This window comes from Streptomyces sp. NPDC043952 (assembly GCF_056435325.1).
Genome location: NZ_JBWKES010000031.1, coordinates 1 through 57,671 on the forward strand (window position 1 = coordinate 1; position 57,671 = coordinate 57,671).

Genomic DNA, 57,671 nt, shown 5'->3' on the forward strand with positions numbered 1-57,671 from the left:
GCGGACGTGATCGGGATGTCCGGGCTGCTGGTGAAGTCCACGGTGATCATGAAGGAGAACCTGGAGGAACTCAACCAGCGCGACCTGGCCGGCAAATACCCCGTCATCCTCGGCGGCGCCGCGCTCACCAGGGCATACGTCGAACAGGACCTCCACGAGATCTACCAGGGCGAGGTCCGCTACGCCCGCGACGCCTTCGAGGGCCTGCGCCTGATGGACGCCCTGATCGGCGTCAAGCGCGGCGTGCCCGGCGCAAAACTGCCCGAGCTGAAGCGACGCCGCGTACCCGCGCGGCCGGCGGTCCCTCAGGAGCCCGCGGAGGCCGGCCGCTCCGATGTCGCCACCGACAATCCCGTGCCGGCACCGCCGTTCTGGGGCACCCGTGTCGTCAAAGGCATCCAGCTCAAGGAGTACGCCTCCTGGCTCGACGAGGGCGCCCTCTTCAAGGGGCAGTGGGGGCTCAAGGGCGAGACCGTCGAGGGCGAGGGACGGCCGCGGCTGCGCATGTGGCTCGACCGGCTGCTGACGGAGAACCTGCTGGAAGCGGCCGTGGTCCACGGCTACTTCCCCTGCGTGTCCAAGGGGGACGACCTGATCGTCCTGGACGAGCACGGTGGCGAGCGCACCCGGTTCACCTTCCCCCGCCAGCGCCGCGGCCGGCGCCTGTGCCTGGCCGACTTCTTCCGCCCGGAGGAGTCCGGCGAGCGGGACGTCGTCGGCTTCCAGGTCGTCACCGTCGGCTCCCGCATCGGCGCGGAGACCGCCAAGCTGTTCGAGGCCAACGCCTACCGCGACTACCTCGAATTGCACGGCCTGTCCGTCCAGTTGGCCGAGGCGCTCGCCGAATACTGGCACGCCCGCGTGCGCACCGAACTCGGCATCGGCGGCAGCGATCCGGCCGCCATGGAGGGCATGTTCCGCACGGAGTACCAGGGCTGCCGCTACTCGCTCGGCTACCCGGCCTGCCCGGACCTGGAGGACCGCGCCAAGATCGCCGAGCTGCTGGAGCCCGAGCGGATCGGCGTCCACCTCTCCGAGGAGTTCCAGCTGCACCCCGAGCAGTCCACGGACGCGATCGTCGTCCATCACCCGCAGGCGAGCTACTTCAACGCGGGAGGCCGCGCATGACGACGTTTTCCTTCGAGTTCTTCCCACCGAAGTCCGCCGCGGGCGAGCGGACGCTGTGGCAGGCGATCCGCCGGGTGGAAACGCTGCGGCCGGACTTCGTCTCCGTGACCTACGGCGCGGGCGGCTCCTCGCGGGACCGGACCATCGACGTCACCCGCCGTATCGCCACGCAGACGACCCTGCGTCCGGTCGCGCATCTCACCGCCGTGGGCCACTCGGTGACCGAGCTGCGGCAGATCATCGGCGCCTACGCGGACGCCGGCATCAAGGACGTCCTCGCCCTGCGCGGCGATCCGCCCGGCGGCCCCAGGGAGCCGTGGGTGGCGCACCCGGACGGCTTCAGCCACGCCTACCAGCTGGTCGAACTCGTCCGCTCGCTGGGGAACTTCACCATCGGCGTCGCCGCCTTCCCCGAGCGGCATCCCCGCTCGTCCGACTGGGACACCGACATCCGGCACTTCGTGGCCAAGTGCCGGGCCGGCGCCGACTACGCCATCACGCAGATGTTCTTCCACGTGGAGGACTACCTGCGGCTGCGCGACCGGGTGGCCGCGGCCGGCTGCGACATCCCGATCGTCCCCGAGATCATGCCCGCCACCGACATCCGCCAGGTCCGCCGGTTCGCCGAGCTGAGCGACGCCGCCTTCCCGGAGGACCTGGCCCACCGTCTGGAGGCCGCGCGCGACGACCCCGCCGCGGGCCACCGCATCGGCGTCGAGTACGCCACCGCCATGGCCGAACGCCTCCTCGCCGAGGGCGCGCCCGGACTGCACTACATCACCCTGAACAGGACCACCGCGGCCCTGGACATCCACCGTAACGTCATCAGTTCAAGGAGCATTCGTGTCGCCTGAGTTCACGGATTTCAAGGTCGCCGATCTCTCGCTGGCCGAGTTCGGCCGCAAGGAGATCGCCCTCGCCGAGCACGAGATGCCGGGCCTGATGGCGATCCGCAAGGAGTACGCCGGGAGCCGGCCGCTGGCCGGCGCCCGGATCACCGGCTCCCTGCACATGACGGTGCAGACCGCCGTGCTGATCGAGACCCTGGTCGCCCTCGGCGCCCGCGTCCGCTGGGCGTCCTGCAACATCTTCTCCACCCAGGACCACGCCGCCGCCGCCATCGCCGCCGCCGGCATTCCGGTGTTCGCCTGGAAGGGCGAGACCCTGGATGAGTACTGGTGGTGCACCGAGCAGGCGCTGACCTGGCCGGAGAGCCCCACCGGCGGCCCGAACATGATCCTGGACGACGGCGGCGACGCCACCCTCCTCGTCCACCAGGGCGTCGAATACCGCAAGTCCGGTGAGCTGCCGCCGGCCGACAACGAGGAACTGGCCGCCGTGGCCGCCCTGTTGAAGGCGAGCACCCTCGACTGGACCGGCATCGCCGCCGAGATCCGCGGGGTGACGGAGGAGACCACGACGGGTGTGCACCGGCTGTACGAGATGCAGCGTGACGGTGTGCTGCTGTTCCCGGCGATCAATGTCAACGACGCGGTGACGAAGTCGAAGTTCGACAACAAGTACGGCTGCCGGCACTCCCTGATCGACGGCATCAACCGCGCCACCGACGTGCTGATCGGCGGCAAGACCGCCGTCGTCTGCGGTTACGGCGATGTCGGCAAGGGCTGTGCGGAGTCGCTGCGCGGTCAGGGTGCGCGTGTGATCGTCACGGAGATCGACCCGATCTGCGCGCTCCAGGCGGCGATGGACGGCTACCAGGTCACCACGCTGGACGAGGTCGTCGAGACCGCCGACATCTTCGTCACCACGACGGGCAACAAGGACATCATCATGGCCTCGGACATGGCCCGGATGAAGCACCAGGCGATCGTGGGGAACATCGGTCACTTCGACAACGAGATCGACATGGCCGGCCTGGCGAGGATTCCGGGCATCGTGAAGGACGAGGTCAAGCCGCAGGTCCACACCTGGACGTTCCCGGACGGCAAGGTGATCATCGTGCTGTCCGAGGGCCGGCTGCTGAACCTGGGCAACGCGACCGGGCACCCCTCGTTCGTGATGTCGAACTCCTTCGCGGACCAGACGCTGGCGCAGATCGAGCTGTTCACCAAGCCCGACCGGTACCCGACCGGCGTGTACACGCTGCCCAAGCACCTGGACGAGAAGGTCGCCCGCCTCCACCTCGACGCCCTCGGCGTCAAGCTGACCACGCTGCGCCCGGAGCAGGCCGCGTACATCGGCGTCGAGGTCGAGGGCCCGTACAAGCCGGACCACTACCGCTACTGAGCCGACATGACAGCGCTCATGCCACCGGATGCGGTGGCATGAGCGCGCGGTCTTCGGTCCCTCGCTCGCCCCTGCTCAGAGGCTGCGGGCGGTGATGTCGCCGTAGGAGGTGGTGGCGCGGATGGTGAGGCCCGCTCCCGAACCGGCGGAGTTCTTCAGCGCGTTGCCGATCCGGCCGTAGCTGGTGCTGGCGTCCAGGGTGGCGGAGACACCCGCGGCGGCGCCGACGGAGATCCCGCCGTGCTGGGTGGTCAGGGTGACGGCGCCCTGCACGGCCTCGCCGACGGTGAGGTCGCCCTTCTGGGTGCTGATCTCGGCGGGGCCGTTCACCCGGCCGACGGTGATGTCGCCGGTGGCGAGGGTGAGCCGGGCGCTGCCGGTCTCCTCCAGCTTGACCGTGCCGGTGGCGCCCTCGTAGGTGACGTCACCGAGGCGGCCGACGCTGCTCAGTTCGGCGACGGAGGTCTTGGCGTCGACGCGGGAGCCCGCGGGCAGTTCGACCGTCACGTCGAGGGAGCCGGGGTGGCCGAGCATCCGGTTGCGCTCGGCGGAGACCTCGACCCGCAGCACACCGTTGTCGAAGGCGACCGTGACCTGCTCCGCGGCCTTGACGTCACGGCTCTTGGAGGGGTTCGCGGGCAGCACCTCGACGGTGGCCTCGGCGCGGTCGGTGGCGATGAACCGGACGTTCCCGATGGGGATGTCCAGGACGGCCGCGACGGGGGCGGGGGTGTCGAACGTACGGATGGTGCCCTGGTTCTGCTGCATCGCGCGCTCCTTCGGTGCGTTTTTCCGATGATGGAAACGCTACGTTGCTTTCCGAATCTCTGCAAGCCGGATGTTGCGCAACTCCGTTGATTTCGCAGGTAGATGCAGAAAAACTGTTGCATCAGCCTTGAGGCTAACGCAACAGTCGACAAGGCGAGTGTTGCAACGGAATGAGAGTGAACGCTCGGCGGCCCGAGGCTCAGACGGTGATCCAGGGCGCTGGGCCGCGCGTCGGGCCGCCCGTGGGCAGGGCCCGGCCCGTCTCCCAGGCCGGCTGCGTCGCGGCCGAGACGATCCCCCACAGCTGACCGGCGGTCAGCGAGCGCACCGCGACGGTGACCTGACCGGCGAGGCTGACCCCGTAGGCGGCCTCCAGCGCGCAGACGATGCCGATGAGGGACATGGAGTCGAGGCCGTACGCCTCCATCGGCACATCGGCGGCGGGCACCTCGTCCTTGCCCAGGCCGGGCAGGCCCTGCCGGAGAATCGTCTCGAACCTCGCGTTCCACGGACTTGGGGCCATGGGTACGGACTTCCTTCCGGCTGGCGGGACGGTCCAGCTCGCGCACACGGCTGCGCGGCCGCCTCCACGGTGCCCGTGCCCGCTCGAGCCGCCGTGGAGGGGCGTTGGAACGCGGGGCACGGTGTCCGGGCGGTGTCCGCGCCGTGTCTGGCCCCCCGGCGATCCTGGCCCCGCCGACCACCAGGAAGGGAAAGACCGATGAGCCTCACGCCCGCCATCCCCCACAGCCTCCCCATGGACCGCGACGCGGGCCCCTTCGACCCGCCCCGCGACATGACCCGGCTGCGCGAGGCTCGCCCCGTCAGCCCGATGGTCTTCCCCGACGGGCACGAGGGCTGGCTGGTCACCGGTCACGAGGAGGCCCGCCGACTGCTGGCCGATACGCGGTTCAGCTCCCGCACGGACCTCGGCGTGCTCCACATGCCGTACGAGCTTCCCGGCATGCCCGCGGTCACCGAGCCGTCCCCGCAGGTGCCGGGCCTGTTCATCACCATGGACCCGCCGGACCACACCCGGCTGCGGCGCATGCTCACCGGCGCCTTCACCGTCAAACGCATGAAGGAACTCGAAGGGCGCGTCCGCGACATCGCCGAGCGGCAGCTGGCGGAGATGGCACGGCTGACCCCGCCGGTCGACTTGGTCGAGGAGTTCGCACTGCCGGTCCCGGTGCTGGTGATCTGCGAACTGCTCGGCATCCCCTACGAGGATCGCCGGAGCTTCCAGGCCGACTCGGCCACGTTCATGGAGAAGGACGTGGTGCTGGAGGAGAAGACGGCCGCCTACACCAACCTGACCACCTACCTGTCCGGACTGGTCACGCGCAAGCGGGCCCAACCCGGCGAGGACATCCTGTCCGACCTGGCCCGCCGTGCCGACCTCACCGTCGAGGAGTTGACCGGCATCGCCTTCCTCCTGCTGCTCGCGGGCCACGAGACCACCGCCAACATGCTGGGGCTGGGCGCGTTCGCGCTGCTGGAGCACCCCGAGCAGGCGGCCGCGCTGCGAGCCGACCCGGCCCTGATGCCGCAGGCTGTCGAGGAGCTTCTGCGCTATCTGTCCGTGGCCGACATCTTCTTCCGGTACGCCACGCAGGACATCGAGCTGGGCGGCGTGACGATCGGCAGGGGATCGACGGTCGTCGTCTCGCTGCTGGCCGCCAACCGTGACGGCCGGCGCTTCGAGCAGCCCGACGCCCTGGACGTCCACCGCGCGGCCCGCGGCCAGTTGTCCTTCGGGCACGGCGTCCACCAATGCCTCGGCCAGCAACTGGCCCGTATCGAGATGCGCGCCGCCTTCGCCGGCCTGCTGCGCCGCTTCCCCACGCTCCGACTCGCCGTCCCCGCCGCCGAGGTGCGGCTGCGGACCGACATGAACGTCTACGGCGTCCACGCGCTGCCGGTCACCTGGACCACGACGGCCCGCTAGGAACGGCGTGCCCGGTCACCCGGAGTCGTGACCGGGTTCGGCCGTTCTCGTGTAGAGGACCTCGCGGCCCTGTTCCGCGGCGCGGATGAGGGCCTCGCTGACGAAGTCGAGGAAACGGGCGGAGTTTTCGAGGCGGGCGGCGGCCGGGGTGCCGCGGCCGAGGACGCCGACGCCCTGGCGCGCGGTCTCGATGAACTGGTCGTTGGCGCGGGCGCTGCGGATCATCGCCTGGTACCACAGGTCGTCGTCCACGGTGTAGCGCTCGCGGCGTCCGCCGCGGTCGCGGCGGACGAGGTCGAGGCCCTCCAGGAACGTGATGGCCTTGGAGATGGAGGCCGGGCTGACCTCCAGGCGCTGGGCGAGTTCGGCGGCGGTGAGGCTGCCGGTGTCGGTGGTGTAGAGACAGCCCAGCACCCGCGCCATCATCTTGGGCAGGCCGGAGGTCATGAACACCGTGGTGAGCGCCTCCTGGTAGTCCCGCACGGCCTCCGCGTCCCGTCCGTACGGCTGCGCGGACGACGCCTGCCCGCTGCGGGGTGCCGCCTTGCGGCGCTGGCGGGTGCGCTGCTGGGTGGCGCGGTGGGCCAGGTCGGCGCGGTAGCCGGTGGCGCCGCCGTTGCGCGTCACCTCGCGCGTGATCGTGGAGGTCGGACGGTCCAGCCGGCGGGCGATCTCGGCGTAGGCCAGCCCGTCGGCCAGTCCCGCCGCGATCTGCTGGCGCTCCTGCTGGGTGAGTCTGCCTCCCGGCATCACGGCCCCCTTGTGCGTGTGGTGTTCCCGCTGACCCCTCCACCATAGCGTTCACACTCACTATATTGCAACGAACACTCTCACGGCCGTTGCGTTATCCGAGAAGACAGCGCAACGATTATTGCCGTCTGACCTGCCGAAATGCAGTGACTTAGCAAAACGCTTGTTGCCATGAACTGGAAAGCAACATAGCGTTTCCATTGTTCGGAACAACGTCACGAGGAGAGCCACGATGCAGAAGTTCGACACCACCGCCCCGATCTCCGTCGTCCTGGACATCAACGCCGGGCGTGTGCAGTTCATCGCCGCCCAGCGCACCGACACCGTGGTCGAGGTGCTGCCCGCCAAGGCCGGCAAGGGCCGCGATGTGAAGGCGGCCGCGCAGACCAGCGTCGAGTACGCGGACGGGGTGCTGCGGATCGCGAACGCCGTGAAGAACCAGTACCTGGGCCCCACCGGAGCCGTCGAGGTCACCGTCAAGCTCCCCGCCGGCTCGCGTGTGCAGGGCAAGGCCGCCAGCGCCGAACTGCGCACCGTCGGCCGCCTCGGCGACGTGGCCTTCGAGGGCGCCTACCGCGAGATCAAGCTCGACGAGACCGCCGGCCTGCGCCTCACCGCCGTCGACGGCGACGTCGAGATCGGCCGCCTGGGCGGCTCCGCCGAGATCAGCACCGCCTGCGGCGACATCCGCGTCTGCGAGGCCACCGGCGGCACGGTCGTGCTGCGCACCCACTCCGGCGACATCACCGTCGGCGCCGCCCCCGGCGTCTCCGCCGCCCTCGACGCCGGCACCAGCCACGGCCGCGTCGACAACGCCCTGAAGAACGACGGCACCACCGCGCTCGGCATCCGCGCCACCACGTCCAACGGTGACATCACCGCCCGCAGCCTCTGACGCGCGGCCCGCCGTGGCGAACGGACGGCGCGTACCGGACCGGGAAAGACGACGGTTCCCTCCCTGCCCGGCCGGGTCCGGGCCGTGCGGGGAGGGAACCGTCGTGACGAGCGGGTGATCCGGCGTCACCAGGTGACCGGCATGTTCTTCACGCCGGCCATGGAGGCGGTGCCGCCGAGCACGATCTCCTCCTCCGGCACCGCGAGCCGGAGGTCCGGGAAGCGGTTGAGCAGCGCCGGCAGCGCCACCCGCAGCTCGACCCTGGCCAGTTGCTGGCCGATGCACTGGTGGATGCCGTGGCTGAAGGCGATCTGGCTGACCGCGTCACGCCCGACGTCCAGGGTGTCCGGGAAGGAGAAGTACTTGGGGTCGCGGTTGGCCTGCGCCAGGTGCAGCGTGACGCTCTCGCCCTTGCGGATGAGCTGTCCGTCGAGCTCCACGTCCTCCAGCGCGGTGCGGATGATGACCGGCACGATGGTCAGGTAGCGCAGCAGCTCCTCGACGGCGGACTCGGTCTTGCCCGGATCGGCGCGCAGCGCGGCGAGTTGCTCCGGGTTCCTGAGCAGGGTCCAGGTGCCGAGCGAGATCATGCTCGACGTGGTCTCCAGGCCGGCGCCGAGCAGCATGACGCCGATGTTGGCCAGTTCCTGGTCGGTGAGATCGCTCTTGGTGAGGCCGCTGAGCATGTCGTCGGTGGGATGCGCGCGCTTCTTCTCCACGAGCCGGCCGATATAGGCCTGGAGATCGGTGACCGCCTTCGCCCAGTCCTCGGCCGAGATGGTCTCCCCCGGCCTGCTGGCGGTGATCACGATCGCCTCGCGCAGGAACTCCTCCTGATCCTCGAAGGGGACGCCGAGCATTTCGCAGATCAACGCGGTGGGCACCGGCAGCGAGAAGGCCTGCACCAGGTCGGTCGGGGGTCCCACCCGCTCCATCTCGTCGAGCTGGGCGGCGGTGACCTCTTCGATCCGCTGGGTGAGCTTGCGGATGCGGCGCACGGTGAACTCACCGGCCAGCAGCCGCCGGTAGCGGTTGTGCTCGGGCGCGTCCATCCCCGTGAAGTCGCCGGGCTCGGCGGGCGGGTAGGGGCCGACCGTGCCGGTCTCGTAGGGCAGGTGCAGCAGGTCGTAGCGGATGCTGAACCGCGGATCGGCGAGTACCGCGCGCGTCACGTCACGGGTGGTGGCGAGCCAGCCGAGGTGGCCGTCGGGATAGGCGAGCCTGCCAAGTGCGGGACGCTCGCGAAGCTCGGCGGGAGGATCAAAGGGACAGCCACCTGGCCGTTCGACCGGCAGGGTGGGGATGTCCGAGCGTTCCGTCGTGTCCATGGCGCAACCCTGGCCCAGCTGACGGGTGCTCACAATGCTTCGACCGCCGGGACGGCGCCGCTGGGCGTGGCAGGGCGATCGGCCTTGACATCCCCCTCGCCCCTCGCTCCCGGCCTGTCCTGTCCACAGGACACGCGCGCGGCGGCCGGGTACACGCAGGCGCGGAATTCCACAACAGCGCTCCAGCCGGGCACGAGCGGAGCGAGAGAGCCTGAGCGTCCGGGACGGCAACGAAAGGGCGGCACGATTCCATGACCACGGCCACCGTGAACCCCGACACCCTGTGGATACGCCGGTACCAGCACGCGGATCCCGGCGCGGCCCAGCTCGTCTGCCTCCCGCACGCCGGCGGCAGCGCGTCCTTCTTCGTCCCGCTGTCCCGCGCTCTCGCCGGCCGGTGCGAGGTGCTGGCGGTCCAGTATCCGGGACGGCACGAGCGGCTCGGGGAACCGCTGCTGGACTCGGTCGAGAAGCTGGCCGACGCGCTCTTCCCCGTACTGCGGCGCCAGCTTTGGGGGCCGGTCGCCCTGTTCGGCCACAGCCTGGGCGCGACCCTCGCCTTCGAACTGGCCCGCCGCCTTGAGGAGTCGGGAACGGTACCCGCCGCGCTGTTCGTCTCGGCCCGCCCCGCGCCCTCCCGGCAGCGGACCGGTTCCGTCCATCTCGGTACGGACGCCGAGCTGATCGCCCGGATGCGCTCGCTGGGCGGCACGGACGAGGAGATCCTGGAGGACGGGGACCTGCTGCGGCTGGCGCTGCCCATCGTCCGCAACGACTACAAGGCCGCCGAGACGTACCGCTACCGTGCCGGCCGACCCCTGAGCTGCCCCGTGCACGCGCTCATCGGCCGCGAGGACGCGGTGCTCGGCGAGGACGACGCACGCGCCTGGGGCGACCACACCACCGGGCCCTTCGCCCTGCACGCCTTCGACGGCGGGCACTTCTACCTCGTGGACCACGAGGAGGATGTCGTGGACACCATCGCCGGGCAGCTCCCGCCGGTCTGAGCCCGTACCCGGTGCGGCCCGGCCGGGGCCCGTCCCGTCGCCGTGACCACCGGGTGCGGGAACCGGCTCATGCCCCGGTTCCCGCACCCGGTGGGCGTCGGGCTCAGAGGACGGCGCCCTCCTTCGTCCTCCTGCGCAGCGTCGGCCGGCTCGACCGGCCCAGGGCCGCCCCCATGTCCGCCAGTCCGCTGACGGAGCGCGCCACGAACAGCGTGCGGATGGACACCTCCAGGCCGAGCTCCGCCCGGATCAGACCGGTCAGCCTGATCGCCCGGAGCGAGTTGCCGCCGAGGTCGAAGAAGTCCTGGTCGATCCCGACCCGGTCGAGTTCGAGCACCTCGGCGAACGCCGCGGCCAGCACCTGTTCGGTGTGGTTGCGCGGCGCCCGGTAGCGCCCCTCGTCGGGCTCGGGCTCCGGCAGCGCCGCCCGGTCCACGCGCCCGTCGGCCGTCACCGGCAGGCTGTCCAGTACCGCGAACACCGACGGCACCATGAACTCGGGCAACCGCCCCGTGGCGAACCGGCGCAGCTCGTCGGCCGACACGCTGTGGCCGGCCGCCGGGACCACATGGGCCACCAGCCGCTGCTGCCCGGCCTCGTCCTGCCGGACGGTCACCGCGGCCCGCGCGAGACCGGGGTGTTCGGACAGCGCGTCCTCGACCTCGGCCGGCTCGACCCGGACGCCCCGTACGTCCACTTGGGCGCCGGCCCGGCCCACGTACTCCAGCCGGCCGTCGCCGACCCAGCGCACCCGGTCTCCGGTGCGGTACATGCGCGCGCCCGGCGGGCCGAACGGGCAGGGTACGAAGCGCTCCGCGGTCGGTCCGGGGCGACCGGCGTAACCGCGTGCCACCTCGGGGCCGGACACGTACAGCTCCCCGGTCACGCCCACGGGGACCGGGGCCAGCCCCGGACCCAGCACATAGCGGGCGGTGCCGTCCACCGGAGTGTGACCGGTGACGACCGTCAGTCCGGGGCAGGCCTCGCGCACCCGGCGCAGCGCGGCCGGGGAGACGCGCTCACCGCTGGTCCACACCGCGCTCAGCCCGGCCAGGCATTCGGGGCGCTGCGCGGCGATCGCCGAGAAGAGTCCCGCGGGCAGCCGCACCGCGAAGGTGCCGTACGCCGTCCGCGCCGCGGCCAGCGCGTCGATGTCCAGCTCGCCCGCGTGGGCCACCGCCACCCGGCCGCCGTTCAGCAGCGGCACCCACACATCGAGGGCGAACGCGTCGCCGGTGTGCGGGGCGTGCCACAGCACACCACCTCGGCCGGCCGGCTGCCGGCGGCGGTCCAGGGCGAGGCTCACCAGGTTCCGGTCGGTCAGGGCGACCGCCGTGGTGGTACCGCCCGACGCGGAGCCGTGCCCGACGGCGAGCAGGGCGTCGTGGTGCGAGAAGGCCGGGGCGGCCGGCACATCGGTGTCGCCGTCGGCGGTCCCCGGCCAGAGGTCGTCGAGCACGAGCGCCGGTACGCGCAGGCCCGCGGAGAGAGCGCCGGCCGTCGCCGCGTCGGTGAGCAGCGCGTGTGCCGAAGCCCCGGCGATCCCTTCCGCGATTCGCTCGGCCGGGGACGCCGGGTCGAGGAGCAGGTAGGCCGCGCCCGCCTTCACCACGGCCAGCAGGGCGACGGCCAGGTCCACCGACCGGGGCAGCGCCACCGCGAGGACCGTCTCGGGTTTGGCGTGCCGGCGCAGCGCCCCGGCCAGGCGGTCCGACCGCTCGTCCAGCTCGCGGTAGGAGACCGTCGCCTCGCCGAAGACCAGTGCGACGGCATCGGGATCGCGCGCCACCTGCCGGGCGAACAGCTCCGCGACCGTGGCCCGCGGCAGCTGTACGTCCCCCTCGTGCGGCACCGTCGGTGCCTGTTCCCGCCCGGTGCCGCTCACCACGTCCAGCGCGCCGACCGGCCGGTCGCCGGCGGCCACCGCCGCGCGGATGTACGCGATCAACTCCTCGCCGATGAACCGCAGTTCGGCGCGGTCGTACAGGCTCAGGGGGGCGTCGAGCCGGATGTAGAGGTCACTGTCGGGGCCGCCGTCGGTGTAGACGCCGATCGACAGCTCCTCGAAGGTCCCGGTCGTGGCGCCGAAGTAGCGAGCCGGGCTGTCGCCGAAGTGGAGCCGGTCGGCGAACTCGACGACGTTCACGACGGCGCCGAAACTGCCGCGGCCGCTCATGGCGGTACCACTCGCGCGCTGGATGTCCGAGTAGTGGCAGGCGGCGTGGCCCGAGATCTCGTACGTCTCGTCGACGATCGCGTCGGCGATGTCGGTGAAGGTCGCGCCGAGCGGGACCCGCACCCGCACCGGGACCACGTTCACGGCCAGGCCGGGCGTCCGGCTCGCCACCCCGATCCGGTTGCCCACGGCCAGCGAGAGGAGGAACTCCGGGCGGTCGCAGCGGTGCCGGAAGAACACCGCGGCCGCAGCCGCCAGCAGTTGGGACATCCAGACGCCGGCGGACTTGGCGGCCTCGGTCCACTGGTCCGCCTCGACGCGCGGCACGGTCAGGGTGCGGCTCGCCATGCCGATGGTCTCGGCCACCTCCGACCAGCGGTCGGCGCTGCCGAGCGGTTCGTCCAGCGCGGCCCGCAGCGCGTCGGGCAGCGCGACGCGCGGCACCTGGGCGGGCGCGGGCGCGTCGGCCAGATAGTCGCGCCAGAACTCGGTGTCCTCGGTGAACCGCGGGGAGGCACGGTAGTTTGCCGCCTCGGCCGCGAACGACTCGGCGTCCCAGGGGTGCGGCAGCCGCGGTACCGGCTCGCCGCGCAGCAGTGCCGTGTACACCTCGGCGAGGCGCCTGGAGAGGAGGCCGCCCGCGCCGTACCCGTCCGAGACCAGGTGGTGGTAGGCGATCACCAGCAGGGAGCGGGTCGCCGAGAGCCGGACCACGCCGAGCCGGAACAGCAGGTCCCGTGCCAGGTCGAACGGCTCGCGCACCAGGTCGGACAGTCGCTCGCGGGCCGCCTGTTCGGGGTCGGCCTCGGCACCGAGGTCCAGGAAGAAGGGCCGCCAGTCGCCGAGTTCGCGCGTGCGCAGGCGCAGTCCGTCACCGTCGTCGACGAAGTTGACGCGCAGCACCTCCGCCTCGTCCATGACGTGCAGGAACGCGGACTCCATGACCGCGGCGTCCAGTTCGCCGTCCACGTCCCACATGGTCAGCGCATGGTTCGGCGTGTCAGGGGCCAGTTGCTGCGCCCGCCACATCCCTTCATGCGCGGAGGACACACCGAACGTACCCACACAGATCAACCCCTCAGCAGGAAGTGAGACAGCGGTTCAGGACAACGTGGCGCGCGGCGCCGCGAGTTCACCGCGGGCCATCCTGGGCCAGCGCGGTCGTGATGTGCTCGGCCATCAGTCGCGGCGTCGGGTGGCGCAGCACCGCGTTCGCCCGCAGTTTGAGTCCGGTCGACGCGGTCAGGCGCTTGCTCAGCTCCGATGACAGCATCGAGTCGAACCCGATCTTCATGAACTCGTCGTCGGGTCCGACGGAGTCGGCGCCGGAGTGTCCGAGCACCAGAGCCACCCGCTCGACGACATGGTCGAGGACGAGCGCACGCGCCGCGTCGCCGGGAAGGTCCGCCAGCCGCTCCGACAGGGGGACCCGGCGGTCGTCCTCGTCCGTGGCCGGCTGTGCCGGGGACGCCGCGGCCGCCGGTGCGTGCGCCGGTGCCAGCCAGTACCGCTGCCGCTGGAACGCGTACGTCGGCAGGTCCACCCGGCGGCGCGTCCGGAACAGGGTGTCCCAGTCCACGGTCCCGCCCCGGACGTGCAGCGCGGCCAGCGAGCCGAGCACGGCCGCCACCTCGCCGCCGCCCCGCCGGGAGGAGGACAGCACCAGCGCGTCGGCCACGTCCTCGACCGTCTCCTGGACCGGTACGGTCAGCACGGGGTGCGGGCTCATCTCGATGAACACCCGGAAGCCGTCATCGGCCAGGCGCCGGACGGACGTCTCGAAGCGGACCCGCTCGCGCAGGTTGTCGTACCAGTAACCGGCGTCCAGCCGCGCGGTATCGATCGCCTCGCCGTACAGGGTCGAGTAGAAGGGCAGCTTTGACCTCGTCGGCCGCACGTCGGCCAGCGCACCGGTGACCTGGTCGCGGACGCGGGTCACGTGGGGGGAGTGGGAGGCGTACTCGACCGCGATCCTCCGGGCCTGGGCGCCGTCGGCCTTCATCTTCTCCACGAATTCGTCGATCGCGTCCGGTTCCCCGGACACCACCACGGAACGCGGTCCGTTGACCACGGCGACACCGATCCGGTCGCCCCACGGTGCCAGCCGCTCCTGAACGACCTCGGCGGACTCCGCGACCGACGCCATCGTGCCGTGCCCGATCAACTCCACCAGGGCCTTGCTGCGCAGCGCCACGATCTTGGCGGCATCCCGCAGGGACAGCGCGCCGCACACATGGGCGGCGGCTATCTCGCCCTGGCTGTGGCCCACCACCGCGGCCGGTTCCACGCCCCAGGACCGCCACAGGGCGGCCAGCGACACCATGACCGAGAACAGCGCCGGCTGTACGACGTCCACCCGCTCCAGGTTCGGGGCGCCCTCCGCGTCGCGCACCACGTCGAGCAGCGACCAGTCGACCCACTCGGCCAGTGCGGCCGCGCACGCGTCGAGGCTCTTTGCGAAGACCGGGAAGGCGTCGTACAGCTCCCGGCCCATGCCGATCCACTGGGAGCCCTGTCCCGGAAACACGAAGGCGACGCCACCGACGTTCCCGGCTTCACCCCGGACCACCCGCGGGGAGTCCACGCCGGCGCTCAACGCCGTCAGGGCGTGCACCAGTTCGTCCCGGTCACGGCCGAGGACCACCGCGCGGTGCTCGAACCGCGACCGGCCCGAGGCCAGCGACCAGCCCGCGTCGGCGATGTCCGCCTCCGTGCCGGCGGCGGCGAAGTCGCGCAGCCTGCCCGCCTGCTGTTCCAGGGCCTTCGCGGTCCGGCCCGACACCAGCCACGGCACCAGGCCACCGACGACGCCGGCGCCGGACCCCTGCGTCTGCTGCTGCTCCGGCTGCTGTTCCTGCTCCGGGGCCTCTTCGAGGATCACGTGCGCGTTGGTGCCGCTGACCCCGAACGAGGACACACCGGCCCGCCGCGGGCTGTCCCCGCGGGTCCACTCCCGGCCCTCCACCAGCAGTTCGACCCCGCCGGACGACCAGTCCACGTGCCGCGAGGGGGCATCGACGTGCAGGGTCTTCGGGAGGTACCCGTGGCGCATGGCCTGCACGGCCTTGATGACCCCGCCGACAGCGGCGGCGGCCTGCGCGTGCCCGATGTTCGACTTCAGGGAGCCGAGCCACAGCGGCCTGCCCTCGGCCCGGTCCTGCCCGTAGGTCGCGAGCAGCGCGCCCGCCTCGATGGGGTCGCCCAGGGTGGTTCCGGTGCCGTGGGCCTCGACCAGGTCCACGTCGCGGGCCGCGACCCCGGCGTTCGCCAGGGCCCGCCGGATCACCTTCTCCTGGGCGCGGCCGTTGGGAGCGGTCAGTCCGTTGCTGGCGCCGTCCTGGTTCACCGCGGTGCCGCGTACGACGGCGAGCACCGGGTGGCCGTTGCGGCGGGCGTCGGACAGCCGCTCCAGCAGCAGGACGCCCACCCCCTCGGCCCAGCCGGTGCCGTCGGCGGTGTCCGCGAAGGCCTTGCAGCGGCCGTCGGGCGACAGCGCGTCCTGCCGGGCGAACTCGACGAAGGCCGCGGGCGTGGACAGCACCAGCGCCCCGCCCGCCAGCGCCAGCGAGCACTCCCCGGCGCGCAGCGACTGCACGGCCAGGTGCAGGGCCACCAGCGACGACGAGCACGCCGTGTCCAGGGACACCGCGGGCCCGGTCAGGCCCAGCTCGTAGGAGACGCGGCCGGTGGCGACGCTCAGCGAGCTGCCGTACAGCAGGTAGCCCTCCAGCTCGCGCTGGCCCGACTCCAGGAAACGCCACCCGTACTCGGTGGAGCTGACCCCGGAGAAGACGCCGACGTCGGCTCCGCGCACCTCGGCGGGGACGATGCCGGCGCGCTCGAATGCCTCCCACGATGTCTCCAGGAGCAGCCGGTGATGGGGGTCGACCGCGAGCGCCTCGCGCGGGCTGATGCCGAAGAACTCCGGGTCGAAACCGGCCACGTCGGCCAGGAAGCCGCCCTGGCGGGTGTAGGTGCGGCCGACGGCGTCGCGGTCCGGGTCGTACACATCCCGCCAGCCGCGGTCCTCGGGGAAGGCGCCGACGACGTCCCGGCCCTCCCGCACCACGTCCCACAGCTCCTCGGGCGAGGACACGCCGCCCGGGTAGCGGCACGCCATGGACACCACGGCGATCGGCTCGCCGCGGCCCGCTTTCAGGGCGTCGTTCTCCTGCCGGAGGCGGTCGCGCTCCTCCAGCAGCGTGCGCAGCGCCCGCTGGATCCGGTCCCCGCCGTCAGCCGGGCGGTCGCCGGAGTTGGTCATGTCGCTCACCGCTTCTCCTCCAGAGCCAGGTCGACCAGTGCTTCCAGGTCCATCTCCGACAGTTCCTCCGCGCCGGTGTCCGCGTCCCCGCCCATGGCCGGGTCCGCCGCCTGCCCTTCGCCGCCCGGTGCGGGCGGCCCGGCGCAGGCCAGGACCTGCTCCAGGAGGCCCGCGCTGCGCAGGCTGTCGACGGAGATGGTGTGCAGGACCGCGCGGATCCGCGCGTCCTCGGCCGCCGGGTCCGCGGCCCGTTCCGGGCGCAGCAGGCCGGCGAGGTGGCCGGCCAGCTCGCGGGGTGTCGGGTAGCTGAAGACGAGGGTGGACGCGAGGCGCAGTCCGGTCGCGGCCGCCAGGCGGTTGCAGAGTTCGACCGCGGTCAGCGAGTCGAAGCCGAGCTTGGTGAACGCCTGGTCGACGTCCACGGCCGTGCCGGAGGGGTGTCCGAGGACGAGGGCGGCCTGCTCGCGGACCCAGTCCAGGACGGCCGCCGCCGCCTCGTCGTCCGGCAGCGCGGCCAGCCGGGCGGTCAGGCCGGGCGCCCCGGCGTCCTGGATCGTCGCCCGGCTGCGGCGCGGACGGCCGCCCTCGACCAGGTCGCGCAGCAGCGGCGGCAGTTCGTCGCCGCCGCGGTGGCGCAGCGCGGCGAGGTCCAGCCGGGCCGGGACGAGAACCGGCGTGCCGAGCGCCGTCGCCGCGTCGAACAGGGCCAGCGCCTCGGCGGTCGGCATCGCGGCGACGCCCAGCCGCCGCAGCCGGGACAGGCCGGCCCGGTCCAGTTCCCCGGTCATGCCGCTGCTCTGCTCCCACCAGCCCCAGCACAGCGAGGTGCCGGGCAGGCCGGACGCCCTGCGGTGGGCCGCCAGTGCGTCCAGGAAGCCGTTGGCCGCCGCGTAGTTGGCCTGACCGCCGTTGCCGAGCTGGCCGGCGAGGGCGGAGAACTGGATGAACGCGGACAGGGGGAGTCGCCGGGTCAGCTCGTGCAGGTTGATCGCGCCGCCCACCTTGGCGTCCAGCGCCCGGTCGACGCTCTCGGGGGTCAGCGTCTCGACGGTGCCGTCGGCCAGCGCCCCCGCCGCGTGCACGACCGCCGTCAGCGGGTACCGGCCGGGCAGGTCCGTGAGCAGGTCCGCCACGGCGGCCCGGTCCGCGACGTCGCAGGCGGCGACGCGCACCTCGGCGCCCGCGGCCTCCAGGTCCGCGACCAGTTCGGTGATGCCGTCGGCAGCCGCGCCCCGGCGGCCGGCCAGCAGCAGGCTGCGCACGCCGTGTTCGGCGACGAGGTGCCGCGCCACCAGCGAGCCGACTCCCCCGGTGCCTCCGGTGACCAGCACCGTGCCGCCGCCGAAGCCGTGTCCCAGCTCGAAGACCAGCTTGCCGACGTGGCGGCCCTGGCTCATCTCGCGGAACGTGCGGCGCGCGTCGCGGATGTCGCGCACGGAGACGGGGTTCAGCCGCACCCGCGAGTCGGCGAACAGCTTCATGACGGCGCCGAACATCTCCTGGATGGTGTCCGGGCCCGCCGCGTAGAGGTCGAAGGCCCGGTAGTCGACTCCGGGGTGCTCGGCCGCCACCTGGTCGGCGTCGCGGATGTCCGTCTTGCCCATCTCGATGAAGCTGCCGCCCCCGGACAGCAGCGTGAGCGAGGCGTCGACGAACGTGTGCGCGAGGGAGTTCAGGACGACGTCCACACCGCGGCCGCCCGAGGTCTTCAGGAACTTCGCCGCGAAGCCGAGGTCGCGCGAGGACGCGAGGTGCTCGTCGTCCAGCCCCAGGGCGCGCAGGGCGGGCCACTTGGCCGGGCTCGCGGTCGCGTAGATCTCGGCGCCGGCCCGCTGCGCCAGCTGGACGGCGGCCATCCCGACGCCGCCGGCCGCGGCGTGGATGAGGACGCGCTGTCCCTCCTTGAGCCGGGTCACCCGGTTGAGCGCGTAGTAAGCGGTGAGGAAGGTGCACGGCATGGACGCCGCCTCGGCGTAGCTCCAGCCGTCGGGTACGGGGACGAGCATGCGGTGGTCCGCGACGGCCACGCGGCCGAAGGCGCCGGAGAAGATGCCGGTCACCCTGTCCCCCGGTGCCAGGTTCGTGACGTCGTCCGCGACCTCCAGCACGACTCCGGCGCCCTCGCTGCCGAGCCCGGCGTCGATGGCCGTCCGGTCCACGAGTCCCAGGGCGATCGTGATGTCCCGGAAGTTGAGCCCGGCGGCCTGGACGGCGATGCGGACCTGGCCGCTCGCCAGGGGTCCGGTCACCTCGGGGCACGGCACCCAGACGAGGTTCTCCAGCGTGCCCTTGTCCGGGATGCCCAGCCGGTGGCCGTCCGCCGGGGGTTCGAGCCGGTGGTCCGCGGGTGCGGCGGGCGCCATCCGGGGCACCAGCAACGCGCCTGCGCGCAGCGCCAGTTGGTCCTCGTCGAGGGTGAGCGCGTCCGGGAACCGGGCCCAGGAACTCTCCTCGTCGTCGATGTCCACCAGCCGGAACCTGCCGGGGTGTTCGGTCTGGGCGGAGCGGATCAGGCCCCACACGGAGGCGCCGGGGAGGCTTTCCACGCGCTCGCCGCCGCCGGTGTCGAGTGCCAGGCGGGTGAGCACCACCAGCGTGGTTCCGGCGGCCGGGTCCGCGGCGAGGAAGCGCTGCACCCGGTCGAGTACGTACTTGTCCGCGTCGCCGACCGCCGTGCGCAGGCCGGGGCCCCCGTCGGTAAAGTCGTCCAGGCACAGGACGAGGTGGCGGGGTGCCTGCCCGGCGAGGGCGTCGTCGAGGGACGCGTGGTACGCCACGGGTCCCTCGCCCACCGCGGCCAGCCGGGCGGCCAGTCCGTCCCGCGCGCCGAGCACGGCCCACTGCCCGGCCGGGGTCTTCGTCCCGCGCTGCCGGACCGGCCGCCAGCGCACCTCGTACAGCGACCGCTCCCGGCCGCCGCGCGCCGCGCGCACCTGCTCCGCGCCGGCCGGACGGAAGGTCAGCGCCCCGATGTGCGCGATCGGGCGGCCCTGTTCGTCGGCGATCGCCAGGGACACCACGCCCTCGCCCGCCGGGCGGAGCCGGACCCGCACGCTGGAACCCGCCGCCCGCGACAGGACCGCCCCGGACCACGAGAAGGGCATCCAGCCCCGCTCGCCCGTCACCTCGATGACCCCGCCGGCCACCGCCGCGTGCAGCACCGTGTCGAGCAGCGCCGGATGCAGCAGGAACCCGCCGCCGGCCGGGCCGTCGGCGGCATCCGGCAGGGTGGCGAGGGCGAAGAGGTCCTCGCCCTGCCGCCAGACCTCGCGCAGCCCGCGGAACACCGGCCCGTAGTCGAACCCGGCGTCCGCGAACGTGTCGTAGAGGTCTTCGGTGCCGATCCGCCGCGCCCCGGCCGGCGGCCAGGCGGCGAGCGCGTGGGGGTCGTCGGTCGACGCGGGCGCCGGCGCCGTGTCCGGTGCCAGGCTTCCCCGCGCGTGCCGTACCCAGCCGCCCGCGTCCCCGTCGTCCTCGCCGGAGCGCGAGTACACCTCCAGCGAGCGGTGTCCGCTCGCGTCCGCCCCGCCGACGACGATCCGCACCTGTACGTCGCCCGGTTCGGGCAGGACCAGGGGTACTTCCAGGGTGAGTTCCCCGACCGCGGGGCAGCCGACGCGCTCGCCCACCGACAGCGCCAGGTCCAGGTAGGCCGTCGCCGGTACGACGACGGCGCCGAACACCGCGTGGTCGGCCAGCCAGTCGTGGGTGCGCAGCGACCACAGTCCGGTGAACACCGCCTCGTCGGTGCCGGGTTGCTCCACCACGGCGCCCAGCAGCGGGTGCCCCGGTGCCGCGAGACCGGCGGCGGCGACGTCCGCGGAGCCCATTCCGGCCAGCAGGTCCAGCCAGTAGCGCTGCCGCTGGAAGGCGTACGTCGGAAGGTCCACCAGACGGCCCGTGCCCCACAGGGCGCGCCAGTCCACCTCGACGCCCTGGACGTGCAGCCGGGCGAGCGCGCCGACCAGTGCCTGCCGCGCCCCGCGGTCGCGCCGCGAGGCCGACAGGACCAGCGCGTCGTGCACGCCCTCGCCGGCGAAGGCCTCCGTGGTGATGCTCGCGAGTGCGGCACCCGGACCCACTTCGAGGAAGACGCGCGCGCCGGCCGCGCGGGCGCGGTCCACCGCGTCGTGGAAGCGGACGGGTGCGCGGACGTGGTCCACCCAGTGCGCGACCGACGTCAGCTCCTCGGGCGTGGCCTCGCGGCCCAGCCGGGTGGAGACGACCGGGATCGACGGGGTGCCCGCCGGGAGGGGGCCGAGCGCCGCCGCGAACTCGTCCAGGACCGGGTCCATGAGCGGGGAGTGGAAGGCGTGGCCGACGGCGAGGAGCTTCGCGGAGGTGCCCTCGGCGACGAGCCGGTCCCGGAGCGCGTGGACCTGATCGCGCAGGCCCGAGACCACGACCGACTCCGGGCCGTTGACGGCGGCGACGCCGACGCGGTCGTACTCGCCGAGCAGCGTGGCGACGTGGGCCTGCGAGGCGCGTACCGCGAGCATGGCACCGGGTTCGGTGACCGTCTGCATGACCCGGCCGCGGGCGGCCACCAGCCTGGTCGCGGTGTCCAGGTCGAGGGCGCCGGAGACGTGGGCGGCGGCGATCTCGCCGACGGAGTGACCGACGAGGTGGCCGGGGCGCGGAGCGTACCGTGTCAGGAGCCGGTACAGGCTGACCTGGAGGGTGAACAGCGCCGGCTGTGCGATGTCCGTGCGCTCGCGGCCCTCGGGCTCGTCGGCGAGGAGCAGGGGTTTGAGGGCGAAGGGCAGATGGGCGTCGAAGCGGGCGCAGATCTCGTCCAGGCTCCGCGCGAAGACGGGGTAGGCGTCGTACAACTGCCCCGCCACACCGGCCCATTGCGCGCCCTGGCCCGGAAACATGAAGGCGGTGCCGCCCGGTTCGCCGGCGACCCCGCGCACCACCGCGGCGGACTCCGCGCCCTCGCCCAGCGCGGCGAGGGCGGCCAGCAGCTCGTCCCGGTCGTGGCCGAGCACCACGGCACGGTGTTCGAACCGCGCCCGGCTCGCCACCAGCGACCAGCCGATGTCGGCGAGGTCCGTGTCCGGTGCGGCGGCGGCGAACTCGCGCAGCCTCTTCGCCTGGGCCCGCAGCGCCTGCTCCGAGCGCGCCGACACGACCCAGGGCACCGGTGCGCCGGTGCAGGCCGGTGCCGTCCCGGCCTGCGGCGCGGTCTCGTCCCGCGGTTCCGTCCCGTCCCGCGGTGCCTCTTCGAGGATGAGGTGTGCGTTGGTGCCGCTGGCCCCGAAGCTGGACACGCCCGCGCGCCGGGGCCGTCCGGGTGTGCCGGGCCACTCACGGGCCTCGGTCAGCAGCTCGACCGCCCCGGCCGACCAGTCCACATGGGACGAGGGACGGTCCACGTGCAACGTCCTCGGCAGCACCCCATGACGCATCGCCATGATCATCTTGATGATGCCGCCGACCCCCGCGGCCGCCTGCGTATGCCCGATGTTCGACTTGAGCGACCCCAGCCACAACGGACTGCCCGGCTCCCGCTCCTGCCCGTAGGTCGCCAGCAGCGCCTCGGCCTCGATGGGATCGCCCAGCCTGGTGCCGGTGCCGTGCGCCTCCACCGCGTCCACGTCGCGGGCCTGCAACCGGGCGTTCGCCAGCGCCGCCCGGATCACGCGCTGCTGGGCGGGCCCGCTCGGCGCGGTCAGCCCGTTGGACGCCCCGTCCTGGTTGATCGCCGAGCCCCGGATCACCGCCCAGACGCGCCGCCCGTTGCGACGCGCGTCCGAGAGCCGTTCCAGCACCAGCATGCCCACGCCCTCGGAGAAACCGGTACCGTCCGCCGCGTCCGCGAACGCCTTGCACCGCCCGTCCGCCGACAGCCCCCGCTGCCGCGCGAACTCCCGGAACACCTGCGGCATCCCCACCACGGTGACGCCGCCGGCCAGGGCCAGACCGCACTCGCCCTGCCGCAGCGACTGCACCGCCTGGTGCACCGCCACCAGCGACGAGGAGCACGCGGTGTCGACCGACACCGCCGGGCCCTCCAGACCCAGCGTGTACGACACCCGCCCGGACGCCACGCTCAGCAGCGAACCGGTCTGCCCGTAGCCCGAGATGGCCTCCGGGGTGAAGAAGTGGTTGCCGTACCCGAAGTAGGCGATCCCGGCGAAGACACCGGTGTCGCTGCCGCGCAGGGCATGCGGGTCGATGCCGGCCCGCTCCAGGGACTCCCACGAGGTCTCCAGGAGCAGCCGCTGCTGCGGGTCGGCGGCGAGTGCCTCGCGCGGGTTGATCCCGAAGAACTCGGCGTCGAAGTCACCCGCGTCGTACAGGAACCCGCCCGAGCGGGTGTAGCAGGTGTTCGGCCGGTCCGGGTCCGGGTCGTACAGGCTCTCCAGGTCCCAGTGGCGGTCCCGCGGGAAGTCCGACATGGCGTCGGTGCCCGTGCGCACCAGCTCCCACAGTTCCTCCGGGGAGGCCGCGCCGCCCGGGAAGCGGCAGGCCACGCCCACCACCGCGATGGGCTCGGCGGCGGCGTCCGTCAGCTCCCGCAGGCGCTTGCGGGTCTCCATCAGCTCGATCGAGGTCCGCTTGAGGTAGTCGAGGACCTCGGCGTTGTTGTCGTTCGTCATCGCTCTCCCCTAGCCGAGCTCTTTGTCCAGCAGCGAGAGCAGCTCGCCCGCTGATGCGGAAGTGATCTGGTCGACGATGCCGACCGGTGATCCGGCGCTCGCCAGCGAACGGACCCGGCCCTGAAGTTCGCCGAGCAGGGTGGAAATGGTGGCCTGGTCCGGCTCGGCGAGCCGCGCGAACGCGTCCTCCAGCCGGGCACCCAGCCCCTCGATCTCCTTCACCAGGCCGTCGGCCGGGGACTCCGGTCCGGCGCCGGGGGCGATGCCCGCGGTGAGGAACCGGGCGAGGGCGGCCGGGTTCGGGTGGTCGAACACGAGTGTGGCGGGGAGCTTCAGACCGGTCACCGCCGACAGCTTGTTGCGCAGCTGCAGTGCCGTGAGCGAGTCGATCCCCAGCTCCTTGAACGTGGCGGCGGGGCCGATCCGCCGGCTGTCGGCGTGGCCGAGGACGAGCGCGGTCTGCGCCCGCACGGCATCGAGCAGCGCCGCCTCGGCCTCGGCCGCCGGCAGCGCGGCCAGCGTCTGCGCCAGTGCGGTGCCGCCGGACTCCCCGTGCGCCGGACCGCCGCCGGGTCCGGCAGGCGTGCCGGTGCCGGGCAGGGCGCGCAGCAGCGGTGCGGCCGTGTCGAGGGCGGCGAGGTTCAGGCGCGCGGGCACCAGCACCGGCTCGGCCAGCGCGAGCGCCGCGTCGAACAGTGCGAGCCCCTCGTGCGAGGCCATCGGCTGCACGCCTTGCCGTTGCAGGCGTACGACGTCCTCGTCGCCGAGGCCGGCCACCATCTCGCTGCGGTCGGCCCAGAAGCCCCAGCACAGCGAGGTGGCCGGCAGGCCCGTGGCGCGGCGGGCCTCGGCCAGGCCGTCGAGGAAGGCGTTGGCCGCCGCGTAGTTGGCCTGTCCCGCCGTGCCGAGCACGCCGGCGACCGAGGAGAACAGGACGAACGCGGACAGGTCCAGGTTGCGGGTCAGCTCGTGCAGATGCCAGGCGCCGCGCACCTTCGGCGCGAGGACCGCGTCCACGCGCTCCTCGGTCAGCGCCTCGACGACGCCGTCGTCCAGCAGGCCGGCGCAGTGGATCACCGCGGTCAGCGGGTGTGCGGACGGCTGGGCGGCGAGCAGCGCGGCGACGGCGTCACGGCTGGTGACATCGCAGGCCGCGATCTCGACCTCGGCCCCGGCACCGGTCAGTTCGGCCCGCAGCGCCGCCGCCTCCGGGGCGTTCCGTCCCCGTCTGCTGGTCAGTACCAGCCGGCGCACATCGTGCCGCGCCACCAGGTGCCGGGCCAGTCGCGCCCCGAGGCCGCTGGTGCCTCCGGTGATCAGCACCGTGCCGGAGCCGAGCGCGGGCACGTCCCGCGGCGCGCCGGGGGCCGGCCTGCCGGGCGCCCCGAGGGCGTGGACCAGCCGCGGGGTGGTCACGGTACCGGCCCGGATCTTGAGCTGGGCCTCCCCGGTCCCGGCCGCGGCGGCGACGAGGGTCCGGGAGCCGGGCTGGTCGTCGATGTCCACGAGGACGAAGCGGCCGGGGTTCTCGGTCTGCGCGGTGCGGACGAAGCCCCAGACCGCGGCCGACGCGGGGTCGGGGTGCGGGACCTGCTCGTCGTGGAAGGCCCGCCGCGTCACGACGACCAGGCGGGAGTCGGCGAACCGGGCGTCCGAGAGCCATTCCCGCGTCCACCGCAGCACCCGGTGCAGGCCGCGCTCGACGGCGGCGGGCAGGTCGGTGCCGTCCGCGGGCGCCGGGTCGACGGCGGCGAGGACGAGCGGGGGTATCTCCCCGCCGGCGGCGGCTAGTTCACCGGGACCGGTGAAGACCGCCCCGCCCTGTGCCAGGGCCGCGGTGACCGCGTCGGACGCGCCCAGCACCGCGCGCTGCCCGGCGGCAGCGGAGGGCGGGAGGGGGACCGGAACCCAGTCCGCGCGGTACAGCGCGTCCCGGTGGTCGAAGCTCAGTTCGGTCAGTTGGGTGACGTCCGCGGGCCGCAGGGTCAGCGCCTCGATGCCGCCGAGCGGTGCGCCGTCCTGGTCCGCGAGGGTCACGGACAGCGTGTTCTGCCCCGCGGGCGCGAGCCGGACACGCAGCACGTCCGGCCGGGCGGCACGGTGCACGCGAAGGCCCGTGCAGCGCAGCGGCAGCCAGCCCTCGGGCCGGTCGTTGTCGACGAACCGGCCGAGGCCGACCGGGAGCAACGCGGCGTGCAGCAGCGCCGGATGGATGCGGAACCGGCCGCGGTCCGCGCCGTCGGTGGTGGCTTGCGCGACCTCGGCGAACAGGACGTCGCCCCGGCGCCACACCCGCCGCAGACCGCGCAGCAGGGGTCCGTTGCCGAACCCGAGGGCGGACAGCCGCGCGTACTCGTCCTCGAAGGGCACGTCGGCGGCGCCCGCGGGCGGCCACGCGGCGAGGCCCTCCGCGCCCTCGGGCCGGTCGCCGGATCCGGCGACACCCACGGCGTTGCGCGTCCACGCGGTCTCGCCCGCGCCGCGCGAGTGGACACCGAGGACGCCCTCGCCGTCGATCACGACGCGGATCTCGCGGTCGCCCGTGCGGGAGAGCACCAGCGGGCTCTCCAGGGTGAGTTCGCCGACGGCGTCGTACCCCGCCCGGTCCGCCGCCCACACCGCCAGCTCCGCCAGCACCGCCGCCGGCACCAGGACGGCGCCGTGCACCACATGCTCGGCGAGCCACGGGTGGCGCTCCAGCGACAGCCGGCCGCTGCCCGCGATCCCGCCACGCCCCTCGGCAGCCGGCAGCTCGATCACGGCGTCGAGCAGCGGATGGTCCGAGGTGCTCCCGGCGGTGGTCTCCCGCGGCGCGTCCAGCCAGTAGCGGTGACGCTCGAAGGCGTACGTGGGCAGCTCGGTCCAGCGGCCGCCCTGGTCCGGGAAGGCCGCCTGCCATGACACCGCGGCGCCCGCCACGAAGGCCTCGGCCGCCGACCGGTACAGCCGCGCGAGATTGCCCTCGTCGCGCCGCAGGGTGCCCACGACGGCGGCCTCGACACCCGCGCCGTCCAGGGTCTGCTCCACCCCCACCGTCAGGACCGGATGGGGGGATGCCTCCACGAAGCAGCGGAAGCCCTGCTCGGCCAGGGCACGGGTCGCCTCCTCGAAGCGGACCGTGCGGCGCAGGTTGGCGAACCAGTACCCGGCGTCCAGTTCCGTGGTGTCCAGCCAGCCGGCCGTCACCGTCGAGAAGAAGGGGATCTCCGCCGGGCGCGGTTCAAGTCCCTTGAGCAGCCGGGCCAGTTCGTCGTGCAGGGCGTCCACGTGTGCGGAGTGGGAGGCGTAGTCCACCGGCACGCGCCGCGCCCGCACCCCGTCCGCCTCGCAGGCGGCCAGCAGCGCGTCCAGCGCGGCCACGTCACCGGAGACCACCACGGCGGAGGGTCCGTTGACGACCGCGACGGACAGCCCGTCCGTCAGCCGTGCGCGTACCTCCGCCTCCGGCAGCGCGACCGACACCATGCCGCCGCGCCCGGACAGCGCCAGGATCGCCTTCGACCGGAGCGCGACCACCTTCGCCGCGTCCTCGATCGACAGGGCGCCGGCGACGCACGCGGCGGCGATCTCGCCCTGCGAGTGGCCCACGACGGCCGCGGGCCGCACCCCGTACGAGCGCCACACCTCGGCCAGCGACACCATCACGGCCCACAGCGCGGGTTGTACGACGTCCACCCGCTCCAGCGCCTCGGCGTCGCCGAGCACGTCGAAGAGCGACCAGTCCACGTACGGCGCCAGCGCGTCGGCGCACTCACGCATGCGCCGCGCGAACACCGGTGAGGAGGCGCACAGTTCCTGCCCCATTCCGGCCCACTGGGAGCCCTGGCCCGGAAAGACGAACACCGTCTTGCCGACCGGCCGGGCGACCCCGGACACCAGGGCGAGGTGGCCGCCGTCGTCGCCCGCGGCCGCGGCCGCGAGGCCCGCGAGCAGGTCGTCCCGGCCGGTGCCGATCACCACCTGGCGGTACTCGAACAGCGAGCGTGTCGTCACCAGCGCGTGTCCCACCCCCGCGAGCGGCCGTGCGGCGTCCGCGGCCAGGTGGTCCCGCAGCCGCTGCGCCTGTGCCCGCAGCGCCTGTTCCGAGCGCGCCGACAGCACCAGCGGGACCACACCGGCGGGGGCGGTGGGGTCCTCGGCCGCGGCGCCGGGTTCCGGCCGCGCCTCGGGGGCCTGCTCCAGGATCACGTGTGCGTTGGTGCCGCTGATGCCGAAGGCCGATACGCCCGCGCGCCGGGGCCGGCCGGGTGTGCCGGGCCACTCACGGGCCTCGGTCAGCAGCTCGACCGCCCCGGCCGACCAGTCCACATGGGACGAGGGACGGTCCACGTGCAACGTCCTCGGCAGCACCCCATGACGCATCGCCATGATCATCTTGATGATGCCGCCGACCCCCGCGGCCGCCTGCGTATGCCCGATGTTCGACTTGAGCGACCCCAGCCACAACGGACTGCCCGGCTCCCGCTCCTGCCCGTAGGTCGCCAGCAGCGCCTCGGCCTCGATGGGATCGCCCAGCCTGGTGCCGGTGCCGTGCGCCTCCACCGCGTCCACCTCGCCGCCCGACAGCCCGGCATCGGTGAGCGCGGCCCGGATGACCCGGCGCTGCGCCAGTTCGTTCGGCGCGGTCAGCCCGTTGGACGCCCCGTCCTGGTTGATCGCCGAGCCCCGGATCACCGCCCAGACGCGCCGCCCGTTGCGCCGCGCGTCCGAGAGCCGTTCCAGCACCAGCATGCCCACGCCCTCGGAGAAACCGGTACCGTCCGCCGCGTCCGCGAACGCCTTGCACCGCCCGTCCGCCGACAGCCCCCGCTGCCGCGCGAGTTCCACCAGCAGCCCCGGCGTCGACAGCGCCGAGGCCCCGCCGGCCAGCGCCAGCGCGCACTCCCCCGACCGCAGCGACCGTACGGCCTGGTGGACGGCGACCAGCGAGGACGAGCACGCGGTGTCCAGCGACACCGCCGGGCCCTCCAGGCCCAGCACATACGCCACCCGGCCCGAGGCCACGCTGGTGTACGTCCCGGTGCTCGCGAAGCCCTCGGCCTCGCCGGCCGCGCCGCCGCCCATCCGCGGGCCGTAGTCCACGGCGTAGAGCCCGGTGAACACCCCGGTCGCCGTACCGCGCAGGCCGGCCGGGTCGATGCCGGCCCGCTCCAGCGCCTCCCACGCCATCTCCAGGATCAGCCGCTGCTGCGGGTCCATCGCCAGTGCCTCGCGCGGGCTGATGCCGAAGAACGGCGCGTCGAACTCCGCGAGACCGGGCAGGAACCCGCCCGCGCGCGTGTACGTGGTGCCGGGTGCCTCGGGGTCCGGGGAGTACAGCGCCTCCAGGTCCCAGCCGCGGTCCGCCGGAAAGCCGCTCATCGCGTCCACGCCGTCGGACACCACTTCCCACAGGTCGTCGGGGGACGTCACCCCGCCCGGGAAGCGACACCCCACGCCCACGACCGCGATGGGCTCGCGCGCGGACTCCTCCAGCTCGCGGACCCGCTCGCGCAACTGCTGCGCGTCGCCGACGGCACGTCGCAAGTAGGACCGGAGCTTGTCGACTTCCTCCACCAGGGCCTCCCTCATCGGTTACTTGGAAGAACGGGTGCGGCTACACGTAACCGCGGTCGATCAGGGCGTAGAGCTCGTCGTCACCGGGGCCCGGCGGGCTCGCTTCCGCCGCCGGTTCCGGGACGCCGGGCGCCGGCTGCTCCAGGAGGGAGAAGATGCGGCAGGCGAGCCGGTGCGGGGTGGGGTAGGTGAACGCGACGGTGGCCGGCAGCCGCACCCCGGTCGCCGCGGTGAGCCGGTTGCGCAGCGCCACGGCCGTCGAGGAGTCGAACCCCAGGTCCTTGAAGGTCTCGGCCGCCCGTGCCACGAGCGCTGCGCCGGTCGGCGCGGGTTCCCTGCCGCCGAGCAGCGCCGCCGTCTCGGCGCACACGAGGTCGAGGACCGATTCCTCCGAGTCCAGGTGTACGGAGGGGCCCGCGTGCGCGGTGTCGTCGGTGGTGGCGGTGGCGCCGGGCGCCGTCAGCCAGTACCGCTGCCGCTGGAACGGGTAGGTCGGCAGGGCGATCCGGCGCGGTCGGTCCGCGGCGAACACCGCCTCCCAGCCCACCGGCACCCCCCGCACGTGCAGCCGGGCCAGCGAGGTCAGGATGTCGCCGGTGCCGCCGTCGTTCCGGTTCAGGGTGCCCACCACCACCGGCGGGTCCGGCAGCGCGTCGGCGGCCTCCTCCATCGCCACCTGGAGCACGGGGTGCGGGCTGACCTCCACGAACACGCCGCCGCCCCGGCGCATCAGATCGTCCACGACCTCGCCGAAGCGCACCATCGAGCGCAGGTTGTCGTACCAGTACGAGCCGTCGAGGCGGCGGGTGTCGAGCGGTGCGCCGGTGACCGTGGAGTGGAACCGCACCACCGACTCACCGGGGGTCACCCCCGCGGTGTCCCGGAGCAGCCGCTCACGTATGCGTTCGACGTGGTGGGAGTGCGAGGCGTAGTCCACCTTGACCCGGCGCACCCGGACCTCGTCGCGGGCCGCCAGCGCGGCGAACTCGTCCAGTGCCGCGTCGTCCCCGGAGATCACCACGGACGACGGCCCGTTGACGGCGGCCATGGAGAGCCTGCCGGACCACGGGCCGAGCCGGTCGCGCACCCAGTCGGCGGGCGCGGCCACCGCGCTCATCCCGCCCGGACCGGCCAGCTCGATCAGGGCCCGGCTGCGCAGGGCGACGACACGCGCCGCGTCCTCCAGCGAGAGCGCGCCGGACACGCAGGCCGCGGCGATCTCGCCCTGCGAGTGCCCGACCACCGCCTCGGGGACCACGCCCAGCGACCGCCACACCCGCGCCAGCGACACCATCATGGCGAACAGCGCCGGCTGGACCACGTCCACCCGGTCCAGGGACGCGGCCCCCGGCGCGCCGGTCACCACGTCCACCAGCGACCAGTCCACCCACGGCGCCAGGGCCCGCCCGCACTCGTCGATCGCGCGGGCGAACACCTCCGACTCCGCGTACAGCCGCCGTCCCATGCCCGGCCACTGCGAGCCCTGGCCGGGGAACACGAAGACGACCGGACCCGCCGGAGCCGTGGCCGTACCGCGCACCGCGCCCGCCGCGTCGCCGCCCGCCGCCAGCGGGGCGAGACCGGCGAGCGCCTCCTCGCGGTCCCCGGCCAGGAGCACCGCCCGGTGTTCGAACGACTGCCGCGTGGCCACCAGCGAGTGGCCCACATCGGCCGCCGGCACGGACGCGTCGGCGGCCAGGAGTTCCCGCAGCCGGGCCGCCTGCTCCCGCAGGGCGGCCTCCGACCGCGCGGACAGCACCCACGGCACCGGGCCGCCGCCCCGGACGGCCGCCGGTTTCCGCGACGGGGCGTGCGCGGCGGGGCGTCCGGCCGTCCGGTCGGGGGCCTGTTCGAGGATCAGGTGCGCGTTGGTGCCGCCCATGCCGATCGAGGTCACCCCGGCCCGCCGCGGCCGGTCCGGCGCGGCCGGCCAGGGCCGGGCGGTGCGCAGCACCTCGAAGTACTCGTGGAAGTCGGGCACGGCGGGGTTCGGGGAGTGGAAGCCCGGATTGGGGACCAGCTCGGCACGGTCCACGCAGAGCGCGGCCTTCACGAAGCCGACGATGCCGGCGGCCGGTTCCAGGTGCCCGACGTTCGCCTTCGCCGAGCCGACCGTCAGGGGGCGGCCGCGGCCGGTCTCCCGGAACACCTCGCGCAGACCGGACAGTTCGGCCGGGTCGCCGAGCCGGGTGCCGGTGCCGTGGGCCTCGATGTAGTCGACGCCGTCGAACGGTACGGCCGCGCAGCGCAGCGCGGACAGCACCGCGGCCGCCTGCGCGGTGGGGCTGGGGTCCGGCATGCGGGAGGTCGCGCCGCCGCTGCCGACGCCCCAGCCGCGCACCACCGCGTAGATGTGATCGCCGTCGCGGACGGCGTGGTCGAGCCGCTTCAGCAGGACGAACGCGCCGCCCTCGCCCCGGACGAACCCGTTGGCGCGTGCGTCGAAGGGGAAGCAGCGGCCGTCGGGCGACAGGGCGCCCAGATTCGCCAGGCCGGCCCCGGCCTCCGGGTCGGCGATCAGGTGCACGCCGCCGGCGAGCGCCATGTCGACGGCGCCGGACCGGATCCGTTCGCAGGTCAGCGCCAGCGACACGAGGGAGGAGGACTGGCCCGAATCCGCGCAGAAGCTCATGCCGCGCACGTCGAACAGGCTGGAGATCCGGTTCGCGATCAGCGCGCCACTGGAGCCGAGGGCGGCGTAGTGGTCGTCCTGGTCGCTGCCGGTCTGCTTGCGCAGCTGCTGGTATCCGGAGGGCGCGGCGCCGACGACGACGTCGACCTCGCGGCCCGCGAGGACGCGCGCCGGCACGCGGGCGTCCTCGACGGCCTCCCAGGCCAGCTCCAGCCCGAGCCGCTGCACGGGGTCCATGGCGGCCGCCTCCGCGGGGCCCGCCCCGAAGAAGGCGGCGTCGAACCCGTCGACGGAGTCGAAGAACGACCCGGCGTCCAGGGTGGCGGCGTCCGGGTGGGACAGGTGCCTCGTCCGCGCGTCGGCCGCCCGCTGTTCCGGGAACGTGCCGACGGTGGACCCCCCGTCGTGCAACAGCCGCCAGAACCCGGCCAGGTCGGGCACTCCGGGAAAGCGGCAGGACATCCCGATGACGGCAATACCGGTGGCTGCGCCACTCATTCGCGTTCCTTCCGGTTCCCTCGGCGTACGGCCCCACGGGGCGGCCGCACGGTGCTCACAGCCAGCGGGTCAGCAGCTCTCGCAGTTCGCCGGGCGCGTCCATGAAGTCGTAGTGGCCGCCGTCGAGCACCCGGAACTCGACCGAGTCCGCGTACCGGCGCCAGCCCTGGAGGTCGGCGAGGCTCACATCCGGGTCGTCCCGCCAGTGCAGTACGACGACGGGGCAGTGCACCGCGGCCGGCTCCACGCGCCGGTACACGCCCGCGGCCGCGTGGTCGCGCAGCAGCACCATGACGCCCATGTCGACCATGTCGGGCCGCGGCTGCATCCCCCGGCTGCGGATGAACGACTCGACCTCGGCGCGCAGTTCGGGCTCGGTCATGGTGAGCATCCGGTCGCGCGCGGCGTCGTGGGGGGCCGGCTGACCCGACACGAACAGGCAGTCCGGTGTGGGCAGGCCGCGTTCGGCGAGCCGGAGCACGGTCTCGTACGCGGGCAGCGCGCCCGAGCAGTGGGCGAAGAACGCGAACGGCCGGTCGAGCAGCGGTGCGAGGGGCTCGACCAGGGCGTCGGCGAGATTCTCGTAGGTGCCGTAGTGCGGGTGGCCCAGCCGGTTCTCGCGGCCGGGGAACTGCACCGGACAGACCTCGGCGCCGTCGAGCGCGGCCGGCCAGGAGCTGAAGGCCGATGCCCCGGCACCGGAAAAGGGGAAGCAGAAGATCCGGGCGCGGTGGCCGGCGGCCGGCGGCCGGACGAACCACGGCGACATGGCGGTGGTGGTGGCCGTTGTCATGGCGTCTGCCGTTTCTGCGCGACGATGGGGAGGTGGGTCATCCCGGCGATGAAGTACGACCGCAGGTGCTCCGGTTCGCCGGCGAGTTCGATGGCGCCGAACCGCTGGAGCAGTTCCTCGAAGAAGACGCGCTGGGTCAGCCGGGCCAGCGGTGCGCCGATGCAGAAGTGCGGCCCGAACCCGAACGCGACATGACGCTTGGCGTTGCTCCGGGTGATGTCGAAGGTGTGCGGGTCGGTGAACTGGGAGGGGTCCCGGTTGGCCGAGCCGATCCAGGCGACGACGGCCGCACGGGCCGGGATGGTGCCCCCGGCGAGGTGGACGTCGTCCACCGCGTAGCGCATGAAGTTGCACGCGGGCGATGTCCAGCGCAGCCCTTCCTCGACCAGGTTCGGGATCAGCGACGGGTCGGCCTGCGCCTTCTCGAACTGCTCGGGCCGCTCGGCGAGCGCGTGGACGGTGCCGGCGATGGTGTGCGGTGTCGTCACGTTGGCGCCCAGCAGGATGCTGTAGCCGTCGAGGGCGATCTCCTCGTCGGTCAGCGGTTCGCCGCCCGCGCGGACGCTCATGAGGTGGGTGAGCAGGGTGTCGTCCTCGCCGCCCCGCGCCCGCCGCCGTTCGACCCACTCGGTGACGTAGTTGATCAGCTCGTGGTGGGAGATGGCCAGTGTGGCGGCCTCGTGGCCCACCATGAAGTGCGGGTCCGAGGGGGCCGTCACCATCGCGGTCAGCTGGACGAGTTCCGCCCAGTCCCGCTCCGGGATGCCGAGCAGCGGGCCGGTGATCATCGCCGGCAGGAGCAGGGCCCGCTCGGCGAGGTCGAACTTCTCGCCGTCCAGGGCCGGTTCGAGGAAGCCCACGATCGTGCGGCGGATCGAGTCCTCCCAGGACTTCACCGCACGGGGGGTGAGCGGCGCGCCGAGCGGCCGGCGGACCTCGGTGTGCCGCGGCGGGTCGGTGGATGTCAGCAGCTTGCCCGCCGCGGGGTCGTCCACCCCGACGTGGGTGGGTGTGGTGCCGCGCTCCGAGGTGAACTCGCGGTGCTCACCGAGCACCCGGCAGACGTCCTCGTGCCGGGTCACCGACCAGAACTCCCGCCCGTCGGGCAGGACCTGGTGGTGCACGGGCGCCTTCTCCCGCATCACGTCCCAGATCGGGTGCGGGTCGCCCGAGGTGTAGAGGTCCAGGTCGAACAGGTCGACCCCGTCGAGGTCGATGTCGCGCGCGGGACCCGGCGTCAGCCTCACGTCCCGACCCTCCCCTGCTCTATCAGCTCGGCGACCCGCGCGGGGGTCTGTGCCAGGTAGAAGTCGCGCACGGACAGCTTGACGCCGTAGTCCTGCTCCACCCGTTCGATGATCTTGATGCCGGCTATCGAATTGCCGCCGAGCTCGAAGAAGTCGTTGTCCGGCCCGACCTCGCGATCGCCGAGGATTTCCCGCCACAGCGCCGAGATCTCCTGAACGAGTGACGTTTGCGCACTCGATGCCATTTGCCAGTCTTCCTTCCTCCGCCGGACGTTCAGGTGTCCCGCTGGCGAGACAAATCCATGGAACGGCCGAAACGAGTGTCCCGTGATTCTCGTCCGCTCACCGCGTGTGGGTGGTGCCCGGTGCTCGCAGGTCAGGTGGCATTGAGAATGGACCAACAAGTCGGGATGCTAATCCCTTCTCGGCCACGGTGGTCATATCCAGCGGACGGCTCCATCGGCGCTAAAGTGGAATTCGAAATTTTCCCGAGCGGAACTTACGGACCGGCCGCTCCCGTCTTGCCGGCCGATCGCCGCGGTGCGGTGCGGGCCGATCACTCGTGCGGTGTGCTCGTTCCGGTGGCACTGGATGCCCGCCGACCGTGCGTGGCAAGATCTTCGGGTGCACATCGGAATACTCGGCCCGTTCGAGGTCCGCGACGCCGGCGGCGCCTTGGTGGACGTGCCGGGCGCGCGGCTGCGCGGACTGCTGGCCGCCCTCGCGCTCAGGCCGGGCAAGGTGGTCCCGAAGGCGGCGCTCGTCGACTGGATCTGGGGTGAGCTGCCGCCCTCCGACGCGCCAAGTGCCTTGCAGCGCCTGGCCTCCCGGCTGCGCAAGGCACTGCCCGAGGGCCTGGTCGAGGGGCGGCCGGACGGCTACCGGCTGGCGGTGGGGCCCGACGACGTCGACGCCGTGCGCTTCGAGCGGCTGCTCACCTCGGGCCAGGTCCGGGCCGCGGACGATCCCCGGCGGGTCCAACTGCTGCGCGAGGCCGTCGCGTTGTGGCGCGGCGCGGCCTTGCAGGACATCGCGCTGCACAACAGCGCGGCCTTCGACGCGGCGGTCGCCCGGTTCGAGGGGCTGCGCCTGACCGCTCTGGAGGACCGGTTCGACGCGGAGCTCGGCCTCGGCAACGGTGCGGAGCTGGTCACCGAGCTGACCGACCTGGTGGCCGCGCATCCGCTGCGCGAGCGGCTCGCCGCCCTGCTGATGCGGGCCCTCGTCGCGGCCGGCCGCGGCAGCGAGGCGCTGCAAGTCTTCCAGCGCGCGCGTCAGGTCCTGGCCGAGGAGCTGGGCGCCGACCCGTCGGCGGAGCTGGCGGAGCTGCATGTCGCGCTGCTGCGGGGCGGGTTGGAGCGACGCGAGGAGGCACGCAAGACCAATCTGCGCGCCGAGCTGACCAGCTTCGTCGGCAAGGACGCCGACATCGCCGCCGTCCGCGACCTCATCTCCGGGCACCGGCTCACCACCCTGATCGGGCCGGGCGGCTCGGGCAAGACCAGGCTGGCCGCGGAGACCGCGCGCACGCTGCTCGACGATGTCGCGGACGGAGTCTGGCTGGTGGAGCTGGCGGCCCTCGGCCCCGACGACGACCTGGCGCACTCGGCGCTCGCCGCGCTGGGCCTGCGGGACACGCTGCTCGGCGGGACGCCGAACGCGGAGCTGGCGGACCGGCTCATCGCCGCGGTCCGCCAGCGTGAGGCGCTGCTGATCCTGGACAACTGCGAGCACGTCATCGAGTCGGCGGCGGCGTTCGCCCACCGGATGCTCGGCGAGTGCCGGCGGCTGCGGATCCTCGCGACGAGCAGGGAGCCGCTCGGCATCACCGGCGAGGCGCTGTGGCCGGTCGAGCCGCTGGCCCTGCCGGACGTGTATCCCAGCCGGGCCGAGATGGAGGCCTCGCCCGCCGTGCGGTTGCTGCGGGACCGGGCCGGCGCGGTGCGCCGGGACCTCGTGGTCGACGCCCGCACGCTGCCGGCGATGGTGCGCATCTGCCGGGCGCTGGACGGGGTGCCGCTGGCGATCGAACTGGCCGCGGCCCGGCTGCGGACGATGTCCGTCGATCAGCTCGCGCACCGCCTCGACGACCGCTTCCGCCTGCTGACCAGCGGCAGCCGGACCGCCCTGCCGCGGCACAAGACGCTGCGCGCGGTGGTCGACTGGAGCTGGGAACTGCTCAGCGACGCCGAACGGACGGTGCTGCGCAGGCTCTCGGTGTTCTCGGGCGGAGCGAGCCTGGAGGCCGCCGAGCGGGTGTGTGCCGGCGATGGCGTCGGGCAGGGGCAGATCCTGGAACTGCTCACCTCGCTGGCCGAGAAATCGCTGCTGCATACGGTGGCCGACGACGACCCGCGCTACCGCATGATCGGCACGATCAAGGAGTACGCCGGGCTCCGGCTCGCGGAGGCGGGGGAAGCGGAGCTGGTACGCCGGGCTCATCTCGCCTACTTCACCGAACTGGCCGAGGCCGCGGAGCCGCGGCTGCGCCTCGCCGAGCAGTTGGAGTGGCTGGCCGTCCTGGAGGCCGAGCACGACAACATCGGTGCCGCGATGCGCGGCGCGCTCGCGGCCGGCGAGGCGCAGGCGGCGATGCGGCTCGCGGCGGGATCGGGCTGGTACTGGTGGCTCGGCGGGCACCGGGCCGAGGGGATGGAGCTGATCACCGCCGCCGCCGAGCGGCCCAGCGAGGTCGGCGACGACATCCGGGCCACGGTCTACGGCCTCGTCGTGATGTTCCTGACGGCTGGCTGGGGCGATGAACGCCAGGCCGCGGAGTGGATCCACAAGGCGTACGGGTTCAGCCGGCACGCCCGGTACCGCCACCCGGCGCTGGAACTCGTCGGCCCGCTGGAGCACATGCTCCAGGAGCCCGAGTCGACCCCGACCGCGTTCGAACCGCTGCTGAACAGCGAGGATCCCTGGGTGCGCGCGCTGGCCCGGCTGCACCTGGGCAAGATGCGGATCATGCTCGGCCGGGAGGGGCGGGACGCGGACACGTACCTGGAGCTGGCGCTCACCGAGTTCCGGGCGCTCGGCGAGCGGTTCGGGATCTCGTTCGCGCGGACCGAGCTGGCGGACCGGATCGCGATGCGCGGCAAATTCGCCGCCGCGTGCGAACACTACGAGCAGGCGATCGAGGCCGTCACCGAGCTCGGTGCCGTCGAGGACGTCACCCGGATGCGGTCGAAGCAGGCGCAGCTGTACTGGCTGCTGGGCGACCAGGACGCCAGTGCGCGCGCTCTGGCCGAGGCGCAGCGGTGCGCCGAGCGGGTCGCCTGGCCGGACGCGCTGGCCGAGCTGGCCCTGTCGAGGGCGGAACTCGCCCGCTGGGCGGGCGACTTCCAGGAGGCGCGGCGGCAGGTCGGCATCGCGCGGACCCTGCTGGGCGACGAGGCGGAGCAGGCGACCGTGCGCGCGCTGACGCACGATCTGCTGGGCTATCTCGCCGAGGACTTCGAGGAGGCCCGGACGGCACGGGCGACGGCGTTCGCGGCGGCGTCCGAGGCGGGGCACGCCCCCCTGATCGCGCGGGCGCTGGTCGGGGTGGCGGACCTGGCGCTGCGCGGTGAGCAGTACGGGCGGGCCGCGCGGCTGCTGGCGGCGAGCGCGGCCGTACGCGGGCTGCGGGACCGTTCACACCCGGACGTGGACCGGATCGAGGAGACGGTACGGCGCTGCCTCGACGACACGGAGTTCGCCGAGGCAGCGCGCGAGGGGTCCGGTGAGGACTGGTCCGCGTTGGTCGCGGTCACGCTCGCTTCTTGAAGGAGGAGAGCGCCCACACGTAGCCGAGGACGGCGATGCCGACGGTCCAGGCGAAGGCGCCGATCAGATGGCCGGTCGAGACCGTGGTGCCGAGCATCAGGCCGCGCAGCGTCTCGATCATCGGGGTGAAGGGCTGGTACTCCGCGAACTGCCGCACCCCCGTGCCCATGGAGCTGGCCGGCACGAAGGCGCTGCTCAGGAAGGGCAGGATGTTCAGCGGCGCGGTGGCCATGCCCGCCGACTCCGGAGTGGAGGCGGCCAGGCCCATGGCGACCGTGAGCCAGCTGGCCGCGAAGCCGATCAGCGCCATCACGGCGATCGCACCGAGCCAGTCGACGGCGCTGGCGTGGGTACGGAAGCCCATCGCGAAGCCGACGGCGATGATGGCCACGCAGGCGAGCATGCAGCGCACCGTGGTGGCGACGACGTGACCGGTCAGTACGGCGCCGCGGGAGACGTCCATGACCTTGAAGCGGTTGATGATGCCCTTGGTCATGTCGTTGCTCACCGACATCGCCGTCGGGCCGAGCCCGTAGGTGATGGCCATCACGACCAGGCCCGGCACGGCGTAGTCGATGTACTTGCCGCCGACGTTGAAGGCGCCGCCGAACACGAACACGAACATGCACATGATCACGATGGGCAGCAGGACGGCCTGGAACACCGACATCGGATTGCGCGTCTGGTGCTTGAAGTTGCGACGCAGCATGATTGCCGAGTCGCCGAGGGACATCGAGATGGTGCTCATTTTGCGACTGCCTCCGCGGGGGTGCCGGCGTGGCCGGTGAGGGCAAAGAAAACGTCGTCGAGGTCCGGCGTGTGCACGGAGAACTCTTCTGCGTTGATCATGTGTTCGTCGAGCCGGTCCAGCACGGCCCGCAGCGACCTCGAACCGCCGTCGCTGGGCACCCGCAGGACCAGTTCCTGCTCGTCGCGGGTGGACCCGGACAGGACCCGCGCGGCGGCGTCGAGTTCGTAGTGGTCGCCGAAGCGGAGCCGGACGTGGGTGCCGGGGATGCGGCGCTTGAGGTCGTCCGGGGTGCCGTGGGCGGCGATGCGGCCCTGGTCGACCACCGCGATCTGGTCGGCGAGCTGGTCGGCTTCCTCCAGGTACTGGGTGGTGAGGAAGATGGTGGTGCCGTCGGCCACCAGTTCGCGGACGATGCCCCACATGGTGCGGCGGCTGCGCGGGTCGAGGCCGGTCGTCGGCTCGTCCAGGAAGACGATCTGCGGATTGCCGACCAGGGTCATCGCCAGGTCCAGCTTGCGGCGCATACCACCGGAGTAGCTGCCCGCCTGCTTGTCCGCCGACTCGACCAGGTCGAACCGCTCCAGCAGCCGGGTGACCAGGCTGTCGGCCTTGCGCACCCGCTTCAGGTCCGCCATCATCCGCAGGTTCTCACGGCCCGTCAGCAGCTCGTCGACCGCGGCGAACTGACCGGTCACGCCGATCAGGGAGCGGACCTGCTTGGTCGCGGTCAGCACGTCGTGCCCGGCGATGCGCACCGTGCCGGCGTCGGCCTTCTGAAGCGTCGTCAGGATGTTGACCGTCGTTGTCTTGCCCGCCCCGTTCGGGCCGAGCAGGGAGAAGATCGATCCCGCGGCGACCTCGAAGTCCACGCCGTCGAGTACGACCTTGTCCCCGTACGTCTTGCGCAGCCCCGAGACTGCGATCACCGAACTGTTCATGCCTCCACCATTCCTACCGGACCAGACAACTACCTGACACCGCCCAGACACGGCCGTCGACACGGCGTTTCCTTGTGTCTCCCCTGGTCACAGGGGTGCGGCTGTCTTCTCTATCGCGTCCAGCACCTCTCGGCCGCTGTCGACGAGGTACATGTGATCGCCAGGGAACTCCGCGTACCCGAAGCCGGCCGTGGTCGCCTTCCGCCACTGCCGGGCCTCCTCCGCGGTGACCAGGCCGTCGCGGTCGCCCCGCAACGAGAGGATCGGCACCGACACCGGATCGTCGGTGCTCGGCACATAGGCCTCGTGCATCTCGCAGTCGGCCTGGAGCACGGGAAGGATCAGCTCGCGCATCTCCGGGTGGTCGAGCGCCTCGTGCCGGAAGCCCGCGAACTCCTCGACGCGGGCCAGGAACTCGTCGTCCGGGAGTCCCGCCGCCCGCCGCTCCCGCTGGGTCCACGGGCCCGGCGAGCCGCTGACGACCAGCCGCTCGACGCGCACGCCGCGCGCGCTCAGCAGGTGCACCAGCTCGTAGGCGAGCACCGCGCCCAGGCTGTGCCCGAACAGCACGGTCCGCGCCCCTTCGCCGAGGTCCGCGAGGATGTCGTCGACCGAGTTCCTGGCCGCTTCGACGACGTTGCGGTACGGCGTCTCCAGGATCCTGCGCTCCCTGCCGGGCAGCTCGACCGAGGTCACGCGCCAGCGGCCGGCGGACAGTTCCCGCCAGGGGTGGAAGAACGACGGTCCCGCTCCCGCGAACGGCACGCACAGCAGTGTGCTCCGTGCCCGGTCCCCGGTCTCCGCCGCGGACGCGCCGGCTCGCTTCACTCCGACCGTTCCTCCCATCAGCAACTCACCGCTTCGGGCAGCCGGTTCCGGGACAGCGAGCGCACGATCTCCCCGCTGCGGGTCGCCATGTTCGACAGCAGGGAGGACGACAGCCCGTGCGTGTGCTCGGTACCGCCCTGGAGGTAGATCCCGGCGCTCACGTCATCGGTCGTGACCAGCCGGTAGTCGCGCTCCAGGCGGTGGCGGCCCTGCTCGTCGCGGGCGCAGTACCCGTCGAGTTCGCCGAGCACCCCCGCGATGTCCATCGCCTCGTACCCGGTGGCGCACACGACGATGTCGACGTCCATGTCGTAGGACCGGTCCGTCGCCAGCGAGTGGATGGTGATCCGGGTGTCGTCACCGCTGCGCTTGACGTCGGTGACCCGCGACAGCTCGGCGAAGTGCAGCCGCTCGGCACCCCGTACTTCATCGTCGTACTGACGCTGGTAGAGGCTTCGGATCACCTCGTCGTCGACCACGGAGTAGTTGGTGTTCCGGTGGTACTGCCAGAACTTCTCCTTCGCCCGCTCCTCGGCGAAGTAGTAGTCGTCCACCGCGTTCGGGTCGAAGATCCGGTTCGCGAACGGGGTGTTGTCGGCGATGCTGTAGCCGTACGACGGGATCACGGCGGTGACCGTCGCGTTCGGCGCGTTGTCGTAGCAGTGGCGGGCGATCTCCGCGGCGCTCTGCCCGGCCCCGACCACCACGATGTCGGTCAGCTTCGCCGCGTCGCAGCGCCGGAACTTCTCCAGGAACTCCGAGCTGTGCCAGACCCGTTCGTCACGGACGAAGTCCTGCGGCATCCTCGGCGCCAGGCCGGTCGCCAGGACGACGTTGCGTGCCTCCACGGACGACTCTCCGGTGGCCGGCGAGGACACCTGGATCCGGAAGCGGTCGACGGGTCCTGCCGGGCCCGAGCTGCGCAGCGGGGTGACGGCGGTGACCCTGGTGCCGTAGGACACCTGGTCGGCGAAGTTCGCCGCCACCCACTCCAGGTACTGGTGGAACTCGGCGCGTGTCGGGAAGAAGTCGGAGTTGTTGACGAACTGCGGCAGGCGCTCGACCGCGTGCAGGAAGGACACGAAGCTGTACGGCGACGTGGGATTGCGGAACGTCACCAGGTCCTTCAGGAACGAGACCTGCATCTTCGCCGTCGGCAGCAACATGTTCCGGTGCCACCCGAACGACGGCTGGCTCTCGAAGAACCGCGCGGTCGGCGGGGTGGCCCCGGTGGCGCCGAGCTCTTGCAGCGCGATGGCGAGGGACAGATTCGACGGGCCGAATCCGATGCCCACCACGTCGTAACCGGATGGTTCGCAACTTGCCATGCCTACACCTCCTTCAGGTACTTCGCCAGCTTGCGGTTGATGACCTCGAAGACTTCGGCGGCAGGCTCGGGCATGTACATGTCGTAGTGCGTGGCGTGGATGTCGTGCACCTCGATGGCACCGCGGACGTACGGCCGCCACAGGTGCGACCACGAGCCCTCGGGCTTCAACTCCGCGTTGAAATACAGGACATCTCCATGGAAGACCGGTGACTCGTACTGCGACATGAGGGTCATGTTGTTGGCCAGCACCCGCGACATGGCGTCGAGGAACTGCTCCTGGTTGCCAGTGTTCATGTACTGGCTAAAGAACTCCTCGAGTTCGACTCGATAGTCCGAGCGGCTGCGGCCGGCGAGGATCTTGAACTCGTTCGCCGGCTCGGAGTCCAGGATCGCCAGGAAGGCGACCCGGTGCCCGCGCTCCTCCAGCCGCGCCGCGACGGCGTGCCCGAGCGTGCCGCCGTAGGACCAGCCGATCAGGTGGAAGGGCCCCTCGGGCTGGACCTTGAACATCTCGTCGACGTAGTCGTCGACCATCTCCTCCATGGATGCCGGCAGTGTGCCCGAGCCGCCACAGCCACGAGCCTGGAGGGCGTAGACCGCCCAGTCCTCAAGGAACGGCAGGAAGCTGAAGTACGCCCAGCTCAGCCCGCCGCCCGTGTGGAAGAACCACAGCGGAGGCTTGTCCGCCGCACTGTTCAGCGGCAGGACGACCGCGAACGGGTCGGCGTGTTCGGCGGGGATGTTGTTGGCGAGCATCAGCGCGGCCAGCTGGCCCACGGTCGGGTACTGGATGATCGTCCGGAGCGGCACGTCGATGTCGAAGTGGCCGCGGATGCGGGCGCTGAGCCGGGTGGCCAGCAGAGAGTGGCCGCCGAGCGCGAAGAAGTCGTCGTCGATGCCGACGCTGGGCAGGCCGAGCAGCTCGCCGAAGATGGCGCACAGCGTCTCCTCGTGGGCGTTGCGCGGCTCCCGGCTGCCCTCGGTGCTCGCCTGGTCGGACGGCAGGGCCCGTCGGTTGAGCTTGCCGTTGGGGGTGAGCGGGATCTCCGACAGGGGGACGACCGTGGCCGGGACCATGTACTCGGGCAGCCGTCCGCGCAGGTATGCGGGGAGTTCGGCGAGGAGCGGGCCGATGGTCCGGGAGAGTCCGGGGTTGTTGGCCCGCGTCCGGCCGGCCACGCCGCTGGGCACGAACGCCCCCGTGACGGCGCGTTCCCCGGACAGCAGCACCGCGTCGAAGGCGTGGACGGCCTCGCCCGAGGGGGTGAGGACCGCCGCCCTGCCGTGCTCGCCGGCCCACTGGAGGACTTCCTGCGGGTCGACCGGCCGGCCGGCCAGAGACGCCTGGGGCAGCAGATCGGCCGCGACGGTCGCGGCGGCCTCCTCGGTCAGCCGGGCGTTGGGTATCCCGGTCACCCGCAGCGGGCCGTCCACCCGGTCGGCGCGGCGCTGGAGGTCGGTGAGTTCGTACACGTCGCGCCCCCACGCGACCGTCGGCACCGCGGTCAGGTCGAGCAGGCCGGCGGGCTCCTTGTGCAGGACGACCTCGTAGCGGTGCCGGGTCAGCTCGTTGTGCGCGGTCCCGGACTTGAGCCGGATGTCCACGCCGAGCGACCGGCCTTGCGCCCACTCGGTGAACCACTCGGGTGCGACGACCAGTTCGCGCTCGGCGAGCAGCGCCTTCTCCACCAGCGTCCGCAACTCCTCGGGCGAGGCGTGCGGCTGGGCGGTGCGCTGGACCGCCGTCAGCAGCAGCCGCAGCGTGGTGGCGTTGCGGACGTCACCGACGATCAGCCGCCCGCCGGGCGCCACCAGCTCCAAAGCCTGGTCCAGCACCCGGTCCAGGTAGTCGACGCCGGGGAAGTACTGGATCACCGAGTTCAGGAGGACCGTGTCGAACGCGGCCCTGGGCAGTCCGGAGACATCGTCGGCGGGCTGCGCACTCAGGTGCACCCGGTCGCCGTACCCCGCCGCCTCGGCCTGGGCGCGGACCCGGTCCACGACGGGGGCGGACAGGTCGGTGCCCCAGAACTCCTCGACCTGGCCGACGATCTTCGCCATCAGCAGACCGGAACCGACACCGATCTCCAGCACCCGCCGGGGCGCGGACTCCAGCACCAGCGCCACCGCGGCGTCCTGCCACTCCCGCATCTGCTCCAGCGGGATCGGCTCACCGTCGTACGAGGACTTCCACAGGTCGAAGTCGTCGCCCAGCGCCTCGTCCTCGGACGCGAGGTAACTGTCGTCGTAGACCTGGCGCCACTCGTCCACCTGGGCACCCGCGTCGGCCGCCCCGGACTGCGGTTCGGGGACGACATAGCCGACGATGCGCTTGTCGTCCTGCTGGTCGCGTACGACGACCACGGCCTGCGCGACGCCCGGATGCGAGGCCAGTACGTTCTCGATCTCGCCCAGCTCGATACGGAAACCGCGCACCTTGACCTGGAAGTCGGTGCGCCCGATGTACTCAAGGCGGCCGTCCCGGCCCCACCGCACCAGGTCACCGGTGCGGTACATCCGGGCGCCAGCCGGTCCGAAGGGGCAGGCCACGAACCGCTCCGACGTCAGACCGGAACGTCCCTGATAGCCACGGGCCAGACCGTCACCCGCGATGTACAGCTCGCCCTGCACCCCCCGCGGGACCGGACGCAGCCGCGAATCCAGCACGAACACCTGCGTGTTGCCGATCGGCGAACCGATCGGCGGGACGCCTTCGCCCACCTTCACGGCCGCCGTGGTCGACCAGATGGTCGTCTCGGTCGGGCCGTACATGTTGAAGACCTCGACGGCCTGGTCGGCCAGCGTCTCGGCCAGCCGGGCCGGCAGGGCCTCGCCGCCGACCAGGATCCGCAGGCCCTTCGCGGCGTTCGGCTCGTGCATCACCAGCATCTGCCAGAACGCGGGGGTGGCCTGTACGACGGTGACCTCGTGCCGGCGCACCACGTCGAGCACGGCCGACGGCTCGGCGACGACGTCCTTGCCCGCGAGGATCACGGCCGCACCGGAGATCAGCGGCAGGTACAGCTCAAGACCCGCGATGTCGAACGACACCGTGGTCACCGCCAGCCACCGGTCCGACGGCGACAACGGCACCCGACGACCCATCGTCGCAAGGAAGTTCGCCAGCGCGCCGTGCGGCACCGCCACACCCTTCGGCCGGCCCGTCGAACCCGACGTATAGATCACATACGCCGTGCTCTGCGACCGTACGACCACGCCCGGAGCCGACTCCGGGAACCCGGCCAGCTCCGCGCCGGACAACGCCTCGGCGTCCAGGACCAGCACCGGCGCCGCGTCCTCCAGGATGTAGTCGATCCGCGACCGCGGATGATCCGGATCGATCGGCACATACGCACCGCCCGCCTTCTGCACCGCCAGCAACGCGACGATCAGCTCCACCGACCGCGGCAGACACACCGCAACCAGCGACTCCTGCCGCACCCCACGCCCGATCAGCCAGTGCGCCAGCCGGTTGGCCCGCGCCTCCAGCTCCCCGAACGTCAGCGACTCGTCGCCGCACACCACGGCGGTCGCCGCCGGGGCGGCCTCGGCGTGCCGGGCGACCGCCGCCACGACGTCCGCGCCCCAAACCGGCTCGGCCGTGTCGTTCAGATCGGCCAGCAGCCAGTCGCGCTCCCCCGCGTCCACCACGTCGACGTCCCCGACGCACACACCCGGATCGGCGACGACCTGCTCCAGGACGCGCACGAACCGGGCGGCGATGGCCTCGGCCGTGTCCCGGTCGAACAGCTGGGTCGAGTACTGGATGTCGCCGCGCAGCGCCCCCGTGTCGTCGGCGGCGATGCTGAAGAACAGGTCGAACTTCACGGTCGAGGTGATGGCCTGCTCGAACTGCACGTCCAGGCCGGGCAGTTCGAGGTCCCGCTTCTCGTAGTTCTGCCAGGCGAACATCACCTGGAACAGCGGCTGGTAGGCCGCCGAGCGGTCCGGGTTGATCGACTCGACCAGCACCTCGAACGGCACGTCCTGGTGCTCGTAGGCCGCCAGTGCCTTGTTCCGCACCTGCGCGAGCAGGTCGGTGAACGCCGGGTCGCCGGCGAGGTCGACGCGCAGCACCAGGGTGTTGACGAAGAATCCGACGAGGTCGGCGAGCGCCTCGTCGGTACGGCCGGCGATCGGGCTGCCGATGGTCACGTCGTCCCCGCCGCCGAGCTTGCGCAGCAGCACCGCGAGGGCGGCCTGGAGGACCATCGACATGGTCATCCCGCGCGCGGTGGCCAGCTTCTCCAGCCTGGCCGCCACCCGCGGCTCCACGACGAGGTCGACCGTGTCGCCGTGCGGGTCCGCCTCCGCGGGCCGCGGGCGGTCCAGCGGCAGGCGGAGCGGCTGCGGGACGCCGGCCAGCTCCGAGCGCCAGTACTCGACCTGCGCCGCGGCGAGGCTGCCCGGGTCCGCCGGGTCGCCGAGCACCTCGCGCTGCCACAGCGTGTAGTCCTTGTACTGCACGGGCAGCGGCTCCCACCGGGGCGCCTGCCCGCCGCGGCGGGCGGTATAGGCGTCGGCCAGGTCACGGGCGAGCGGCGCGCCCGAGCTGCCGTCCATGGCGATGTGGTGGATCACCAGGGCGAGCACGTGCTCCTCGGGGGAGCAGCGGAAGACGGTCGCCCGCAGCGGGATCTCGGCCGCCAGGTCGAACTGGTGCGAGATGACCTCGTCGATGGCGGCGGACACCGCGTCGGGGGTCACGTCGACCACCGGCAGAGCCGGCGCCGCGTCCGCCGCCGGGAGGATCTTCTGGAAGGGCTCGCCGTCGGCGTCCGTCGGGTAGACGGTGCGCAGGATCTCGTGCCGGTCGAGCACATCGCCGAGCGCCGCTTCGAGGGCGTTGATGTCCAGGGACCCGGTCAGCCGGAACGCCGCCGACATGTTGTAGGTTTCGGCGGCCTCCTCCAGTTGCTGAAGGAGCCACATACGACGCTGCGCAAATGACAGCGGGATCATGGTCGTTACTCCTCTACGATCATCTTGCGCAAACCGGGACGGCGAGGTGCGGCCGCCGATTCCTCCGACCACGCGGCGAGCGCGGCCGGCGTCGGCAAGTCGAAGATCTTTCGGACAGGTATTTCGATGCCCATCTCGGCACGTGCTCGGCTGATCAGCCGGGTGGCCAGGAGCGAGTGACCGCCGAAGGCGAAGAAGTCGTCGTCGATGCCGACCCGGCCGAGACCGAGCACTTCCGCGAACAGCGCGCAGAAGTTCTCCTCGCGCTCGTTGCGCGGCGCCCGGCCGGTCGACACCTGCGCGTAGTCGGGCGGCGGCAGCACCCGTCGGTTGAGCTTGCCGTTGGGGGTGAGCGGGATCTCCGACAGGGGGACGACCGTGGCCGGGACCATGTACTCGGGCAGCCGTCCGCGCAGGTATGCGGGGAGTTCGGCGAGGAGCGGGCCGATGGTCCGGGAGAGTCCGGGGTTGTTGGCCCGCGTCCGGCCGGCCACGCCGCTGGGCACGAACGCCCCGGTGACGGCGCTTTCCCCGGACAGCAGTACCGCGTCGAAGGCGTGGACGGCCTCGCCGGAGGGGGTGAGGACCGCCGCCCTGCCGTGCCGTCGCGCCCAGAGCAGCAGCTCCTCCGGGTCGACGGGCCGGCCGGACGGGGCGGCCGGGCTCGGCACGCCCGCCGTGGCGGCGGCCGCGGCCTCCTCGGTCAGCCGGGCGTTGGGTATCCCGGTCACCCGCACCGGGTCGTCGCCGGCGCGGTCGAGGCGGTGGGCGAGGCCCGCGAGGTCGGGGATCTCCCGGCCCCAGGGCAGCCCTGAAGCCGCGGTCAGGTCGAGCAGGCCGGCGGGTTCCTTGTGCAGGACGACCTCGTAGCGGTGCCGGGTCAGCTCATTGTGCGCCGTCCCGGACTTCAGCCGGATGTCCACGCCGAGCGACCGGCCTTGCGCCCACTCGGTGAACCACTCGGGCGCGACGACCAGTTCGCGCTCGGCGAGCAGCGCCTTCTCCACCAGCGTCCGCAACTCCTCGGGCGAGGCGTGCGGCTGGGCGGTGCGCTGGACCGCCGTCAGCAGCAGCCGCAGCGTGGTGGCGTTGCGGACGTCACCGACGATCAGCCGCCCGCCGGGCGCCACCAGCTCCAAAGCCTGGTCCAGCACCCGGTCCAGGTAGTCGACGCCGGGGAAGTACTGGATCACCGAGTTCAGGAGGACCGTGTCGAACGCGGCCCTGGGCAGTCCGGAGACATCGTCGGCGGGCTGGGCACTCAGGTGCACGCGATCGCCGAAGCCGTTCTGCTCGGCCTGGGCGCGGACCCGGTCCACGACGGGGGCGGACAGGTCCGTGCCCCAGAACTCCTCGACCTGGCCGACGATCTTCGCCATCAGCAGACCGGAACCGACACCGATCTCCAGCACCCGCCGGGGCGCGGACTCCAGCACCAGCGCCACCGCCGTGTCCCGCCACTCCCGCATCTGCTCCAGCGGGATCGGGACGCCGTCGTAGGTGGACCGCCACAGCTGGAAGTCCTCGCCCCAGGCCTGGTCCCTGGACTCCGTGTAGCTGTCGTCGTAGACCTGCTGCCATTCGTCCACCTGGGCATCGGCCTCGGCGAGCGCGGCGTCCGGCTCGGGGACGACATAGCCGATGACGCGCTTGTCGTCCTCCTGGTCCTCGCGTACGACGACCACGGCCTGCGCGACGCCCGGATGCGAGGCCAGTACGTTCTCGATCTCGCCCAGCTCGATACGGAAACCGCGCACCTTGACCTGGAAGTCGGTGCGCCCGATGTACTCAAGGCGGCCGTCCCGGCCCCACCGCACCAGGTCACCCGTGCGGTACATCCGGGCGCCAGCCGGTCCGAAGGGGCAGGCCACGAACCGCTCCGACGTCAGACCAGGACGACCCTGATAGCCACGGGCCAGACCATCACCCGCGATGTACAGCTCGCCCTGCACCCCCCGCGGGACCGGACGCAGCCGCGAATCCAACACGAACACCTGCGTGTTGCCGATCGGCGAACCGATCGGAGGGGCGTCCGTTCCGGGCTCGATGGCCGCGCTCGTCGACCAGATCGTGGTCTCGGTCGGGCCGTACATGTTGAGCACTTCGGCGGCCTGGCCGGCGAGTGTCCCGGCCAGTTGCGCGGGCAGGGCCTCGCCGCCGACCAGGATCCGCAGATCCTTCGCGCCGTTCGGCTCGTCCATGAGCAGCATCTGCCAGAAGGCGGGGGTGGCCTGTACGACGGTGACCTCATGTCGGCGCAGTGCCGCCATGACGGCCGAGGGCTGGGCGATGGTGTCCTTGCCCGCGAGCACGACGGCCGCACCGGAGATCAGCGGCAGGTACAGCTCAAGACCCGCGATGTCGAACGACACCGTGGTCACCGCCAGCCACCGGTCCGACGGCGACAACGGCACCCGACGACCCATCGTCGCAAGGAAGTTCGCCAGCGCGCCGTGCGGCACCGCCACACCCTTCGGCCGGCCCGTCGAACCCGACGTATAGATCACGTACGCGGTGTTCTGCGGCGAGACGCCGGAAGCCGGAGCCGACTCCGGGAGCGCGGAGACCTCCGCGCCGGCCAGCATCTCGGCGTCCAGGACCAGCACCGGCGCCGCGTCCTCCAGGATGTAGTCGATCCGCGACCGAGGATGATCCGGATCGATCGGGACGTAGGCACCGCCCGCCTTCTGCACCGCCAGCAACGCGACGATCAGCTCCACCGACCGCGGCAGACACACCGCAACCAGCGACTCCTGCCGCACCCCACGCCCGATCAGCCAGTGCGCCAGCCGGTTGGCCCGCGCCTCCAACTCCCCGAACGTCAGCGACTCACCCTCACCGATCACCGCCAGAGCGTCCGGAGCCGACCGCGCCCACCGGGCCACCGCCTCCAGCAGACCCGGCTCCAGCGTCGGCTCCACCGTGTCGTTCGCCGTACCCAGCAGCCACCGCCGCTCGTCCGCACCGAGCACGTCGAGGTCACCGACGCGCACGCCCGGATCGGCGACGACCTGCTCCAGGATGCGCACGAACCGGTCGACGATGTCGGCGGCCGTGTCCGCGTCCAGGAGGTCCTGCTGGTACTGGAGGGCGAACTGCACCTCCGGTTCGGAGGCGGCGGCCAGGGTGACCGGGTAGTGCGACCCGGCGAACGGCCGTAGCCCGGTGATGGCCACACCGGCCTCCGAGTTGGCCTCGACGATGGCCTCGCGGTCGACCGGGAAGGACTCGAACAGCACCAGCGTGTCGAAGAGGGTGCTCAGCCCGGTGGCCTGCTGGATCTCCACCAGACTGTGGTGGTGGTGATCCAGCAGCGCGACCTGCCGGCTCTGGAGTTCGGCGAGCAGTTCGGCGAAGGTGCTCCGCCATGCGCAGCGCACCCGCACCGGGATGGTGTTGATGAACAGGCCGACCATGTCGTCGGCGTCGATGAAGGCCGCCGGACGGCCGGCGACGGTGGCGCCGAACACGATGTCGGACCGCCCGGTGAGGTTGGCGAGCATCACGCCCCAGGCGCCCTGCACCAGGGTGTTCACCGTGACGCCGAGTTCCGCGGCCCGGTGCAGCAGGCCGTTCATGTCCTCGATCGCCACGTCGAGGTTTCCGACGCCGCCGGAGTCGTGCCGTGCGGTGGCGCGCGGCACGAGCAGGGTGGGCTCCTCCACCCCTTCGAGCTCGGCCGCCCAGGCGCGGGCGGACTCCTCGTGGTCGTGCCGGGCGCGCCAGGTCAGGAACTCGCCGAAGTCACGGGCCGGGGGCATCCCGGACGCGTCACCGTCGGCCGCGTACAGCAGCAGCAGGTCCCGCATCAGCAGCGGCGTGGACCAGCCGTCGAACAGCACGTGATGGGCGGTCAGCACCAGCTCGGCCCGGTCCGGTTCGAGGACGACCAGCGCCAGCCGGATCAGCGGCGGAGTGCCCACGTCGAAGTGGGTGGCCCGGTCCTCGACGAGGAAGCGCTCGAACGTCTCGACCCGCTCCGCCTCGGCGAGCCCGGTCAGGTCCAGGTGCTGCCACGGCAGCGCCACCGTCTCGGGCACCACCGACACCACGTCGCCGTCCGCCGAGTTGACGAAGGCCGCGCGGAGGTTGGTGTAGCGCCCGAGCAGCGCCTGCCCGGCCCGGTGCATACGCTCCGGGTCGGTCTCGCCCGCGAGATGGAACACCAGCTGCATGTGGTAGACGTCGAACTCGGCCCCGGCCAGCATCGCATGGAACAGCAGTCCGGACTGGGCCGGGGTCACCGGCCAGACCTCGGCCAGGCGGCCGAACCGGTCCTGCCAGGCATCGATCTCGTCCTGGCCCACCGCGACCAGCGGTGCGTCGGACGGGGTGAGCCCGCCGGCGTCGGCGGACGCGGCGTGCCGGGCCAGCCCGGTCAGCGCCTCGACCCACAGCCCGGCCACTTCGGTCACCTCGTCACGGGAGAGCACACCGGTGGGGAAGCCGAAGTCGGCGGCCAGCCGGTCGCCCTCCGGGGTGGCGGTGACCACCGCGTCGATCTCCAGCGCGGCCTGCACCGGCCGGTGCAGGTCCGGCCCGGCGAGCAGGTCCCGGTGGGCCGCGTCCGGCTCCCAGCCCAGGCCGCGCAGGTCCGCGGGGAGTTCCGCGGACGCGGACCCGCCGTGGTAGGCGAACCCGATCCGCGGTTCCCGGTCGCCGGTGAACTCACGGGCACTCTCCGGGTCGAGGTAGCGCAGCAGGCCGTAGCCGGTGCCGTGGTCGGGCACCGCCCGCAGCTGCTCCTTGACGGTCTTGAGCGCACGGCCGGCGGCCCCGCCGCCGGCGAACGCGTCCGCCACGTCGATGCCGGCCAGGTCGAGACGGGCCGGGAAGACCGTGGTGAGCGGGCCGATCGTCCGGGACAGGTCGGCGCCGGGCACCAGGTGTTCGTCCCGGTCCTGCCCTTCGAGCCGGACCAGCGCGGACGACGCCGGCAGGCCGCGCAGTTCGCGCCAGCGCATCAGCGCCAGCGCCAGTCCGGTGAGCAGCCCGTCCTCGGCACCGGCGCGGAACACCGCGGGCAGCAGGTTCAGCAGGGTGTCCGCGACCTCGGCCGGCACCTGGACCCGTACCGAGTCCACGATGGCGCCCTCGCCCGCGTGGTCCGCCTCGCGGGCGCCGAGCGGGGGCTCGTCGGTGCGCAACTCCCGCTGCCACCAGGGTATTTCGGCCTTGCGCCGCGGGTCGGCGGCCTCGTCGGCCAGGGCGTGCGCCCACCGGCGGAACGAGGTGCCCACCCGCGGCAGCACCGGGGTCTGTCCGGCGCGCGCCTGCTGCCAGGCGCGGACCAGGTCCGGGACCAGGATCCGCCAGGACACCCGGTCCATGACCAGGCGGTGTACGACGATCAGCAGCCGGTCCTCGCCGGTGTCGGAGGTGAGCCGGACGAACTGCGCCATGACGCCCGCGGCCGGGTCCAGTCGGAGGGCCGCGGCGTCGGCTTCGGCGGCCACGCGGTCACCGTCGGCGGCGGTGCAGCGGATCTCCCGCAGCAGCGTTTCGGCGTCCACCGTGCCGGACGGCTCGATCCGCAGACCCGGCTGCGCCCGGTCGAGCCGGGCGCGCAGCGCGTCGTGCTGGTCCAGCACGGCCCGCACCGCGGCGAGCAGTTCGGCGCGGTCGGTGTCCGCGGGCAGGGTGAGCACCATGGAGGTGGAGTGCGCGTCGCCGCCGCCGTCGAGGGCGAGGGCGCCCGCGGCCGTCGGCGGGAGCGGGGCCCAGCCGGTGCCGCCGCCCGGCAGTTCGGCCAGGGCCGAGCTCTCCTCGTCCCGTGCGTCGAGCAGTTCGGCGAGCCGGGCGACCGTGCGGTACTCGAAGATCTCCCGCACGCTGACCTCTTCGCCGCGGGTCTTGGCGCGGGCGACGACCTGGATGGAGCGGATGCTGTCCCCGCCGAGCGCGAAGTAGTCGTCGTCGACACCGACCGCGGCGAGGCCGAGCACCTCGGCGAACAGCTCGCAGAACAGCCGCTCGCGCTCGTTGCGCGGCGCCCGGCCGGTCGACACCTGCGCGTAGTCGGGCGGCGGCAGCATCCGCCGGTTGAGCTTGCCGTTCGGGGTCAGCGGGATCTGCGAGAGCGGTACGACGGCAGTGGGCACCATGTACTCGGGCAGCCGCCCGCGCAGGTGCTCGGGCAGCGCGGCGAGCAGCGGACCGATCGCCTTGGCCAGGCCGGGGTTGTTCGCCCGGATCCGGCCGCCCGCACCGCCGGCCACGAACGCGCCGGTGATGCACTGCCCGGCCCGCTGCCGGGGCAGCAGCACCAGGTCGAAGCAGCGCGGGTCCTCGCCGGACCAGGTGGTCACCGCTTCCCAGCCGTGTTCCAGCGCCAGCCGGCGCAGTTCCTCGGGGTCGGCCGGTCGGGCGGCCAGGGACACCGGGTCGAGAACCTGGGCCGTGACGGCGAGGCCGGCCTCCTCGGTCAGGCGGGCGTTGGGTATCCCGCGCACCCGTGTGGGGCCCGCCCGGTCCACGTGCCGGCCCAGTTCGACGAGGTCGGACACCTGTCCGCTCCACGGCACCGCGGGGATCGCGGTCAGGTCGAGCAGGCCGGCGGGTTCCTTGTGCAGGACGACCTCGTAGCGGTGCCGGGTCAGCTCGTTGTGCGCGGTCCCGGTCTTCAGCCGGATGTCCACGCCGAGCGACCGACCTTGCGCCCACTCGGTGAACCACTCGGGCGCGACGACCAGTTCGCGCTCGGCGAGCAGCGCCTTCTCCACCAGTGTCCGCAGTTCGTCGTAGGACGCGTGCGGCTGGGCGGCCCGCTGCATCGCGGTGAGCAGCAGCCGCAGCGTGGTGGCGTTGCGGACGTCACCGACGATGAGCCGCCCGCCGGGCGCCACCAGCTCCAAAGCCTGGTCCAGCACCCGGTCCAGGTAGTCGACGCCGGGGAAGTACTGGATGACCGAGTTGATCACCACGACGTCGAACGCGGCCCTGGGCAGTCCGGAGACGTCGTCGGCGGGCTGCGCACTCAGGTGCACCCGGTCGCCGTACCCCGCCGCCTCGGCCTGCGCGCGCACGCGGTCCACGACGGGGGCGGACAGGTCGGTGCCCCAGAACTCCTCGACCTGGCCGACGATCTTCGCCATCAGCAGACCGGAACCGACACCGATCTCCAGCACCCGCCGGGGCTCGGACTCCAGCACCAGCGCCACCGCGGCGTCCTGCCACTCCCGCATCTGCTCCAGCGGGATCGGCTCGCCGTCGTACGAGGACTTCCACAGGTCGAAGTCGTCGCCCAGCGCCTCGTCCTCGGACGCGAGGTAACTGTCGTCGTAGACCTGGCGCCACTCGTCCACCTGGGCCTCGGTGTCCGTGAGCGCGGCGTCCGGCTCGGGCACCACGTAGCCGACGATGCGCTTGTCGTCCTCCTGGTCCTCGCGTACGACGACCACGGCCTGCGCGACGCCCGGATGCGAGGCGAGCACGTTCTCGATCTCGCCCAGCTCGATACGGAAACCGCGCACCTTGACCTGGAAGTCGGTGCGCCCGATGTACTCAAGGCGGCCGTCCCGGCCCCACCGCACCAGGTCACCCGTGCGGTACATCCGCGCCCCGGACGCACCGAACGGGCAGGCCACGAACCGCTCCGACGTCAGACCAGGACGACCCTGATAGCCACGGGCCAGACCGTCACCCGCGATGTACAGCTCGCCCTGCACCCCGCGCGGGACCGGACGCAGCCGCGAATCCAGCACGAACACCTGCGTGTTGCCGATCGGCGAACCGATCGCCACGCTCGTACCGGCCTCGACGGGCGCCATGGTCGACCAGATGGTCGTCTCGGTCGGGCCGTACATGTTGAGCACTTCGGCGGCCTGGTCGGCCAGCGTCTCGGCCAGCCGGGCCGGCAGGGCTTCGCCGCCGACCAGGATCCGCAGGCCCTTCACGGCGTTCGGCTCGTGCATGAGCAGCATCTGCCAGAAGGCGGGGGTGGCCTGTGCGACGGTGACCTCGTGGCGGCGCATGGCCGCAGCTACGGCCGACGGGTCGGTGACGGTGTCCTTGTCCGCGAGCACCGCGGCCGCGCCCGAGAGGAGCGGCAGGTACAGCTCAAGACCCGCGATGTCGAACGACACCGTGGTCACCGCCAGCCACCGGTCCGACGGCGACAACGGCACCCGACGACCCATCGTCGCAAGGAAGTTCGCCAGCGCGCCGTGCGGCACCGCCACACCCTTCGGCCGGCCCGTCGAACCCGACGTATAGATCACGTACGCGGTGTTCTGCGGCGAGACGCCGGAAGCCGGAGCCGACTCCGGGAGCGCGGAGACCTCCGCGCCGGCCAGCATCTCGGCGTCCAGGACCAGCACCGGCGCCGCGTCCTCCAGGATGTAGTCGATCCGCGACCGAGGATGATCCGGATCGATCGGGACGTAGGCACCGCCCGCCTTCTGCACCGCCAGCAACGCGACGATCAGCTCCACCGACCGCGGCAGGCAGACGGCAACCAGCGACTCCTGCCGCACCCCACGCCCGATCAGCCAGTGCGCCAGCCGGTTGGCCCGCGCCTCCAGCTCCCCGAACGTCAGCGACTCGTCGCCGCACACCACGGCGGTCGCCGCCGGGGCGGCCTCGGCGTGCCGGGCGACCGCCGCCACGACGTCCGCGCCCCAAACCGGCTCGGCCGTGTCGTTCGCCGTACCCAGCAGCCACCGCCGCTCGTCCGCGCCGAGCACGTCGACGTCCCCGAGGCGTACGTCCGGATCGGCGACGACCTGCTCCAGGATGCGCACGAACCGGTCGACGATGCTGACGGCCGTGGCGTGGTCGAAGAGTTCCACCGCGTACTCGAGGCGGCCGTGCGCGCGCCCGGTGGCGTCCGGGACGATGTTGAAGAACAGGTCGAACTTCGCGGTGTCGGTGCCCACCGGTACGGGGGTGACCCGCAGCCCCGGCATCCGCAGCTCCGACCAGACGAACTGCCAGGCCAGCATGACCTGGAACAGCGGCTGGTACGAGGTGGAGCGATCCGGGTTGAGCAGTTCCACCAGCCACTCGAACGGCACGTCCTGGTTGTCGTACGCGGCGAGGGCCTTGTCCCGTGTGTGCTCCACGAGCCGGCCGAACGACGGGTTGCGCGACAGGTCGGCGCGCAGCACCCAGGTGTTGACGAAGAACCCGACCAGTTCGGCCAGGGCCTCGTCGGTGCGTCCCTCGATCGGGCTGCCGACCGTGAGGTCCTCGCCGCCGCCCAGCTTGTTCAGCAGCACCGCGAGCGCGGCCTGGGCGACCATCGGGACCGTGGCGCCGCGGTCGGCGGCCAGTTTGCCGAGCCCGGCGACCAGGTCGGGCGCGAGGAGGAACTCGACGTGACCGCCTTCGTGGCCGGCCACGGTGGGGCGCGGCCGGTCCAGCGGCAGTTGCACCGGCTGCGGCACCCCGGCCAGTTCCTCGCGCCAGTAGGCGAGCTGGGAGGCGGCGACGCTGTCCGGGTCGCCCTCCTCGCCGAGCAGCTGCCGCTGCCACAGCGTGTAGTCCTTGTACTGCACCGGGAGCGGCTCCCACCGCGGCGCGTCGCCGCTGTGGCGGGCCGAGTACGCCGACACCAGGTCCCGGACGAACGGGCCCATCGAGGAGCCGTCCGCCGCGATGTGGTGGAACACGAACACCAGCAGGTGCTCCTGCCGCGAGAGCCGGAACACCGTGGCCCGCAGCGGCAGTTCGGTGTCCAGTTCGAAGCCCTGGCCGAGCGCCTCACGCAGGGCGGCGTCCACCTCGTCCGGGGCGACGTCGACCACGCGGAACGGGATGGCGGCCTCCTGCGGGGGCAGCACGCGCTGCTCCGGTGTGCCGTCCGCGTTCTCGGCGACCAGGGTGCGCAGGGTCTCGTGCCGGGTGGCGACGTCTCCCACGGCCGCGGCCAGGGCCGCCGTGTCGAGCGGCCCTTCCAGGCGCATCACGAACGGGATGTTGTAGGTGGCGGTCGGGCCCTCCAGTCGGTGGAGGAACCACAGCCGGCGCTGGGCGAAGGACAGGGGGATCATCGACGCGTCTCCTCAACGTTCATCTGGCCCAGCCGGGGACGCAGCCGGGGGCGGTTCGACGGGGCCTGCTCCTCGATCCGGGCCGCCAGCTGGGCGACGGTCGGATTGCGGAACACGGTCGTGACCTTCACGTCGGCGTTCAGCTCGTTGCGGATGCGGCCGACCAGCCGGGTGGCCAGCAGCGAATGCCCGCCGTGGGTGAAGAAGCCGACGTCGATGCCGACCTCCGGCAGGTCGAGCAGGTCCGCGAACAGCCGGCAGAGGACTTCCTCGGTGTGATTGCGCGGCCCTCGTCCGGTGCCGGCCTCGGTGCCGTGGTCCGGCGCGGGCAGGGCCTTGCGGTCGAGCTTGCCGCTCGGTGTCGTGGGCAGCGCGGCGAGCGGCATGATCGCCGAGGGCACCATGTACTCCGGCAGGTGCTCCCGGACCTGGTCCGTCAGGGCCGTGAGGTCCAGCTCGGCGTCCGTCTTCCCCTTGACCGGCACCACGTACGCGACCAGCCGCTGGTCGCCGGGGCGGTCCTCGCGCACCACGGCCACGGCGCCGTCGACGTCCGGGTGCGCGGCCAGCGCCTGCTCGATCTCGCCGAGTTCGATGCGGAACCCGCGGACCTTGACCTGGAAGTCGGCCCGCCCGATGTACTCGACCTGGCCGTTCTGGTTCCACCGTACGACGTCGCCGGTGCGGTACATCCGGGTGCCGGGCGCGCCGTAGGGGCAGGCGACGAACCGGTTCGCGGTCAGCCCCGGCTGCCCCAGGTAGCCCCGCGCGAGCCCGGTGCCGGCGAGGTACAGCTCACCGGTGACGCCGGGCGCGACCGGGCGCAGGGCCGCGTCCAGGACGTACACCTGGGTGTTCCAGATCGGTGCGCCGATCGGCACCCGGTCCGCGCCCGGCACGTGCTGATAGGCCGTGACCTCGACCGATGCCTCGGTGGGCCCGTAGAGGTTGTGCACCTGGCAGTTCGGCAGCACCTCGACCGCCTTGTTGGCGAGCGCCGGCGGGAACGCCTCGCCCGCGACCTCGATCCAGCGCAGCCCGGTGCACTCCTTGGCGGCGGGCTCGTCGAGGAACGCCTCCAGCAGGGAGGGCACGAAGTCCGCGCCGGTGACCCGCTCCCGGCGGATCAGCTCGGCCAGGTAGGCGGGGTCGCGGCGGCCGTCGGGGCGGGCGATGACGATGGCGGCGCCGGCCTGGAGCGGCGCGAACAGCTCCGGCACCGACACGTCGAAGCTCGCCGTCGTGCTCAGCAGCACCCGG

26 protein-coding genes (1 of these 26 running past the window's edge) are annotated in these 57,671 nt (G+C 72.6%); 7 read left to right on the forward strand and 19 right to left on the reverse strand.

All coding sequences use genetic code 11. From position 1 onward, the window contains the following. The 3 genes from AC069R_RS26930 to ahcY form a co-directional block, all read left to right on the forward strand. The coding region (locus AC069R_RS26930; protein WP_478769379.1) for a vitamin B12 dependent-methionine synthase activation domain-containing protein at positions 1–1,128 on the forward strand (1,128 nt) is incomplete at its 5' end. Continuing rightward, positions 1,125–1,982: a methylenetetrahydrofolate reductase [NAD(P)H] gene (gene metF / locus AC069R_RS26935; RefSeq protein ID WP_478769380.1), complete on the forward strand. Its 858-nt coding sequence runs from the start codon at positions 1,125–1,127 to the stop codon at positions 1,980–1,982. The genes AC069R_RS26930 and metF, both read left to right, overlap by 4 nt. After that, positions 1,972–3,375, forward strand: coding sequence for an adenosylhomocysteinase (gene ahcY, locus AC069R_RS26940; protein ID WP_478769381.1), 1,404 nt, complete (start codon positions 1,972–1,974; stop codon positions 3,373–3,375). Before metF ends, ahcY begins: the two co-directional genes overlap by 11 nt. Positions 3,376–3,450: 75 nt before the next feature. Here the strand turns inward: ahcY and AC069R_RS26945 are convergent, their stop codons facing one another. Together AC069R_RS26945 and AC069R_RS26950 are read right to left on the reverse strand one after the other, a co-directional pair. Beyond that, positions 3,451–4,122 (reverse strand): DUF4097 family beta strand repeat-containing protein, encoded by a 672-nt coding sequence (locus tag AC069R_RS26945; RefSeq protein ID WP_478769413.1) that lies wholly within the window; start codon positions 4,120–4,122, stop codon positions 3,451–3,453. A gap of 220 nt (positions 4,123–4,342) precedes the next feature. Continuing rightward, a complete protein-coding gene (locus AC069R_RS26950) occupies positions 4,343–4,666 on the reverse strand; it encodes an acyl carrier protein (protein ID WP_478769382.1) in 324 nt (107 codons plus the stop codon). A gap of 198 nt (positions 4,667–4,864) precedes the next feature. Here AC069R_RS26950 and AC069R_RS26955 point away from each other — a divergent pair, with 198 nt between their 5' ends. Continuing rightward, on the forward strand, positions 4,865–6,091 hold the full coding sequence (locus AC069R_RS26955; RefSeq protein WP_478769383.1) for a cytochrome P450: 1,227 nt from the start codon (positions 4,865–4,867) through the stop codon (positions 6,089–6,091). A 15-nt stretch (positions 6,092–6,106) separates the two neighbouring features. Here AC069R_RS26955 and AC069R_RS26960 read toward each other — a convergent pair whose 3' ends face one another. Next, complete coding sequence (locus AC069R_RS26960) at positions 6,107–6,841, reverse strand: GbsR/MarR family transcriptional regulator (RefSeq protein WP_478769384.1); 735 nt, start codon at positions 6,839–6,841, stop codon at positions 6,107–6,109. A gap of 232 nt (positions 6,842–7,073) precedes the next feature. Here AC069R_RS26960 and AC069R_RS26965 point away from each other — a divergent pair, with 232 nt between their 5' ends. Further along, positions 7,074–7,736, forward strand: a complete 663-nt coding sequence (locus AC069R_RS26965) for a DUF4097 family beta strand repeat-containing protein (protein WP_478769385.1) — start codon at positions 7,074–7,076, stop codon at positions 7,734–7,736. Positions 7,737–7,861: 125 nt separating this feature from the next. On the opposite strand, the gene AC069R_RS26970 is transcribed toward AC069R_RS26965, so the two are convergent. Beyond that, the gene (locus tag AC069R_RS26970; RefSeq protein WP_478769386.1) at positions 7,862–9,064 is read right to left on the reverse strand and encodes a cytochrome P450; all 1,203 of its coding nucleotides are present in this window, start codon (positions 9,062–9,064) and stop codon (positions 7,862–7,864) included. A 251-nt stretch (positions 9,065–9,315) separates the two neighbouring features. Between AC069R_RS26970 and AC069R_RS26975 the strand changes: the two genes are divergently transcribed. Next, on the forward strand, positions 9,316–10,071 hold the full coding sequence (locus AC069R_RS26975) for a thioesterase II family protein (protein ID WP_478769387.1): 756 nt from the start codon (positions 9,316–9,318) through the stop codon (positions 10,069–10,071). 103 nt (positions 10,072–10,174) lie between these two features. On the opposite strand, the gene AC069R_RS26980 is transcribed toward AC069R_RS26975, so the two are convergent. The 8 genes from AC069R_RS26980 to AC069R_RS27015 all read right to left on the reverse strand — a co-directional run bounded on the left by AC069R_RS26980 (position 10,175) and on the right by AC069R_RS27015 (position 34,087). Next, positions 10,175–13,312: a condensation domain-containing protein gene (locus AC069R_RS26980; protein ID WP_478769388.1), complete on the reverse strand. Its 3,138-nt coding sequence runs from the start codon at positions 13,310–13,312 to the stop codon at positions 10,175–10,177. Between the two features lie 67 nt (positions 13,313–13,379). Next, complete coding sequence (locus tag AC069R_RS26985; RefSeq protein ID WP_478769414.1) at positions 13,380–16,511, reverse strand: type I polyketide synthase; 3,132 nt, start codon at positions 16,509–16,511, stop codon at positions 13,380–13,382. 5 nt (positions 16,512–16,516) lie between these two features. Further along, positions 16,517–23,116 (reverse strand): SDR family NAD(P)-dependent oxidoreductase, encoded by a 6,600-nt coding sequence (locus AC069R_RS26990; protein ID WP_478769389.1) that lies wholly within the window; start codon positions 23,114–23,116, stop codon positions 16,517–16,519. A 9-nt stretch (positions 23,117–23,125) separates the two neighbouring features. Next, entirely contained in the window at positions 23,126–28,672 is a 5,547-nt protein-coding gene (locus AC069R_RS26995) for a type I polyketide synthase (protein WP_478769390.1), read from the reverse strand. Between the two features lie 40 nt (positions 28,673–28,712). Further along, positions 28,713–31,802: a type I polyketide synthase gene (locus tag AC069R_RS27000; protein WP_478769391.1), complete on the reverse strand. Its 3,090-nt coding sequence runs from the start codon at positions 31,800–31,802 to the stop codon at positions 28,713–28,715. A gap of 55 nt (positions 31,803–31,857) precedes the next feature. Then, the gene (locus AC069R_RS27005) at positions 31,858–32,595 is read right to left on the reverse strand and encodes a thioesterase II family protein (RefSeq protein ID WP_478769392.1); all 738 of its coding nucleotides are present in this window, start codon (positions 32,593–32,595) and stop codon (positions 31,858–31,860) included. Further along, entirely contained in the window at positions 32,592–33,842 is a 1,251-nt protein-coding gene (locus AC069R_RS27010) for a cytochrome P450 (RefSeq protein WP_478769393.1), read from the reverse strand. The genes AC069R_RS27005 and AC069R_RS27010 overlap by 4 nt, the downstream gene beginning before the upstream one ends. Beyond that, entirely contained in the window at positions 33,839–34,087 is a 249-nt protein-coding gene (locus AC069R_RS27015; RefSeq protein ID WP_397988441.1) for a phosphopantetheine-binding protein, read from the reverse strand. The genes AC069R_RS27010 and AC069R_RS27015 overlap by 4 nt, the downstream gene beginning before the upstream one ends. A 379-nt stretch (positions 34,088–34,466) precedes the next feature. On the opposite strand from AC069R_RS27015, the gene AC069R_RS27020 reads away from it, so the two are divergent. After that, complete coding sequence (locus tag AC069R_RS27020; RefSeq protein ID WP_478769394.1) at positions 34,467–37,610, forward strand: BTAD domain-containing putative transcriptional regulator; 3,144 nt, start codon at positions 34,467–34,469, stop codon at positions 37,608–37,610. On the opposite strand, the gene AC069R_RS27025 is transcribed toward AC069R_RS27020, so the two are convergent. The 7 genes from AC069R_RS27025 to AC069R_RS27055 form a co-directional block, all read right to left on the reverse strand. Further along, positions 37,594–38,358 (reverse strand): ABC transporter permease, encoded by a 765-nt coding sequence (locus tag AC069R_RS27025; protein WP_397988437.1) that lies wholly within the window; start codon positions 38,356–38,358, stop codon positions 37,594–37,596. The genes AC069R_RS27020 and AC069R_RS27025 overlap by 17 nt on opposite strands. Continuing rightward, positions 38,355–39,299, reverse strand: a complete 945-nt coding sequence (locus tag AC069R_RS27030; RefSeq protein WP_478769395.1) for an ATP-binding cassette domain-containing protein — start codon at positions 39,297–39,299, stop codon at positions 38,355–38,357. Before AC069R_RS27030 ends, AC069R_RS27025 begins: the two co-directional genes overlap by 4 nt. An 87-nt stretch (positions 39,300–39,386) precedes the next feature. After that, positions 39,387–40,127, reverse strand: coding sequence for a thioesterase II family protein (locus tag AC069R_RS27035; RefSeq protein ID WP_478769396.1), 741 nt, complete (start codon positions 40,125–40,127; stop codon positions 39,387–39,389). A gap of 17 nt (positions 40,128–40,144) precedes the next feature. Further along, a complete protein-coding gene (locus AC069R_RS27040; RefSeq protein ID WP_478769397.1) occupies positions 40,145–41,455 on the reverse strand; it encodes a lysine N(6)-hydroxylase/L-ornithine N(5)-oxygenase family protein in 1,311 nt (436 codons plus the stop codon). A gap of 2 nt (positions 41,456–41,457) precedes the next feature. Then, a complete protein-coding gene (locus AC069R_RS27045) occupies positions 41,458–46,419 on the reverse strand; it encodes a non-ribosomal peptide synthetase (protein WP_478769398.1) in 4,962 nt (1,653 codons plus the stop codon). Between the two features lie 5 nt (positions 46,420–46,424). After that, positions 46,425–56,411, reverse strand: a complete 9,987-nt coding sequence (locus tag AC069R_RS27050; protein WP_478769399.1) for an amino acid adenylation domain-containing protein — start codon at positions 56,409–56,411, stop codon at positions 46,425–46,427. Then, positions 56,408–57,671, reverse strand: the final stretch of a protein-coding gene (locus AC069R_RS27055) for an amino acid adenylation domain-containing protein (protein ID WP_478769400.1). The gene runs 6,527 nt beyond the window's last position; the window shows 1,264 of its 7,791 coding nt (coding positions 6,528–7,791); the start codon falls outside the window, past its right edge; its stop codon occupies positions 56,408–56,410. The genes AC069R_RS27050 and AC069R_RS27055 overlap by 4 nt, the downstream gene beginning before the upstream one ends.

Coding starts and splice junctions, on each gene's coding strand:
- AC069R_RS26970 (WP_478769386.1), bottom strand. CDS start 9,064: ATGGACACGACGGAACGCTCGGACATCCCCACCCTGCCGGTCGAACGG.
- AC069R_RS26990 (WP_478769389.1), bottom strand. CDS start 23,116: ATGACGAACGACAACAACGCCGAGGTCCTCGACTACCTCAAGCGGACC.
- AC069R_RS26975 (WP_478769387.1), top strand. CDS start 9,316: ATGACCACGGCCACCGTGAACCCCGACACCCTGTGGATACGCCGGTAC.
- AC069R_RS27005 (WP_478769392.1), bottom strand. CDS start 32,595: ATGACAACGGCCACCACCACCGCCATGTCGCCGTGGTTCGTCCGGCCG.
- AC069R_RS27025 (WP_397988437.1), bottom strand. CDS start 38,358: ATGAGCACCATCTCGATGTCCCTCGGCGACTCGGCAATCATGCTGCGT.
- AC069R_RS27040 (WP_478769397.1), bottom strand. CDS start 41,455: ATGGCAAGTTGCGAACCATCCGGTTACGACGTGGTGGGCATCGGATTC.
- AC069R_RS26950 (WP_478769382.1), bottom strand. CDS start 4,666: ATGGCCCCAAGTCCGTGGAACGCGAGGTTCGAGACGATTCTCCGGCAG.
- AC069R_RS26965 (WP_478769385.1), top strand. CDS start 7,074: ATGCAGAAGTTCGACACCACCGCCCCGATCTCCGTCGTCCTGGACATC.
- AC069R_RS26955 (WP_478769383.1), top strand. CDS start 4,865: ATGAGCCTCACGCCCGCCATCCCCCACAGCCTCCCCATGGACCGCGAC.
- AC069R_RS27000 (WP_478769391.1), bottom strand. CDS start 31,802: ATGAGTGGCGCAGCCACCGGTATTGCCGTCATCGGGATGTCCTGCCGC.
- AC069R_RS27030 (WP_478769395.1), bottom strand. CDS start 39,299: ATGAACAGTTCGGTGATCGCAGTCTCGGGGCTGCGCAAGACGTACGGG.
- AC069R_RS27050 (WP_478769399.1), bottom strand. CDS start 56,411: ATGATCCCCCTGTCCTTCGCCCAGCGCCGGCTGTGGTTCCTCCACCGA.
- AC069R_RS27045 (WP_478769398.1), bottom strand. CDS start 46,419: ATGATCCCGCTGTCATTTGCGCAGCGTCGTATGTGGCTCCTTCAGCAA.
- metF (WP_478769380.1), top strand. CDS start 1,125: ATGACGACGTTTTCCTTCGAGTTCTTCCCACCGAAGTCCGCCGCGGGC.
- AC069R_RS27015 (WP_397988441.1), bottom strand. CDS start 34,087: ATGGCATCGAGTGCGCAAACGTCACTCGTTCAGGAGATCTCGGCGCTG.
- AC069R_RS26960 (WP_478769384.1), bottom strand. CDS start 6,841: ATGCCGGGAGGCAGACTCACCCAGCAGGAGCGCCAGCAGATCGCGGCG.
- AC069R_RS26985 (WP_478769414.1), bottom strand. CDS start 16,511: ATGACCAACTCCGGCGACCGCCCGGCTGACGGCGGGGACCGGATCCAG.